The 53,991-nt window shown below is 64.2% G+C and carries 64 protein-coding genes and 1 pseudogene (1 of these 65 only partly in view); 35 read left to right on the top strand and 30 right to left on the bottom strand.

Annotated elements, in window-relative coordinates; translation table 11 throughout:
- Positions 1-147 carry the beginning of a relaxase/mobilization nuclease domain-containing protein gene (locus tag AC1DGD_RS07255; protein ID WP_476856371.1) on the bottom strand. 1,494 nt of this gene lie to the left of the window's left edge, so 147 of the gene's 1,641 nt are visible here — the first part of the coding sequence; the start codon lies at positions 145-147; its stop codon lies off the left edge, out of view.
- A 3-nt stretch (positions 148-150) separates the two neighbouring features.
- Positions 151-540 carry a MobC family plasmid mobilization relaxosome protein gene (locus AC1DGD_RS07250; RefSeq protein ID WP_476856370.1) on the bottom strand — a complete coding sequence of 130 codons (390 nt, stop codon included), beginning with the start codon at positions 538-540 and terminating at the stop codon, positions 151-153.
- Positions 541-751: 211 nt separating this feature from the next.
- Between AC1DGD_RS07250 and AC1DGD_RS07245 the strand changes: the two genes are divergently transcribed.
- A complete protein-coding gene (locus AC1DGD_RS07245) occupies positions 752-1,072 on the top strand; it encodes a hypothetical protein (protein WP_476856369.1) in 321 nt (106 codons plus the stop codon).
- Positions 1,073-1,311: 239 nt separating this feature from the next.
- On the opposite strand, the gene AC1DGD_RS07240 is transcribed toward AC1DGD_RS07245, so the two are convergent.
- The 6 genes from AC1DGD_RS07240 to AC1DGD_RS07215 form a co-directional block, all read right to left on the bottom strand.
- A complete protein-coding gene (locus AC1DGD_RS07240) occupies positions 1,312-2,016 on the bottom strand; it encodes an SOS response-associated peptidase (protein ID WP_476856368.1) in 705 nt (234 codons plus the stop codon).
- 48 nt (positions 2,017-2,064) lie between these two features.
- Positions 2,065-2,352, bottom strand: a complete 288-nt coding sequence (locus AC1DGD_RS07235) for a helix-turn-helix domain-containing protein (protein WP_476856367.1) — start codon at positions 2,350-2,352, stop codon at positions 2,065-2,067.
- A gap of 3 nt (positions 2,353-2,355) precedes the next feature.
- Positions 2,356-2,622: a ParB family protein gene (locus AC1DGD_RS07230; RefSeq protein ID WP_476856366.1), complete on the bottom strand. Its 267-nt coding sequence runs from the start codon at positions 2,620-2,622 to the stop codon at positions 2,356-2,358.
- Positions 2,612-3,046: a hypothetical protein gene (locus AC1DGD_RS07225; RefSeq protein ID WP_476856365.1), complete on the bottom strand. Its 435-nt coding sequence runs from the start codon at positions 3,044-3,046 to the stop codon at positions 2,612-2,614. The genes AC1DGD_RS07230 and AC1DGD_RS07225 overlap by 11 nt, the downstream gene beginning before the upstream one ends.
- A 92-nt stretch (positions 3,047-3,138) precedes the next feature.
- On the bottom strand, positions 3,139-3,651 hold the full coding sequence (gene ssb, locus AC1DGD_RS07220; RefSeq protein ID WP_476856364.1) for a single-stranded DNA-binding protein: 513 nt from the start codon (positions 3,649-3,651) through the stop codon (positions 3,139-3,141).
- Positions 3,648-3,857 (bottom strand): hypothetical protein, encoded by a 210-nt coding sequence (locus tag AC1DGD_RS07215; protein WP_476856363.1) that lies wholly within the window; start codon positions 3,855-3,857, stop codon positions 3,648-3,650. Before AC1DGD_RS07215 ends, ssb begins: the two co-directional genes overlap by 4 nt.
- 325 nt (positions 3,858-4,182) lie before the next feature.
- Between AC1DGD_RS07215 and AC1DGD_RS07210 the strand changes: the two genes are divergently transcribed.
- The 3 genes from AC1DGD_RS07210 (at position 4,183) to AC1DGD_RS07200 (ending at position 8,290) form a co-directional block, all read left to right on the top strand.
- Entirely contained in the window at positions 4,183-5,280 is a 1,098-nt protein-coding gene (locus tag AC1DGD_RS07210; RefSeq protein WP_476856362.1) for a tyrosine-type recombinase/integrase, read from the top strand.
- Positions 5,281-5,654: 374 nt separating this feature from the next.
- Entirely contained in the window at positions 5,655-7,727 is a 2,073-nt protein-coding gene (locus AC1DGD_RS07205) for a tyrosine-type recombinase/integrase (protein WP_476856361.1), read from the top strand.
- Positions 7,724-8,290 (top strand): DUF6262 family protein, encoded by a 567-nt coding sequence (locus AC1DGD_RS07200; protein ID WP_476856360.1) that lies wholly within the window; start codon positions 7,724-7,726, stop codon positions 8,288-8,290. Before AC1DGD_RS07205 ends, AC1DGD_RS07200 begins: the two co-directional genes overlap by 4 nt.
- Before the next feature lie 112 nt (positions 8,291-8,402).
- Here the strand turns inward: AC1DGD_RS07200 and AC1DGD_RS07195 are convergent, their stop codons facing one another.
- Together AC1DGD_RS07195 and AC1DGD_RS07190 are read right to left on the bottom strand one after the other, a co-directional pair.
- Positions 8,403-9,488, bottom strand: coding sequence for a DUF4236 domain-containing protein (locus AC1DGD_RS07195; protein WP_476856359.1), 1,086 nt, complete (start codon positions 9,486-9,488; stop codon positions 8,403-8,405).
- 92 nt (positions 9,489-9,580) lie between these two features.
- Positions 9,581-10,555 carry a hypothetical protein gene (locus AC1DGD_RS07190; protein WP_476856358.1) on the bottom strand — a complete coding sequence of 325 codons (975 nt, stop codon included), beginning with the start codon at positions 10,553-10,555 and terminating at the stop codon, positions 9,581-9,583.
- Positions 10,556-10,953: 398 nt separating this feature from the next.
- On the opposite strand from AC1DGD_RS07190, the gene AC1DGD_RS07185 reads away from it, so the two are divergent.
- From AC1DGD_RS07185 to AC1DGD_RS07175, 3 genes are all read left to right on the top strand, one after another.
- Positions 10,954-11,532, top strand: a complete 579-nt coding sequence (locus tag AC1DGD_RS07185; RefSeq protein WP_476856357.1) for an RNA polymerase sigma factor — start codon at positions 10,954-10,956, stop codon at positions 11,530-11,532.
- Complete coding sequence (locus AC1DGD_RS07180; protein ID WP_476856356.1) at positions 11,529-12,017, top strand: hypothetical protein; 489 nt, start codon at positions 11,529-11,531, stop codon at positions 12,015-12,017. The genes AC1DGD_RS07185 and AC1DGD_RS07180 overlap by 4 nt, the downstream gene beginning before the upstream one ends.
- 206 nt (positions 12,018-12,223) lie before the next feature.
- Complete coding sequence (locus tag AC1DGD_RS07175; protein WP_476856355.1) at positions 12,224-13,276, top strand: Abi family protein; 1,053 nt, start codon at positions 12,224-12,226, stop codon at positions 13,274-13,276.
- 81 nt (positions 13,277-13,357) lie between these two features.
- Here the strand turns inward: AC1DGD_RS07175 and AC1DGD_RS07170 are convergent, their stop codons facing one another.
- Positions 13,358-13,531 carry a glutaredoxin family protein gene (locus AC1DGD_RS07170; RefSeq protein WP_476856354.1) on the bottom strand — a complete coding sequence of 58 codons (174 nt, stop codon included), beginning with the start codon at positions 13,529-13,531 and terminating at the stop codon, positions 13,358-13,360.
- A 1,012-nt stretch (positions 13,532-14,543) separates the two neighbouring features.
- Here AC1DGD_RS07170 and AC1DGD_RS07165 point away from each other — a divergent pair.
- The gene (locus AC1DGD_RS07165; RefSeq protein WP_476856353.1) at positions 14,544-14,891 is read left to right on the top strand and encodes a hypothetical protein; all 348 of its coding nucleotides are present in this window, start codon (positions 14,544-14,546) and stop codon (positions 14,889-14,891) included.
- Between the two features lie 59 nt (positions 14,892-14,950).
- Here AC1DGD_RS07165 and AC1DGD_RS07160 read toward each other — a convergent pair whose 3' ends face one another.
- From AC1DGD_RS07160 to AC1DGD_RS07150, 3 genes are all read right to left on the bottom strand, one after another.
- On the bottom strand, positions 14,951-17,104 hold the full coding sequence (locus AC1DGD_RS07160) for a tyrosine-type recombinase/integrase (RefSeq protein WP_476856352.1): 2,154 nt from the start codon (positions 17,102-17,104) through the stop codon (positions 14,951-14,953).
- 158 nt (positions 17,105-17,262) lie between these two features.
- The gene (locus tag AC1DGD_RS07155; protein ID WP_476856351.1) at positions 17,263-18,480 is read right to left on the bottom strand and encodes a tyrosine-type recombinase/integrase; all 1,218 of its coding nucleotides are present in this window, start codon (positions 18,478-18,480) and stop codon (positions 17,263-17,265) included.
- A complete protein-coding gene (locus AC1DGD_RS07150; protein ID WP_476856350.1) occupies positions 18,443-19,825 on the bottom strand; it encodes a ParB/RepB/Spo0J family partition protein in 1,383 nt (460 codons plus the stop codon). Before AC1DGD_RS07150 ends, AC1DGD_RS07155 begins: the two co-directional genes overlap by 38 nt.
- A 417-nt stretch (positions 19,826-20,242) precedes the next feature.
- On the opposite strand from AC1DGD_RS07150, the gene AC1DGD_RS07145 reads away from it, so the two are divergent.
- A complete protein-coding gene (locus AC1DGD_RS07145; protein WP_476856349.1) occupies positions 20,243-20,488 on the top strand; it encodes a hypothetical protein in 246 nt (81 codons plus the stop codon).
- An 85-nt stretch (positions 20,489-20,573) separates the two neighbouring features.
- Here AC1DGD_RS07145 and AC1DGD_RS07140 read toward each other — a convergent pair whose 3' ends face one another.
- The 3 genes from AC1DGD_RS07140 to AC1DGD_RS07130 form a co-directional block, all read right to left on the bottom strand.
- Positions 20,574-20,729: a hypothetical protein gene (locus AC1DGD_RS07140; protein ID WP_301231293.1), complete on the bottom strand. Its 156-nt coding sequence runs from the start codon at positions 20,727-20,729 to the stop codon at positions 20,574-20,576.
- Between the two features lie 187 nt (positions 20,730-20,916).
- Entirely contained in the window at positions 20,917-21,894 is a 978-nt protein-coding gene (locus tag AC1DGD_RS07135) for a DUF4192 domain-containing protein (protein WP_476856348.1), read from the bottom strand.
- A gap of 643 nt (positions 21,895-22,537) precedes the next feature.
- Positions 22,538-22,966 carry a hypothetical protein gene (locus tag AC1DGD_RS07130; protein WP_476856347.1) on the bottom strand — a complete coding sequence of 143 codons (429 nt, stop codon included), beginning with the start codon at positions 22,964-22,966 and terminating at the stop codon, positions 22,538-22,540.
- A 444-nt stretch (positions 22,967-23,410) separates the two neighbouring features.
- Between AC1DGD_RS07130 and AC1DGD_RS07125 the strand changes: the two genes are divergently transcribed.
- The 6 genes from AC1DGD_RS07125 (at position 23,411) to AC1DGD_RS07100 (ending at position 25,884) form a co-directional block, all read left to right on the top strand.
- Positions 23,411-24,067, top strand: a complete 657-nt coding sequence (locus AC1DGD_RS07125; protein WP_476851042.1) for a helicase associated domain-containing protein — start codon at positions 23,411-23,413, stop codon at positions 24,065-24,067.
- 324 nt (positions 24,068-24,391) lie between these two features.
- The gene (locus AC1DGD_RS07120; RefSeq protein ID WP_476851043.1) at positions 24,392-24,724 is read left to right on the top strand and encodes a hypothetical protein; all 333 of its coding nucleotides are present in this window, start codon (positions 24,392-24,394) and stop codon (positions 24,722-24,724) included.
- A complete protein-coding gene (locus tag AC1DGD_RS07115) occupies positions 24,705-25,013 on the top strand; it encodes a hypothetical protein (protein WP_476851044.1) in 309 nt (102 codons plus the stop codon). The genes AC1DGD_RS07120 and AC1DGD_RS07115 overlap by 20 nt, the downstream gene beginning before the upstream one ends.
- Before the next feature lie 242 nt (positions 25,014-25,255).
- Entirely contained in the window at positions 25,256-25,396 is a 141-nt protein-coding gene (locus AC1DGD_RS07110) for a hypothetical protein (RefSeq protein WP_476856346.1), read from the top strand.
- Positions 25,397-25,439: 43 nt separating this feature from the next.
- Positions 25,440-25,712 carry a hypothetical protein gene (locus tag AC1DGD_RS07105; protein ID WP_476851045.1) on the top strand — a complete coding sequence of 91 codons (273 nt, stop codon included), beginning with the start codon at positions 25,440-25,442 and terminating at the stop codon, positions 25,710-25,712.
- A gap of 25 nt (positions 25,713-25,737) precedes the next feature.
- Complete coding sequence (locus AC1DGD_RS07100) at positions 25,738-25,884, top strand: hypothetical protein (protein ID WP_476851046.1); 147 nt, start codon at positions 25,738-25,740, stop codon at positions 25,882-25,884.
- Between the two features lie 129 nt (positions 25,885-26,013).
- Here AC1DGD_RS07100 and AC1DGD_RS07095 read toward each other — a convergent pair whose 3' ends face one another.
- Positions 26,014-26,619 (bottom strand): DNA-binding protein, encoded by a 606-nt coding sequence (locus AC1DGD_RS07095; RefSeq protein WP_476851047.1) that lies wholly within the window; start codon positions 26,617-26,619, stop codon positions 26,014-26,016.
- A 381-nt stretch (positions 26,620-27,000) separates the two neighbouring features.
- Here AC1DGD_RS07095 and AC1DGD_RS07090 point away from each other — a divergent pair, with 381 nt between their 5' ends.
- Positions 27,001-27,495 (top strand): GNAT family N-acetyltransferase, encoded by a 495-nt coding sequence (locus AC1DGD_RS07090; RefSeq protein ID WP_476851048.1) that lies wholly within the window; start codon positions 27,001-27,003, stop codon positions 27,493-27,495.
- 367 nt (positions 27,496-27,862) lie between these two features.
- A complete protein-coding gene (locus AC1DGD_RS07085; protein ID WP_476856345.1) occupies positions 27,863-28,210 on the top strand; it encodes a hypothetical protein in 348 nt (115 codons plus the stop codon).
- Between the two features lie 378 nt (positions 28,211-28,588).
- Here AC1DGD_RS07085 and AC1DGD_RS07080 read toward each other — a convergent pair whose 3' ends face one another.
- Complete coding sequence (locus AC1DGD_RS07080) at positions 28,589-28,765, bottom strand: CsbD family protein (RefSeq protein WP_476851050.1); 177 nt, start codon at positions 28,763-28,765, stop codon at positions 28,589-28,591.
- 457 nt (positions 28,766-29,222) lie between these two features.
- On the opposite strand from AC1DGD_RS07080, the gene AC1DGD_RS07075 reads away from it, so the two are divergent.
- From AC1DGD_RS07075 to AC1DGD_RS07020, 12 genes are all read left to right on the top strand, one after another.
- Positions 29,223-29,675 carry a hypothetical protein gene (locus AC1DGD_RS07075; protein WP_476851051.1) on the top strand — a complete coding sequence of 151 codons (453 nt, stop codon included), beginning with the start codon at positions 29,223-29,225 and terminating at the stop codon, positions 29,673-29,675.
- Positions 29,672-30,901, top strand: coding sequence for an Nramp family divalent metal transporter (locus tag AC1DGD_RS07070; protein WP_476856344.1), 1,230 nt, complete (start codon positions 29,672-29,674; stop codon positions 30,899-30,901). Before AC1DGD_RS07075 ends, AC1DGD_RS07070 begins: the two co-directional genes overlap by 4 nt.
- Entirely contained in the window at positions 30,898-31,302 is a 405-nt protein-coding gene (locus tag AC1DGD_RS07065) for a hypothetical protein (RefSeq protein WP_476856343.1), read from the top strand. Before AC1DGD_RS07070 ends, AC1DGD_RS07065 begins: the two co-directional genes overlap by 4 nt.
- Positions 31,289-31,636, top strand: coding sequence for a PRC-barrel domain-containing protein (locus tag AC1DGD_RS07060; protein WP_476856342.1), 348 nt, complete (start codon positions 31,289-31,291; stop codon positions 31,634-31,636). The genes AC1DGD_RS07065 and AC1DGD_RS07060 overlap by 14 nt, the downstream gene beginning before the upstream one ends.
- Positions 31,637-31,777: 141 nt before the next feature.
- Positions 31,778-32,164: a hypothetical protein gene (locus tag AC1DGD_RS07055; RefSeq protein ID WP_476851055.1), complete on the top strand. Its 387-nt coding sequence runs from the start codon at positions 31,778-31,780 to the stop codon at positions 32,162-32,164.
- 194 nt (positions 32,165-32,358) lie between these two features.
- Positions 32,359-32,859 (top strand): DUF6328 family protein, encoded by a 501-nt coding sequence (locus tag AC1DGD_RS07050; RefSeq protein WP_476856341.1) that lies wholly within the window; start codon positions 32,359-32,361, stop codon positions 32,857-32,859.
- A 203-nt stretch (positions 32,860-33,062) separates the two neighbouring features.
- Entirely contained in the window at positions 33,063-33,884 is an 822-nt protein-coding gene (locus tag AC1DGD_RS07045) for a hypothetical protein (RefSeq protein ID WP_476851057.1), read from the top strand.
- Positions 33,885-34,200: 316 nt separating this feature from the next.
- Positions 34,201-34,455: a hypothetical protein gene (locus AC1DGD_RS07040; protein ID WP_476851058.1), complete on the top strand. Its 255-nt coding sequence runs from the start codon at positions 34,201-34,203 to the stop codon at positions 34,453-34,455.
- Between the two features lie 294 nt (positions 34,456-34,749).
- Positions 34,750-34,887, top strand: coding sequence for a hypothetical protein (locus tag AC1DGD_RS07035; RefSeq protein ID WP_476851059.1), 138 nt, complete (start codon positions 34,750-34,752; stop codon positions 34,885-34,887).
- 195 nt (positions 34,888-35,082) lie between these two features.
- Positions 35,083-35,976, top strand: a complete 894-nt coding sequence (locus AC1DGD_RS07030) for an SDR family oxidoreductase (RefSeq protein WP_476851060.1) — start codon at positions 35,083-35,085, stop codon at positions 35,974-35,976.
- Between the two features lie 425 nt (positions 35,977-36,401).
- A complete protein-coding gene (locus AC1DGD_RS07025; RefSeq protein WP_476856340.1) occupies positions 36,402-38,906 on the top strand; it encodes a molybdopterin oxidoreductase family protein in 2,505 nt (834 codons plus the stop codon).
- The gene (locus AC1DGD_RS07020) at positions 38,903-39,364 is read left to right on the top strand and encodes a hypothetical protein (RefSeq protein ID WP_476851062.1); all 462 of its coding nucleotides are present in this window, start codon (positions 38,903-38,905) and stop codon (positions 39,362-39,364) included. Before AC1DGD_RS07025 ends, AC1DGD_RS07020 begins: the two co-directional genes overlap by 4 nt.
- Positions 39,365-39,514: 150 nt before the next feature.
- Here AC1DGD_RS07020 and AC1DGD_RS07015 read toward each other — a convergent pair whose 3' ends face one another.
- From AC1DGD_RS07015 to AC1DGD_RS07005, 3 genes are read right to left on the bottom strand one after another with little or no spacing between them, the layout of a single operon-like run.
- Positions 39,515-40,036: a hypothetical protein gene (locus AC1DGD_RS07015; protein WP_476851063.1), complete on the bottom strand. Its 522-nt coding sequence runs from the start codon at positions 40,034-40,036 to the stop codon at positions 39,515-39,517.
- Positions 40,037-40,090: 54 nt separating this feature from the next.
- Entirely contained in the window at positions 40,091-41,785 is a 1,695-nt protein-coding gene (gene mctP, locus AC1DGD_RS07010; protein WP_476851064.1) for a monocarboxylate uptake permease MctP, read from the bottom strand.
- Positions 41,782-42,063: a DUF3311 domain-containing protein gene (locus AC1DGD_RS07005; RefSeq protein ID WP_476856339.1), complete on the bottom strand. Its 282-nt coding sequence runs from the start codon at positions 42,061-42,063 to the stop codon at positions 41,782-41,784. The genes mctP and AC1DGD_RS07005 overlap by 4 nt, the downstream gene beginning before the upstream one ends.
- Positions 42,064-42,557: 494 nt before the next feature.
- On the opposite strand from AC1DGD_RS07005, the gene AC1DGD_RS07000 reads away from it, so the two are divergent.
- Entirely contained in the window at positions 42,558-42,824 is a 267-nt protein-coding gene (locus AC1DGD_RS07000) for a GlsB/YeaQ/YmgE family stress response membrane protein (RefSeq protein ID WP_476851066.1), read from the top strand.
- A 598-nt stretch (positions 42,825-43,422) separates the two neighbouring features.
- A complete protein-coding gene (locus AC1DGD_RS06995; protein WP_476851109.1) occupies positions 43,423-43,716 on the top strand; it encodes a YsnF/AvaK domain-containing protein in 294 nt (97 codons plus the stop codon).
- Between the two features lie 419 nt (positions 43,717-44,135).
- Here AC1DGD_RS06995 and AC1DGD_RS06990 read toward each other — a convergent pair whose 3' ends face one another.
- Entirely contained in the window at positions 44,136-44,306 is a 171-nt protein-coding gene (locus tag AC1DGD_RS06990; RefSeq protein ID WP_476851067.1) for a helix-turn-helix domain-containing protein, read from the bottom strand.
- Positions 44,307-44,405: 99 nt separating this feature from the next.
- On the opposite strand from AC1DGD_RS06990, the gene AC1DGD_RS06985 reads away from it, so the two are divergent.
- The 3 genes and pseudogenes from AC1DGD_RS06985 to AC1DGD_RS06975 all read left to right on the top strand — a co-directional run bounded on the left by AC1DGD_RS06985 (position 44,406) and on the right by AC1DGD_RS06975 (position 47,077).
- Positions 44,406-45,272: a sulfurtransferase gene (locus AC1DGD_RS06985; RefSeq protein WP_476851068.1), complete on the top strand. Its 867-nt coding sequence runs from the start codon at positions 44,406-44,408 to the stop codon at positions 45,270-45,272.
- A gap of 122 nt (positions 45,273-45,394) precedes the next feature.
- Positions 45,395-46,396, top strand: a pseudogene (locus tag AC1DGD_RS06980) (IS30 family transposase); the annotation flags it as partial.
- Between the two features lie 504 nt (positions 46,397-46,900).
- Positions 46,901-47,077: a hypothetical protein gene (locus AC1DGD_RS06975; RefSeq protein ID WP_476851069.1), complete on the top strand. Its 177-nt coding sequence runs from the start codon at positions 46,901-46,903 to the stop codon at positions 47,075-47,077.
- Positions 47,078-47,268: 191 nt separating this feature from the next.
- On the opposite strand, the gene AC1DGD_RS06970 is transcribed toward AC1DGD_RS06975, so the two are convergent.
- Both AC1DGD_RS06970 and AC1DGD_RS06965 read right to left on the bottom strand, forming a co-directional pair.
- Complete coding sequence (locus AC1DGD_RS06970; RefSeq protein WP_476851070.1) at positions 47,269-47,787, bottom strand: SRPBCC domain-containing protein; 519 nt, start codon at positions 47,785-47,787, stop codon at positions 47,269-47,271.
- Complete coding sequence (locus tag AC1DGD_RS06965) at positions 47,784-48,110, bottom strand: ArsR/SmtB family transcription factor (RefSeq protein WP_476851071.1); 327 nt, start codon at positions 48,108-48,110, stop codon at positions 47,784-47,786. Before AC1DGD_RS06965 ends, AC1DGD_RS06970 begins: the two co-directional genes overlap by 4 nt.
- A gap of 342 nt (positions 48,111-48,452) precedes the next feature.
- Here AC1DGD_RS06965 and AC1DGD_RS06960 point away from each other — a divergent pair, with 342 nt between their 5' ends.
- On the top strand, positions 48,453-49,613 hold the full coding sequence (locus AC1DGD_RS06960; protein ID WP_476856338.1) for an alkaline phosphatase family protein: 1,161 nt from the start codon (positions 48,453-48,455) through the stop codon (positions 49,611-49,613).
- 473 nt (positions 49,614-50,086) lie between these two features.
- On the opposite strand, the gene AC1DGD_RS06955 is transcribed toward AC1DGD_RS06960, so the two are convergent.
- From AC1DGD_RS06955 to AC1DGD_RS06935, 5 genes are all read right to left on the bottom strand, one after another.
- Entirely contained in the window at positions 50,087-50,467 is a 381-nt protein-coding gene (locus AC1DGD_RS06955) for a VOC family protein (RefSeq protein WP_476851073.1), read from the bottom strand.
- A gap of 128 nt (positions 50,468-50,595) precedes the next feature.
- Positions 50,596-50,934 carry a YciI family protein gene (locus tag AC1DGD_RS06950; RefSeq protein ID WP_476851074.1) on the bottom strand — a complete coding sequence of 113 codons (339 nt, stop codon included), beginning with the start codon at positions 50,932-50,934 and terminating at the stop codon, positions 50,596-50,598.
- Positions 50,931-52,298, bottom strand: coding sequence for an RNA polymerase sigma factor (locus AC1DGD_RS06945; RefSeq protein ID WP_476851075.1), 1,368 nt, complete (start codon positions 52,296-52,298; stop codon positions 50,931-50,933). The genes AC1DGD_RS06950 and AC1DGD_RS06945 overlap by 4 nt, the downstream gene beginning before the upstream one ends.
- A complete protein-coding gene (locus AC1DGD_RS06940; protein WP_476851076.1) occupies positions 52,298-52,624 on the bottom strand; it encodes a YciI family protein in 327 nt (108 codons plus the stop codon). The genes AC1DGD_RS06945 and AC1DGD_RS06940 overlap by 1 nt, the downstream gene beginning before the upstream one ends.
- Before the next feature lie 334 nt (positions 52,625-52,958).
- Positions 52,959-53,738 (bottom strand): alpha/beta fold hydrolase, encoded by a 780-nt coding sequence (locus tag AC1DGD_RS06935; RefSeq protein WP_476851077.1) that lies wholly within the window; start codon positions 53,736-53,738, stop codon positions 52,959-52,961.
- Positions 53,739-53,991 lie beyond the last annotated feature (253 nt).

Raw genomic sequence — 53,991 nt, 5'->3', positions numbered from 1 at the left:
GCCGTCGTCGTACCAGGCCATGATCGCTGCATCCCCGGCCACCAGGTGCGGATCGGTGTGGGAGTTCTTCGTCTTGTCCGCATCGGTCGATGCCAGATACAACAGCAGTCCGGACATCCTGGAGCCGCGGGTGATGTTGGGAATCATCGGCTACATCAGCCCCTCAATAGTCCGGTCAATCCGCATCGCAACCTCACGCACATAGGCCAGCGCCGCCTTCGCGTCCTGCGGGAACTCGTCGCCGGCGTTCGCGTGGCGGGCGATCTGGTTCACGTTGTTCGACACCCGCGCCAGGAGCGTGTGCAGGGCCATCAGTTCCGCCATCGCCGCTCTGCGCTCCGTCGGCGTCTCAGCAGTCTCGGACAGGGCCGCGGTGATCAGCAGGTTCGGGACCGTAACCTTCTCCCGGGCGGCCCGGGCAACCAGCGCAGCCTCTTCCCCGGCGGTCACCCACACTTCGCGGCGCTTCTTCGTCCCCGCCGGCGAGTTCTCCCGGCGGCGCTTGGACAGCCGCGGACGGGACTCATTCTGCTCAGTCAAGCACTCCCCCATCCCTTTCAAAGCCCAGCGCAGCGACCCCGAAACCGGGGACCACACCACCGAGTGTGCCAAGCAAACCGCCGCAGGCGCGTGAGCGACACGCCATTTACACCCGTGTAAATGTATAGCTTGCTCCGGCGCTCTTCCGGATCTGTGTCCGTGCGGTGTTGCTTCCCGTGGGGGTGGGCATGTGGTGGTTAGGGTGGAGGGTATGGCGAACCTCGACATTGAACAGACACGTAACCAGGCCCGCGCGCTGCTGGACTCGCGCATTGAATCCGTCACGCAGCTGGTGAAGGCGCGGCAGCGGGTCGCTGACCTTAAGGAACAACTGGCGGAGGCCGAACGCGACGACAAACGCGCCTACGTCCGGGCCACCAAGGACGGATGGAACACCGAAGAGCTGAAGAAGCTCGGCCTCGAACCCGGAGCCGTCACCCGCCGGCGCAAAGCCTCACCGGCGGAGACCGCCGGACAGACCTCCACTCCCCCGCACGGTGACGTCCTGACCACCGCGACCACACAGCCCTAACGGGCTGCCGGGCCCTTCCCCATGGACCAAGCCTGGGGCGCCCGGCGCACCAGACGTCAGCGCCGGCTTTCTTCAGCCAAGGACCACAAAAAAGCACCCGCAAGCGGGTGCACCAAACCACCCAACGGACGCCACCTTACCGGGGCGGCCGTCGTCCGTTTCTGACATCGCCGGGTGCCACTGCCGCTCCGGCAGGAGCGCTTGATGGACGCCTCCGGCGGGCGGGTTGTTCCGTAGGTTCAGGGGGCCGGGTCGATGAGTTCGGGACCGTTGTTGCGGACGCTGTTCACCCGGTCCGTGACCACCCTCGGCGTCAACACCGGTTCGGGAATGGCGTCCAGGATCTTCTGCACCGCGGTCTTATCGGTGGTGCCGGGATTGAGCCAGTCATGGAACATCTCCGGCGGGACGATGACCGGCGCCCGGTCGTGGACGTGGCCCAGGGAGTCGTGGGCCGTGGTGGGCAGCACGGTGCAGCTGAGCAGCCACCGGTGCGGATCATCCTCGGGCCGGGACGGGTCCGGCCAGAACTCATAGAGCCCGGCGAAGGCCAGCAACTCATTCTTCTCCGAGTGGAGGTAATGCGGGATCTTCTTCCCGTCCGGGGCTTTCTCCCACTCGTAAAATCCCTCGGCCGGGATCAGGGCGCGCCGCTTGATCGCCGCCTTGCGGAAGGCCGGCTTGTCCAGAATGGATTCGCTCCGGGCGTTGATCAGCTTCGAACCGATCTTCACCTCCTTCGCCCAGGACGGGACGAGGCCCCAGCGGGCGATCAGGAGCCGGCGCTCCACCGCGTCCTCATCCAGCCTCTCGGCGATGATCGGCACGTCCTGGGTCGGCGCCACATTCCAGGACGGCGGGGGCGGGCTGCCCTCGACTTCCTTCGCCTCGAAATGGGCCAGGAGATCACCGGTCGCCTTGGACATTACATACCTGCCGCACATGCCTTAATTCTCCCCCCACACGAGTTTGCGGTGGAGGGTCCGAAGGGGTCAGTCCTCGGTGGCCGTTTCGTCGGGGATCTGCCCGGCCGCGATCCGCTGGGCCGTTCTGTCGTAGGCGGCCTCGATGTAGGCCAGCAGGTCATCCTCCCGCACGCGCCAGACGTTCCGGCCGCCGAACTGCGCGGCCCGCAGTTCCCCGCTGCGCACCAGCGTATACACCAGAGGGCTATTGACGTTCAGGATCTCCTTCACCTGATCCAGGGTCAGCATTCTCGGCCATACCCGGCCGTTGAGGGCCGGCGGCGACTGGGCCGGTTCCGTCGTCTTTCCGGGCATGGGTCAGTTGTCCTTGGTGTCGCGTTGGCGGAGCTCGTCCCGGGTGCGCTGGCCGTGCCGCAGCGTCCCGGCCGGGGCGGGCTCCCAGGCCCTGCCTTGGTTGTGTTTGCGCTGCAAGCGTTTCACTTCCCGCATCGTGGCGCGGACGATGAAGTCCGACACGCTCGCATCCCCTTCAAGCCGGCCGGTGGCCAGGAACGCCGCCCGGACCTGCCCGGCCTGTTCCTCGGTGAAGTACGGGGTGAACGCCGGAATTTTTTTAGCCGGCATCCGGCGCCTGGGGCCAGGGGTGGAGGCTGTCCAAGTATCCGGGCTTCAGGCTCATGCTTCCGTCATCATTGGCCCGGACATCCGAGTGCTCGTGGCTACCGCCGGCGTGGGCGATGGCGGCCAGTAGGAGGTCAAGGTTGCCCCGGTCCAGTCCCGGCACAACCTTGCCCAGATCGACCGAATAAGCGTCGGACAGCGAGGTGGCCAGCAGCAGGAAACGCCGCTCCCCGCCGGAGAGCCCGTCAACGTGTTCCGGGATGGCCGCGAAATCGATCCACACGTTTCCGCCGCCGTCCTCCTGCTTCACCCATGGCTGCCCGAGCCGGGCAAACCGGCCGCCGAAGGCCCGCAACAGGAGCTCCGTTGCCGCCTCAAGGGTGTAGGTGCCTTTGGCCCAGGCCCGGAGTTCATCATCGTGAGTCATGGATCAGCCTTTTCAGTGGACGGGGCGGGACGGTGCTGTCTGAAGACTAGTGCTGCAGATGGCTCACGGCCAGCCGTGGCCGCGGACAGTATTTAGAAGACCGGCTCGGCATCAGCGGAGGGGAGGTTGATGTGGCCGGCCGGGTTGGCGGCGAGGCCGAACCACGCCTCGTCGTCGCCGTACTCCCGGGGGGACAGGCTGAACCTGTCCGGCGGCAGCTCCTCGTCCAGCTCCGGACCTGGACCGGTGCGCGTGAGCACCGCGGTGGCGTGGCGCAGGGACGGGCCGATGTCCTCAATCTCGAGCTCGACCACGGTGCGCGCCTCCCCCGCCTTCGTCGTATAGGACCGGGGTTTCAGGGTCCCGGTGGCGATCACGCGCATGCCCTTGGCCAGGGATGCGGCCGCGTGTTCGGCGGTGCCGCGCGATGCCGTGGCAGACACGAACGCGGTCTCCCCGTTCGCCCACTGGCCGGTCCGGGGATCCAGGCTCCTGGGGATGGAGGCGATGGTGAAGCAGGCGACGGCCGCCCCGAATCCGGTGGACCGCAGCACCGGGTCGACGGTGAGGTTGCCGATGACAGTGACGCTTGTTCCGCCGCTCACGCGAGGGCGCCTTTCCGGGCGCCGGTTTCGATTCCGACGACCTTGGCGATCTTATCCGGGTTCAGCCCGGACCAGTGGTCTTCGCTGCTCTCCTTGTCGTAGACCACGACGGTTATCTGAGGTGGCGCATTGTGTGTCATCCACGCGCGGAAGAACGGCATTTCCCCTGCCCGGGGATCGAATGACAGCGACGGGTATGTGGCCATTTTCAGTCCTTAGTTTCGTATCACTTCAGTTAGGTTCGTCTGCTTGACTGCTTCCTCCAGTTTAGCAATCATTCAACTGAATGAATAGCCATTTTTCCCTTATTTCTAGGGGTTTTTTCTCAAATTCCTTGAACGGCGAAGGAGGTTTCCCCGACAGGCACCGCCCTGACCATCGGCCGGGTTAACCTGCTGAACCCCATCGGTTCATTCAGTTAATCTGAACCGGTAATAGTGCTGCCCTACTGATGGTGATGTGTCATCTCACGCCGCTTCGTTCAGACTAAGCCGGGCCGTTCTGCCGTCGGGCGGTGAAGTAATTCTGGTCATGGAACGCGCCGTCGGCGGCCTTCACGCCGAGGCCACGGATTGGCTGCGGTTCCTTGCCGCAGCGGGCAAGTCGCCCAACACCGTCAAGGCATATGGGCTTCGACTCGCACCGTACCTGACCTGGTCGGCCGGTTCCGGACGGGACTGGCGGGAGGCCCGGCTCGCCGATCTCGTCGAGTGGAAGACCGCAGTGATCGCCACCCCTTGCGCAGGACCTGGTGGACAACGACGGCGCCGCAAGGCCGGAACGGTGGACGCCTGGATGACTGCGGTGGTCGAATTCTACAAATGGGCCGAGGCGTCGGCGGTGATCGGGCAGACCCTATCCGGACTTATCTACGAACCCCGATACATTGCCGCCGGCATCTACGGCGGTGAACAAGGCAGGATCCGGCAGGTCAGAGTCCCGGAGCTGCAGGCCCGCGGGACGGAGGAACCTCAGTCACCTCAATGGATCGAATCCCCGCGGGACCGGGCAGCGCTGATGGACCTTGTGCTTCCGGCCCGGGACCGGTTCCTCATCGACCTGCTGTTTTTCACCGGGCTGCGGATCGGCGAGGCCCTGGCACTCTTCCGACAAGACATGCACTTCCTGGCGGACAGCTCTGCCCTCGGCTGTCCGATTCGAGGACCCCATGTGCATGTCCGCCCAAACGAAGGACTCAACGGCGCCCGGGCGAAAACCGGGCCCCGCTGGGTACCGGTGACCGACCGTGTGGCGTTCTCCTACGAGGACTACCTCATGGAACGACACGATGTCCTGGGTAGCGACGAGAACCCGCACACGTTCGTCAACCTCTACCGCCGCGACCCCGGGACCGCCCTCGCGTACTCAAGCATCAGGGATCTGTTCCAGCGCATCTCCACAGCCCTCTCGACCCACATACGTCCGCACATGCTCCGACACACCCGCGCCACCATGTGGCTAAAGGGAATCGACACCCCGCGGCTGGATCTGGATACCGTTCGGATCCTGCTCGGACACGCCTCCCTGGAAGCCACCAGCATCTACGCCCACTCACGGGCCGAAGACCTCCGCGCCGCCCTCGGCAACGCGTCTCTTCCCGGCATCGGCGACGACAAACCAGACCAGTGAACAGTCAAGCCGCGGCAGCCGTTGCCCGTGTCAGTCCCCTGCGGCCTCACCCCGCCCCTGACCTCCTTAGCTGGGTCATGTTCCTGGAAGACCAGCTGCCTCCGCGCTGGCTTCCCGGGGAATGGGACCCGAGAACAGGGGTCCTGACGCCACTTCCTGATACCGGAAGATTTTCCGTTGTCTCCTGCTCACGCCCTGACTGCCGGACCATCATTGAAAACCGTGCGACTTGCGAGAGCTGCCTCAAATGGCTACGGGATTCAACGAACGGTACTGCGGGCCCCTCCAGCGTTCCGTCCGCGCCGCCTGTTCAGCGGAACTGCGTCCTAACCCGCCACGGAGTCCAGTGCGAACGGAACCAAATCAGCCAAGGTTTGTGCCGATCACACCATGCCCTCTACAAAGCCAGCAGGAAAGACACCGACGTCCGGACCTGGCTCAAGCCCACTGCCTCAGCACCAAAGGCCTTCATAGCCTGCGCCGTCACGGAATGTCGCATCAGCGCAGATCACCCCAACAGCGACCTGTACCTGTGCTCCAACCACCTCTACCAGCTGAGGGCCAAACGCAAACGCGGCGACATCGTCGACGACCACAGCACGCTCCAGTGGCTGTCCAACCCCACGGACCCCCGGGTCATCCTCCGGCTCGGCCTGCTGAACCCGCGAGTAAGCACCGAAATCAGGTACGCCATCCAGGCCCACCTCGATCTCGCCCGCGGGCCCGTGCAGGTCCGCGTCTACCGCGAACTGATCAACAAAGCTGCCGCATGGAAGACCACATCACTGTCCGAAACCATCGAGAAAACCGGCGGGACGACCAACGCAAACAGCCAATCTGTCCACCGCTTCATCACAAAGATCCTCACCCGAGAGAAACGGCGGCACGACGGCTACGACTCGCACTCCGAAGACCTGATCTACCTGACAGATCTGAACCTGCGCACCACCGTGTCCGCAAGAAGGGAGTCGTTCGAGAAGCCTCCATTGGACCTTGCCCGGATCACCCAGCCCTGGCTCCGGGACGGCTACCGGAACTGGCTGCTGACAATCCTGCCCCGACGCGGCGACGCCCAAACGGGTTACCGCCTCGCGGTGCTCGCCTCGCAAGTCCTGCGGCGCCAGTGCGCCGACGAAGGACAGGACCCGGCCCTCCTCGGCCCCGCCCACATGAGCGCGATCATCAACGCAATGAACAGGCAGTGGCCCAACTACGGCGGAGCCAAGACCGCCTTCCGTCTCTGGCGCCACATCCTCGATGCCGGCCACCGGTCCAGCCTCTGGAACGACGTTCCCCGCACATTCAGCTACAACCCTCGCATCCATAAACCGCCCACGCACTCACGCACTTACCGCGAGGACCACGACCACGGCCGGGCTCTCCCTGTCGACGCCGTCGCCCACTTGCGCAACAACCTTCACACCCTTAGCCGCTACCCGAACAGAAACATGGCGATCACTATCCTGGCCGTCCTCATCGACACCGGCCGGCGGCCCAGCGAAGTGATCAGCCTGCACCGGGACTGCCTCCAACGGGACCGCCATGGAGACTGGATCCTCCTCTACGACAATCACAAAGCAGGACGGCTGAACCGGAGACTGCCGATCCAGCAGGAAACAGCCGACGCCATCACTACATGGCTCGACCATGCCGGCGACAGGCACACCGGGTCCCGGTGGCTCTTTCCCAGCCCCCTGCCGGCCAGGTCGGACCTGTCCGCCAGCTACGGCCTGCTCCACGGCGCCCTGCGCCGGCTCATCCGCGACGCGCCCCCGCTCCAGGGACCGGTCAAAGACCTGCACGGCGCACCCGCGGACTTCAGCTTCGCCACCGTCCGGCCGCACGACTTCCGCCACTCCTACGCCCAGCGGCATGTCGACAACGGCACCGCGCCGGACGAGCTGCGCGACCTGCTCGATCACGAAGACGTCCGCACCACGATGGGCTACTACCGGGTCAACGATGCCCGCAAACGCGCCGCTGCCGAGCTGCTCGCCCCTTTGACATACGACCGTAACGGCGCCCAAGTCGGCCTGTCAGCGGGGCGCCGGGGTCTGGCCTCCGTCGCAGTCCCCTACGGAGGATGCACCGAGCCCTCCAACGTCAAAGCCGGCGGCACGGCCTGCCCCATCCGGTTTCAATGCTCAGGATGCACGTTTTACCGCCCGGACCCCTCCTACCTTCCGGACATCGAACGACACCTCGTGGAGCTCAAAACTAACGCGGCCCAGGCCCGCCGCCTCAAAGCCCCGCCCCACGCCATCGCGAACTTCGAGGGCCAGGTTGAGGAATTCAAACGCATCGTGGCCCGCATGCGCACCGATCTGGCACTTCTTCCCGAAACCGAGCGGCACGCGATCACCGCAGCGGCAACCGTGCTGCGCACCTCCCGGCTCGCCGCTCACCCCGGCCAACAACTGCCCCTGACCGTCAAGGACACTCCATGACCGGGGAAAGAGGCGGAACGTACGCGGGTATGGTCTCCGCGCGCCGCCGGACAAGCGATCAAAAACTGGCCACCACAGCCTCAACCATCAACAGTTTCCTGCTGAACGGGACCCTCGTCAGCATCAGCGCGGTCGCGTGCGCGGCAGGTGTCAGCCGCAACTTCATCTACTCACACGACAGCCTGCTGCACCAGCTCGAAGCCGCACGCCAAACTCAGGCACAAGCCGGCAATATTCCAGGTCAAAGGCAGCCAACGAACGGTGCACCCGGGCGCGTTGCCTTGCTGACGGAACTTTCGCTGGCGCAGCAGACCATCAAACGGCTTCGACAGGAAGTCGCAGATATTAAAGACCAACATCAGCACTGCCTCGGCAAGCAAGTTCAGGCGGCAGAGCGGAGTGAAGAAGGCCAAGCAGCAACAGCCAAGAGCCTCGAAATCGAACGGCTCAGCGCGGCAAACCGTCTCCTGCGCCGGCGGGTGGACACCCTCGGGCAACGCGTCGACGACCTAACCGATGACCTCACCGCCGAACGCCGATCAGCAATTCATGAGCAAAGCTAGCAATCCACGACACCGTCACGTTCTGACGAACCGCGGGAAACAACACTTGGGGAGTGGTTCTATTCCGAGGCCGTCACCACGATGTCTCTGTTGGCCGAGGTCTCCCAGCCGACTACTGACCAAGCACCAATGGTCTAAAGGCATCCACCAAGCCAGCTGTCTCCTGGTCCTCGCTCAAGTCCAGCGCAAGAACATCGCCGACAGCGCCTTTACGGGATAACATCGCGCCGTCTGCGGAGAGTAGAGCCCCCACCGGTTCCACGGTAGACCACCGGAGTTCCGCGACAGCTTTCCGCCCAAATTGAGCAACGTAGATGGGTGCTACATAATCCATGGGCCTGGCGGCAGCCAAGTCCTTCCGCAGAACAATGACGCGGAATTCGTCCACGCTAGGTGCCACAGCGAACCCCTCCTTGACTGTTGCCAACACGGTCGAGCCGAGGGCTGCCACGAAGAGGGCGTTCCGCTCAGTCTTGGAGCGTTTCTTTGTCGTCAAATTTCCCGCGGGAGTGAGCCATGGGGTGCGATCGGGAATCAAATCTGCTGCACCGAAGACGATGACGACTGTTGCATAGCGGACCCCGTCCTGAACGCCGGCGTCAACGCAAGTGGCCTCTGACGCATTGTCTGCGAAAGCACCTTCCAGTGCCGCGATGACGGTTTCAGGGTCGTGAGCGCTAAGTTGACGCCACTGTTCGGCCGCTTGGGTCCTCTGGAGCTGGTACTGGTTCGCCGAAACAGCCTCGAGGCGGACAGCTTCTTCGGCTGCCGCGTGGCGGGCCTGTTCTTTAGCTGCCCTGCGCTGGCGGAACTTGAAAAAGCTGATCTTCGAAAGAAGAGACTTCTCCAGCTTCAGCCTGATCCGGTCCACATCAGCTGGAATGGGGGGAGAGACCTGTTCTTCCCTCGCCGAGGCAAATGAGTGGTGGTGGAGAGTGACTAACGATTGCTCAATGCGGGCAAGGTCCCCAACAGCTGCGTCTTTCTCGGCGCGGTTCAGACCGGCCAGCGTTGCGCGCGGCGCGCCACCGGTTCCACTCCAGTTTTGAACCCTCACTCCAGCGATCTTCGCGGATGTATAGGTCCCGCCACTGCCGAATGACACGCGCCCGTTGCTGTTGCCGATACTGGTCCTGACTCCGCGGCTCGACGCACTGATGCGGACGCCCGGCGCCACTCGGAAGCTGACACGTGCCACGTTTCCCCCTGATTTTCGGTTAAGTTTCCCCGAGCCTATGACATCGCACGGAACAACCCTCGATCGCGTGCCGGGTAGTCACCAACGAACATTTACGCACCCTCCCGAAGCAGCCGCAAGGCTGGGCCTTTGAGATAGCCCATGCCTTCATCCAGCGTTTCAAGTGCTGCGGCTGCCATCAGTACCTGCCAGGCAACGTCGGCCGCTTCCAGACGCATCCCTGCTGCGAGTTCCAAATCGTAGGGTCCGAGACGTTCCGTACCGCCGGTTCGTATTCGGATGACTTCCCAGCCGACAGCGCGAGTGAGGCGGTCCTTGTCCAGATCAGCTTCTCTTCCCTCGGGGGTGTCGTGGCCCCATTCAAGGTCGAGCCCGGTGCCGTCGAACTCGACCACGACCCGGAGTCCGGGGATGATGATATCTGGCCTCCCCCACGCGGCCCCGCGGAATTCCGCCCCGTACATGAGGGCATTGAACCCTGGCATAGCAAGTTCGAAGTATGAGTCCAGGTTTTGGGTGAGTTGCCGTTCTACGCCGGAGGACGCTGCTGGCGGACCCATAAAGACTTCACCGGGTGCTACTCGATCGTATTTCCGGTTTGATGCGCACTTATGGCAGTACCGACCCTCCTGGATGTGACCGAGGATGAAGTCGATCGTGCTTACTGTGGCGGCCATGTGCCGTGGCTGCGGGCACATCAGGATGATCTTTTCGCCGTAATTGCCTGGCTGCAGCTCGCGAGCTGGTTTAGTTTCCTTTTTAACGGCCTGATTCAGCCGCATCTCGTCCCACAGGGCCGCCGCAGTCGGGTATCGCGCTTCGAACGACTCCTCATAGGTCGGCGGGGGTTCTTCGTACGGATGGCATTGCGGGCAGAACCAAGTGCTTCCTCTGCTGAAGAGCTCTCCAATCGAGGCAACCCATCTATGCCGGGATTTCGGGCAGCGCCAGACGCAGACAACATCACGGTCATGGAAAGTGTCGAGAGACGTCGGGTCGACAGTGTTTTCTTCCCAGTCCCAGCGCTGCATCTCGTAGTGACGCTCAGACAGTGGCAGATGGACCATGACGCCCCCATATCGTGGATTGTTTAGTGAGCATAGCGGTCACAAGTCCGTGTTCGACCTCACCGTGGCAGGTCCCAATCGGAGTGACGCCGACAGGACTCAAAATCCTTCGACCCGTAAAGAGTCTGCAATTCGACGTCGATGTTCCACTTTTCGGGGTTATCGGCCCTTCTTGGTTTCCCGCCGGAAGAGGACATCTCATGGCGCTAAGAGGTCAAGCCGAGCGAGCTGGTGAGGCCTCCTCCTAGTGTCACAGGTGCGCGATATGGCCGGCTGAGGTGGCACCATCGGCAAGGAGATTGGTGCGGAAATCGGGGCCCCACATGGGCCGGCTTCCGGTACGCTCGGCGGCACATGGCAGAGATGGAACCAATTCGGGGGAACGGACACTATCAGGTATGAGCACCGACGAAGATCTGTGGCGAAGGGCAATCGAGGGGGATTCCCTGGCGTTTGGGGAGATCTTCGACCGGCACCATCTGCGCGTCCTCAGACACAGTTTCCGTGTCCTGGGAGTCAAGGAAGATGCTGAGGACGTCACCGCCATCGTTTTCCTGGAGGCGTGGAGGCGCCGGCGGCACGTCCGTATCGTCAACGGCTCATTGATCGCCTGGCTGCTCGTTGTCGCCCACCACACGATCAGCAATTCGATGCGTTCCAGGCGCCGCTACCAACAGATGTTGGCGCGGCTGCCAGAGGGAGCGCACGAAACGGACCCGGCCGACGACATCATGGACCGGCTTGCGGGTGCCCAGTCGGCCGCCGCCGTGCGCTCTGCCTTTCATGATCTTCGACGTCAGGACCAGGAGATTCTGACGCTGTGCGTGCTCGAGGGATTCTCCATGGCTGACGCCGGTCAAGCGCTGGACATCCCCGCCGGCACCGTGAAGTCCCGCCTCAGCCGCGCGAAAGCAAAGCTCGCGGAGAAGATTACCGCCCTCCCCCACAATGCGGACCTTGCAAGGAGCACACCATGAGCTCGGAAGTTCAGTTTGATGAACAGCGTAGGCGCGCCGTCAGGAGCCTCCTGGTGGCAACCGTCAGGAGAGACACTGCTCCCCCAAGGAAGCGCCGCCTTTTCGCGGTCGGCCTGATTACAGCCGGATCGCTGGCCTTGGGGACGGGAGCGTTCGCAACTGCCGGCCAACTGGGTTGGATTGCGCTGCCGTGCACCAGCCAGGAAGCGTGCGCACCCTCCTACGCGCCGGTCCCGTCATGGCCGGTCAACGACAGCGGCCAGACCTACGGCGTGCAGGGGGACAGCCCGGTGGCTCCCGTCCTCGTACGCGTCATGGCGACGAACGGCAAGGAAGGCTATGCCTTCTCTACGGAACTGCAGGGCCCCCAGCCGACCAGCCCGGCGGATGCAGCAAAAAATTTCTCCACCCCGAGACCAAGCCGCCAGGTTCCGGTTTATCTCAGCGACGGGAAAACTCAAATCGGAGTCTTTCAAATTGGGTGAGGATCGTGCGTGCGATGCCCGCACCATGGAGCAGCGCGGGGACGTTCAGGGGTTCATGGACCGCATAGGGATGCGTAGGAATGTTTAGGGTTTTGGTGGTGGTCTGTGTATAGTCCTACTCATAAATACCGGCTCCTCTGTTCGCCACCGACATTTATGTCACAGGCTGTTCATGGGCCGGTTTTCGTTTAACTAGGAGCGGATACGTGGGGGAATTCCCGAAGCCACATCGAAACTTTCAGGAGCAGTTGGCTCTCCTGAAGTCTCGTGGCTTAGATGTTGGCGAGCATAGGGAAGCCATTGCCGCGTTGAAGCGCATCGGCTATTACCGCTTGTCCGGGTACCTCTATCCCCTTCGAAGGGAGCTCCCTGACACTGCGGGCGTCACCGCTGTAAAGACACGGTCGGATGACTTTGTGGACGGAGCCAGCCTCGCCGCCATCTTGGAACTGCACGACTTTGACCGGAAGCTCCGCTCACTGCTTTTTGAGGCCCTGCAGGCTCTGGAAGTCGGACTTGCCGTTCACGTCGGCTACTCGTTGGGAAAACGTCATCCCCTTGGGCACCTAACAAGAAGCCATTTGGACGCATCCAGCTGCAGCAGTCCACCGTCCAAACCGAGGTCTGGCATAGGTGACGTCCACAGTGAGTGGCTTGCCCGTTACGAATCTCTGCTGGCTGATTCGAAGCGCGAAGATTTTGTGAAGCACCACCATTCCAAGTACAACGGGCAGCTGCCCATATGGGTTGCGACCGAAGTAATGGACTTTGGCTCGCTCGTTCGGCTTTACAGCCTGCTCAACACAAAGGACCGCGATCAGATCGGCCAGGCCCTCGGCCTGAAGAAGGCCTGCGGGCCAACGCTTCACGCGTGGCTCCGCAGCTTGAATATCCTGCGAAACCACTGCGCCCACAACAACCGGGTATGGAACCGGACGTTCCCGTACCCTCCACCAAAGCCATCCCTAGTCGTCATGGACGACAAACTGCACCACATCAACGACATCGACCAGGACGCCCGCCAGAAGCTGTACCACCTGGCCGCCATCATTGCCTACCTGATCGTACGGGTCGATCCTGCAACGACCTGGCCCCTGAAATTCAGGACGGAACTCAGGAAATTCAAGTCAGTGAACGGCATGACTCCGGAGAACACCATGGGATTTCCTGCAGGCTGGAGCGAGCTTGAGCTCTGGAAATACGACTCCAAGGCCCGGGATCGTGCGGCCACGAAGGCCAGCCAAGGCTTGGCGAGCTGACACCAGGCATTGCCCCCGGCATCCATGGATTACATGAAGGACACCACCAACAGCCGCGCACACCAGGAACCCGGGCTTTCCTCAGATAACTACGGGGACCTGGGAGTAGCCGAGCTCTTCGGTAATGTACTCAAACGCGGCCCGGTTGGTGGTCACGTCGACCTCGGTGAAGGCGACGCCGGCGGCGGTGAATTTCTGCTTGGTTTTGGTGCAGCCAAAGCATCCTGCGGGCTTGGTGTAAATGGTGACAGTCATGGTCAGTCCTCGGTTTCGTATCACTCTGAGTTAGGTGCGTCTGCTCTGTACTGCTTCCTCAATTCTACCAATCATTCAACTGAATGAATAGGCGTTTTTCCGCTAGTTCCAGAGGTTTTTGCCTGCACTTTTGTGACCATTCGCGCCGGTGAGACCGTCAGCAAAGAGGCGTTGAGCCACCCGGCACCTAAGTCCCCGGAATAGAGCCGCGGTAGAAGCCGCCCCGGGACTCGCCGCATCTGCACACGGCAGGGTCCCCGCCCGCTCCAGCTGTCGCCCACGGCCAATCTTCCCGGCTGCTGACCGGCCTGGGGAAACTATGAACGCAGGTGCGGCCGATGGGTGATGACAAAGCCCGGCAGTGATGTGTTGAGCCACTTCGAAGCTGCGGAAGTTGGGGGGTGCTATCACCGGCAAGGACTGTGATCGCGCGGGCCAGGTCTGTGTCCCTGGGCAGGGGCCGGTGGGCGGCCCTGTCGGTGCGCGGTGTCCAAGGCAGGTCGTGCCCGGTCGCGCCAACGGCGGTCCGCCGCTAGTGAGTGGCTGCTGTGGTTCTCCCCGTGGCGGCGGACCGCCCGCGTTACGGGAGGTTCCCGGCCCTTCACGGGTGAGTGGCCGGGCGGCTGTATTGGGGGTCAGCCGCCCGGCCCACTTTCAGATTAGTCGGTTTCGGCGGTGTGCTTGTCGAGGATAATCTGCTCCACAGCGCTGGCGGTGTAGCTTCTCCGGACTACTGACGTCAACGGCTACCCTTGGCGTTTAGGGCGCGGCAGGTGACTATGTCAATCCCTCTTGGCACCGGCTGGATGGACGGACCTATCTGGCCCCACCCGCGGCCCCGAGGCTTGTTCCGCCTCACGTAGCGAGATGGCGTCTCATAGTTCGCGGGAGCAAACGAACCAGTAGCGAGGGGCGTGTGGTTGTGTCAAGTATTTCTGGCCCCGGAAGGACGGGTGAAACTGGCTGGCAGCGCGGCCGCGTTGTTGCGTCTCCAGCCATCAAGGAGTCAACTATGAGCGTGAATTTGGATCGATACATTATTGACGCAGTCGACCGGTACTGGGCTGAGGACGTGCAGATCCTCGGCGCCTGGCAGGACGGACCGGCCGCGGCATGCGTGGTGTACCGCCGAACCATCGACCCCATGATGATCCTTGGGTGCCGGATCGAGTTTCATGCAGACTCAGCAGACGGCACCATTGAGGGCCTCGCCCGCGACGTGGCGGTCAACCTCGCCGAGCCGATTGGTACCGCCAGGAGTCGTCAAGATCAGCACGGCATCGTTTGGGTGGCAGTCCCCGAGGACCGCCCGACGCCAAAGCCTCCCTCCGAGGTCGTACGAAAGCTCGCCGACACGTAAGCGCTTCCGTCGCCTTCAGCTGGCTATTCTCACTTAGGCCTGACTAGCGGATGTCAGTCTCAGGATGATGGGACGGCCGGCATTCCCAGCGATACCTGCCTCACCATCTGGCTTAGCTTCTCCCGCGCGGCGTTGAGGCTGATTTCTATGCCTTCCAGTTCGCCCAGCCATCCCCGCTCTTCAGCTTCGACCTTCCGGTCCTCAAGGGCTTCAATAAGTTCTTCGAGGCGGGGGCGTTGTGTTGGATCGGGACGGAGCACTGGGCACCGGATGCAAGCGTGTTCGTGGATGCAGGGTGTTCCATAAGCTCGTCCGCAGCTGCCCAGTTCGACCTTTCTCTTCTTGAAGTGTTCGTGGAAGTCCTGGATCTCGCCTTCCGTGGGCTCAAGGTAATCATCGGGTGGCCGCAGAGCTCTGCGCCTGTCGAGGAAGCTTCTGAAATGCCGGAGGGTTTCCTCGTCGTGGATGGCTGCGTACCCCTGGGTTGTGGAGATGTTTTGATGGCCCATGAGCTTGGCCAGAATGTGTATCGGCAGCCCGGCGGACAGGGCTGAGGTGGCGAACAGCCTTCGGAAATCGTGGGGGGTGAATTTATAGTCGTCCCCGTTCTCGTCTTTGAGGCCAGCCCTGGTGATCGCGTCCTTGATGGCGATCCTGACCCAGCTGGGAGACATGGTTCGGCGTTCACTTCCCGTGCGTAACTGGAACAGGTGCGGAAGTGGTGCGCTGTAGACGCGCTCGGCCCCGTCGTAGCGGACGGCCAGGGGCACGCGTCCGCCCGCGGTGGCGATTCGCCTCTTCACGAGTGCGAAGACGTGGGCGAGTTCCGGAGAGATGAGAAGTATCCGTTCCCTGTCGGTCTTTGAGGGAACAATCTGAAGAAGGGGAAGCGCCTCACCTGTGTCTGGAAGGCGGTAAATGGAGAACGCATGAGTGGTGATCTCGACAAGTTCCTCGATCCGCACTCCGGTCTCGTTCAATGTGTTGATCAGCGCCCAACTCCAAAAACAGTTGTCCTCAAGCTGAGTGAGGTCAAAGCGATGTTCAAAGCGGCCGCCAACGACCCAGACGCGGCCTGAGCCGCGCGGCGCGTTGATTGTTCTCCGCCTCATCTCACAGCGGCGGTAAGTGATGCCTTGATGTTCGAATTCCTGCCCTTGATCCGCCGCTGTTCCTGCGGCCAAAAGTGCTTGAGCGTCTTTGAGCTCCTGGGCGGCGCTGGCCAGCAGCTTCGGCAGCAGCGGACTCAGATCCCGGATCCTTTGATGGATGCGGGCTTGGGTTCGCCGTTTGTGTTTGTTGGCCCCGGAGGTATCTTCACGTGTCAGGAACGAAGGAGCAGCCCATTGGGCCCAGTAGGCGTCGTCGGTAGCCCATGACGCGATGTCCAGATATAGGCCCCTGACCATGAACAATGTGCGGTGCTTGGTCGAGATGGGCCCGTCTGTGAATCGGTTGAGCCAGGCCCGGCCTTCCTCGAAGCTGACGCGCAGGCTGTTGGCTTCGGGGTTGTGGGCTTCGATATCGAGCCAGAAATTCTTGACCAGTTCGTAAACCATCCAGCGAAGGGTTGAGTAGTCCACCGATGGTTCTCTGATCTTGAGATAGCGCACCAGCATGTCCCTCACCGGTTGACTACGGATCCCGTAGGAATCGACCATCTCGGGGACGGAAGGCCGCCTTACCGCGACGGACTGCAACAGTCCTGGTGTCGAGGCATCGAAGATCCCGAGGTCTTTGAGCATGGACCAGACATAGGTGAGCCCGTCGGGTTTCTGGCCCCGCCCGATCTGGTAATCCCGGTATCCGAGAAGATGTCCCGGACGTAACTCCCGAACGGGCACTCCGGTGTGCGCCAGCACTTTCGTCATGACAATGAGGCCATTTTCGAAGTTCGGCGGTCTCACTTGTAGCGATGCCCCGTGCTCGGTCATCTGAGCGAAGAACTCAGGATGCCTGTTCAAGCGGATCCGGTGGAACCTCGGTGACCCTTGTCGAAGCCAGGTGTAGCTCGGCCGGATCACGTCCAAGGCTATGAGGTCTGCGATTCCATTCGCCGATTCGAATGCTGCACGGTTCAAGTAGATCCCCTGCCATGGACTGCCGAGCTGGTCTTTCCAGTCATGCCCTGGTTCCTGGCAGCCGGCGTTTTGCCACCGCTGCTGCCATGTCTGCCCCTCGAATTCACTCAACGCCTTCAGGATGACGCTCACGCCGCGGACAGAGACTGTATCGGCGCCGGCGAGGTCCTTCACGCGTTCAATCAGTTCGTCCTGGGTTGCCAGGGAAAGGCGTGGAACGCAGTCTTGAGAGTCGACTTTAGGCTTTGTGGGCGGCGCGGGAACAGGCGGTGAGGGGACATAATCCCTAACTATTGCCACTCATTACCTCCAAAAAGTTCAATCATGTCTGCGGCCGCGTATGCCGAGGGGTGTTCAGAAGCAGTCTCGGGATTGCGGCCCGCTGCAGCGCGCAACACGAAGTGCTGGTTCACCCGTTCGATGACTTCGTCCTCGCGGAGCCTTAAGTAGGCTTCGGTCGCGCTGATGTGAACGTGTCCGAGAACCGTCTGGATATCCGTGAGCGAGACATTCGGATCTCGTGCCATGCGGATGGCAGCTGTGTGGCGGAAGTCGTGGAGGGTCCAGTTCGCACCCAGGGCAATGTTCACCCGGCGAAGAATGCCTCTGGCTGCTTCGTAGTTCAGCGGCCGGTAGGGCTTTCGCAATGTCCACCAGGCGGCGGCCCCTGGCCGGATGAGATCCTCGGGGAGCGATTCCTGATACAGCCGAAACCATCGGAAAGCCTCGTGGGACGCGGGGATCCGCTGGAGGGCTCCGGAGCCCTTGCGTACTACGGAGATGCATTGCTGCCCGACATCGACCATTCCGTTAGTCAGTCCGACAAGCTCCGAGGGCCGGGCCGCACTGGAAACATAGAAAGCGACCAAAGCCCTGTCTCTGTCCGTTCCGAGCTTGGTAAACAGGTCCTCGAAGGCCTTATCGGGGATGGAGCGAGGTACCTGCACGGGGACCTTTTGCCGGTAATCAGCTCGAGGTCCTTGCCGGTACGCATCTTCCGGGTTGTGGTGGGCTCCGAAACGCCCGTAATGGCCGGCCCGCTCAGGCACCGGATTGCGCAATGGCCCGGTCAGGGCTCTCCGGTGGAAGTCGTAGAACGCGAAGAGCACTGACAGATTGTGATTGATGGTTCGTGGTGAGTATTGATCGCTCAGATAGGGCTTGCCCGAGACTTCATTGATAGCTGGCACCGGCCGTCGAGGCCTAGCCGGTTTTTTCGTCGATGCACGAAGCATCGTCACAAATTCCCGCACGTCATCGCGGTTCACCCGGTTCCATTCCTTGCCGGAACCCCACAGAAAACGGAACCACCTCAGAAGATCTCTGGCATATGACTCCACACTCGACGAGCTCATCCCCCGGGCCCAAAAGTCCTGCAGGTATTGCTGCACGCTCGGTACAGGCCGATCCTCGGGGTCGGAGACTAGCCAGTAAGGAGCGACCAAAATCGCCTGGACGCTCCCTTGAGAATCATCTTCGTTGAGACTGTCCTGACTCTGCACACCCATACCCGTGACTCCATCGTCCGTTGGTCGTCCTAAAGCTAAGGCTCTTAGTCCGGTCAACATATCCCCAGGCGGTGAGCTGGTTCAGGTAGTGGAAGTGCCGGTTTTCGGCACTCCGCCATGAGTCCTTCTGGATGGTCTTTTCATACCCGGCGCAGATCAGGGCGATCAGGGAGAACTCGGGCCGGGCGGTGGTCTTAGCGGTGTGGTCCCGGAGCGGGTTCCAGCCCCACAGGTCGGTGTCCTCCCCGGTCTTGGCCCCGATCATCTCGGTGGCGACCTTGCCGTCGTAGCCGCTGGCGGCTTCGGGGTCGTGGGTGATGGCGTGGACGGTGAAGTACTGCCAGCCCTTCGGCGCGGTCTTCCGCGACAGCAGGGTCTTCACGAACTCGCGCCTGACCTTCGTGGCGCTCTCCATCTCGCGGTTATTGGCGATCAGGGTCTTCCGCTCGGCTTTCTGCTCCTCGGTCATCGGGCCTTTCTGGGCCTGCGTGCCGCCGTCGTAGCGTTCGTACTTCGGGGTGAAGCCCAGGTCCTTCCAGCCGGTGATGACCGGGTTGGCGTTATGTTGGCCCCGGTAGTCGGTGCTGATCAGGTAGGCGTTGGCGTCCTCGTCGGTTGCCGGTTCCCCGTCGGCCCGCTTCGCGGCCGAGACGTACAGGTTCTCTTCGTTGGAGTAGTGCCCGGCGTCCTCGACAATGCTCTTGCCCTGCGCCTCGAGCTCGGCGATGAGTGCGGCGAGGGCGGCGGCGCGGTCGCGGCGGTCCCGGAGCATCTGTGCGACGTGCAGGAGCTGATCGGGTTCGTCCGCGATCACGGACTCTAGCTCCTCGGTGGCGTCCTGGTTCCCTTCAAATTCGGCCATGATGAGCGCTTCATCGATGGTGTATCCCTTGCCCAGGGCGGCGGCTCCGGCGCTCGAGGACTTGGCCTTCAGCGCCCCTTCCACGGTGGTCTTGGTCCGCCCGGTCTTCTTGGCGATCGCGGCGGCTGACACACCGATCAGGGACAGCTGGTGGTAGGCGTCGGCCTCGTCCGCTTCGGTCAGTTCGGCGCGCTGGATGTTCTCCACGACCTGCGTCACGATCCGTTCGGCTTCCTCGGGGGACTCGATGATCATCACCGGAATCAGGGGCCGGGCGGCTTCCACGGCGGCCCGGGTGCGGCGCTGTCCCATCAGGACATGCACGGTCCCGTCGTCCCTGCGGTGGGCGATGACGGGTTCCATCACGCCGTGCTCTTTGATGCTGGCAATGAAATCGGCGGTCAGGGCGGCGTCTTTGCGGACGTTGATGTCCACGGTCAGGGTGGCCGGGTCGAGCATTTCGAGGGTGGGTGCGGTGTTCATGGTGTTGCTCCTTTTGCAGAGGATTCCGGTGGGTGGGGCGGCTGTGGTGACCGGCCAGCTTCCCCTCTCCCCCGTTGTTTTTTGGTTGCTGGCAAGCTCGCTTGCTCGGCGGCCGACGGAGCCCTGTCTACCCGCAGGGCAAGGTGAAGGAAATTCCTGGAGGGAATCAGCGACGCAGGAGCGCCGGAGGGACATTTCCTGCACCGCAGGCCCCGACGAAGGAGGGGCTAGACGGGGTGGAGCGGACGCCTAGAATCCGGAGGACAGCAACCAAAAAACGTCGAAGACGTAGACAACGGGCCAGGGCGGGCCGGAGCCCTGCGACGGACAGCACTGGACCCCACAGCCGGCCGCGCCAGCGGACGCCCAAAAGGGTGCGAGCCCTGCGAGCAGGGCCTTCCTGAGTAGGGTGAGGGTATGACTGAGCCGGCTCGGCGTGATAACCGCCCGGACCGTGCGGGGCGCGGTGCTGGGCTGGATTCTCCGCGGGTCCTCCGGGTCCTGGCCGTAGTGTTCACATTTGCCGCAGCGGGGGCGCTGGCGCTGGTAGTCCTCGATCTTGTGATCGCCCGGCCGGCAGCGGGCGATGTCTTCATTACCGTCCTGAATGCCCTGGCGGCGTTCCTGTTGTGGCGCCGGGCGTTGGCACAAATCCGGGCATGAGGAAAGGCCGGCACCGACGTGCCGGCCTTTCGCTGTTTCCCTCTGCAAAGGAAATTTGGGTGGGCAGCGTCTCGCTGCCTGGTGGTTAGAGGTTGTGGTGTTCCTGGGCCCAGCCGATATTCGCGGGCCCGGTTGGTTCGCCGGCGGTGAGCAGACGAATTTCGATGACGTCTTCAGCCAGGCTGGGCTCGGCCGCCGGCTTGTCGTCGTCGGTCAGGATGTATTCGGTTCCCATGCTCACGCTTCCCTGGTCGGTGCAGTGTTCCTGGGATTCACTGTATCCGTGGTTTCTACACGCTAGCTGGAGTTCCGGGCTGCGCCCGCGCGAGCGTCAGGCGGCCGGCGGAGCGAAGCGGGGGAGGCCGCCCCGCCACCGGCAAAAAGGCCGGGCCGGGATCATTGGGTGATCCCGGCCCGGCCCTGTCCGTTTAGTTGTTGTGGCGCTGGTAGGAGGTTTCCGGGTCGCGGGCGACGTCTGCGACTGAACCGCGGTTGATCAGTTCCTGCAGCAGCCCGGCCAGCCGGAATCCGGGTGCGTCCGTGTCCGCGTGCTTGAGGTAGCGGCCTGCCTGGGTGCCGTTGCCTTTGAGCCATTCCAGCCAGCCCATCAGGGTCAGCATCGGTGCGCGCTGGCCTGCCGGGACTGCCTTCATCAGCTCGAACGCGATGGCCTGGGCCCGGTCCACCCGGTTCCAGTCCGGTCGGCCGGTGAAGGTCCCGAGGATGACGTCGGCGAAGTTGCCGTTCTGGGTGGTGATGGTCTCGCGGAACAGGAAGTCCCGGACCATTTTGTGCTGGAACGCTCCCGCGAGGTCCCGGGCGGTTTCGCTGTTCGGGGTCCCGGTGCTGTCCAGCACGGCCGCCCACGCCGCGCATGCTTCCTCAATGTCCGCTTCGGTGCCTTCGGGTGCTTCCACCGGCATGGCCCAGGTGCCCAGCAGGGCGGGGTTGTAGACGTCGATGTCCTTGGCGCTGCCGAAGAAGGTAAACGCCGCGTTGGCCTGGCTGTCGATGATCTGCTCCAGCGGGTGCCCCTCGTCCGTGCCGAACTCCGCCCAGTGAGTGGAGGTCACGAGCCAAACGTTCCGCACGGGCATCCGGGCAGCGGCCAGCTCGCTGACCAGCGCGGCGACGTGCGCGGCGTAGGGGTAGCTGTCCTGGTTCTCGTCGGTGTAGACGACGAGGTAGGACGCTGTGGCCTTGTCATCGTTGGCGGCGTGGCTGGTCAGCGTCTGCGCGTAGTTCAGCGGCTCGGCGTGTTCGGGTGCGTCCACGCGCAGTGTTGCGCCGAGGGCGCCGTCATGGGCGGTGAGGACCACGAACGATTCCGAAGGGGTGATGCCCAGCAGGTGGGGGATGGTGGCCAGCAGGTCAGCGGGACCGGTGAGGTTGATCTTTTCAATCATGGTGTTGCTCCTTTTGCAGAGGATTCCGGTGGGTGGGGCGGTTCAGGTGGCCGGCCAGCGTCCCCTTCTCCCCCCGTTGTTTTTTGGTTGCTGGCAAGCTTGCTTGCTCGGCGGCCGACGGAGCCCTGTCTACCCGCAGGGCAAGGGGCAGGAAATTCCCGGAGGAAATCAGCGACGCAGGAGCGCCGGAGGGACATTTCCTGCACCGCAGGCCCCGGTGGAGCTTGCGGAGCCGGGGCTAGACGGGGTGGAGCGGACGCCTAGAATCCGGAGGACAGCAACCAAAAAACGTCGAAGACGTGAGGAAGGGCCAGGGCGGGCCGGAGCCCTGCGACGGACAGCACTGGACCCCACAGCCGGCCGCGCCAGCGGACGCCCGAAAGGGTGCGAGCCCTGCGAGCATGCCTCTGGCCTCGTCTCCCCCGGGATCCGCCCAGGCCGGCCCCGCCCCTTGGGCATGCCGGTACACCTACTGTTCCGCCTTCGGTTCTTGCCGGAAATGGCGGTCCGCCGCCGGTGACCACCGACGGCAGCCAACCACCGGCGGCGGACCGCCCGAACCCTGTCGGCCGGTCCTGGTCCCTTGGTGGGGAGGGTGGACCTTGCCGGGCGGTGGTTCCGCCCGGCAAGGTTTCAGCACGTTTTAGGCGACGTTGGCCATGTACGGCATGCGGTAGCGGCTGGGGAGTTCTGCGGCGGCTTCGGGCAGGTCGTCCGGGCCGTGGGCCTGGCCGTTCTTCCAGTGGAAGAATGCCTGTTCGGTGATTGCGTCCCATTGCCGGGCCTTGGTCCGGTAGTAGGTGCAGGTCACGTCTCCCTCGCAGTAGGTGGCGACGCCGAAGAGGTTCCCGATGCTGTCAGCGGTCCGGGTTGCGGCGACCATGACGTAGGGCCAGCTGCCGAGGTCCCAGCCGTCACAGCCCCAGCTGGGGATCACGGCCCAGCCGTGTTCGCCGATGAGTTCCATCCAGTCGTAGCCGCCGTTCACGTGGTAATCGCCCAGCACCGTCGCGCCGTCGATGGTTTCCCCGGTGTCCTGGGTGGTCACCGTCTTGGTGGTTATTGCGTTCATGGTGTTGCTCCTTTTGCAGAGGATTCCGGTGGGTGGGGCGGCTCAGGTGACCGGCCAGCGTCCCCTTCTCCCCCCGTTGTTTTTTGGTTGCTGGCAAGCTTGCTTGCTCGGCGGCCGACGGAGCCCTGTCTACCCGCAGGGCAAGGGGCAGGAAATTCCCTCAAGGAAATCAGCGACGCAGGAGCGCCGGAGGGACATTTCCTGCACCGCAGGCCCCGGTGGAGCTTGCGGAGCCGGGGCTAGACGGGGTGGAGCGACGCCTAGAATCCGGAGGACAGCAACCAAAAAACGTCGAAGACGTGGATACGGGCCAGGGTCTCCGGAGCCCTGCGACGGAGGCACTGGACCCCACAGCCGGCCGCGCCAGCGGACGCCCGAAAGCGCTGTCTGTGGAATCCGCGGTGGCCGCCCGACTTGTGGAGGGGTCGTGGCAGGATGTCCATCATGGACAGGCGGTTGCGGCGCGCTCCTGACGCGGAATGGGTGCTGATGTACCGGCTCGGGCTGAGCCGGCAACGCATCGCTGCCCTCGTCGGCGCCGAGCCCGCCACGGTCGGATACCACCTGGTCATCGCGCGCCACCAGGACCCCCACCTCGAGGCCGAACACCAGTCCGCAGCCGGCTCCGCGCCCGTTCCGCACCCCTCCCCCACGGATCTCGGCCGCATGGACGAGCTCATCGCCTGGGTCAAGGCCGAAGGCCGGCTCCCGCGTGACCGCTCCGGGCAACGGGGCGAAAGGTCGATGGCGCGCTGGCTGTCCGGGCGCCGACGCGAAGCGGCCCAAGGGACCCTGGTCCCGGCCTACCGTGACGGTCTGGCCCGGGTGCCCGGGTGGCTGGGGAACCGCAGGGAAGCCGAGGACGAGGCCCGTTGGCACCACCGCCTGGCCCAGCTCGAGGACTTCCGACACGAGGGCAACGATTGGCCCCGCCACAAGGGCTGCGATTCTGAGCGGGAACACACCCTCGGCGTCTGGATCCACACCCAGCGGTACAAACACCGCCGCGGCGACCTCGACCCTGCGAAGGCCAAGCTCCTGGACGACACCGTTCCCGGGTGGCAGGCCGGAAGGACCAGGGGCCGCCCTCCCCGGCGGTGACCCGAAAGGCAGCGTTTCCCGGCAGGCCGCCGGCCAGTAGAATTACCGAGGTTCTCCAGTCCCCCCAGCTTGGAGAACCGGGAGCCTCCGCGCTTGAGTCCTTGGATTCGCGCGGAGGCTTTCCTCACGGCTCGCAGCAAGGACCCTCTTCCCGGTTGTGCCCATTGGGGGCAGGTGGAGCCCTCCGCACAGCTCAGGCTGTCCCCACTGGGTGCAAACCGTTTGATTGTCGGACCCCTCCCCCATGCTCAAACCTGCACATCTATTCGAATAAAATTACTAGGCTGGAAATTTGTTATCGAATGTCAGTTCTAAACTGAGGATATGAACCCGGAACAGGCGGCCCGGTTGCAGGCGCGGTATGCGAGGCGGGCCGGCCCGATCGGGCTGACGGTGGAAGAGCTCGATTTCGAGCACTTCCCCGCCAGGAACGGCTTCCCCGGGATCCCGGTGAAGGCGTGGATCCGGTTTCCGAACTGCGCCGAGCTGGTCGACGGCGAGGTCTATGCCTGGACGGCCAAAGCCGCCGAAGTGACGTGGAAGGACGGTCCGGTGACCTACCGGACCTGGGTGTGGAGTTCGGCGGTCACCCGCCGGGAAGACATGATGAGCAGGAACTTGGGAAAACGCGTAGAACGTGACAGCAGTAGCGAATGAAACAACCCTGGACGTTGACGTCGACGTCCGCTTCACCCCGGCCGGCACGCCGCTCGCCGTCCGGCACGAGGGCCGCATCTGGGCCGTCGCGGCCGAGCCGGTGCACTGGTTCGACCGGGACGCCTGGTGGGACACGCAGAGCACGGCTGCCGTCGGCAGCGGCGACCTGGTCAGCATCGAGTTCTGGAGGGTGCAGGTCCGTCTCAGTTCGAGCTCGGCGTTGCGGACCTTTGAGCTGCGCCGCAACCCGCTCTCGACCCGGTGGCTGCTCGAAGGCATCAGCGATTAGGGCCTCGGCGGCAGGGAACCCCCAACCGATCAGCGATCAGACATGGGCGGCGATCCGGGCAGAATTCACGCTCCCGGCCCTCGGGCAGGTGCACCGCCGGCTCTCCGAACTGATGGAAGACCCCGGACCGGTGCTGCGCCGGCTCGTCCGCGATCATCGACGACGGCACCTACTGCCCCGGATTCCAGTTCCTCCCCGGCGGACAGCTCCACCCGACCGTCGTTAAGCTCTTTGACCGGGCGATGGAACTGCAGATCCCGCACAACTTCACCCTCTGGATGGTCACACCCTCCAGGGACCGTAACGGATCCCGCCCCGTTGACCGCCTCAAAGACGGCCCCGCTCCCTTGGTGGGCGCGCTGGACTCCTGCCGCTGGCGCTAGCACCGGCCCTTGACCGCACCCGTCGGGTGCGTAGCGTAGGTCCATGGGACTCATCTACGACGACCCGGACCTCGCGGCCCTGACACTGACGCGGCTCGCCGCGGAAGAATCCGAAGGCCCCGGCGCCCTGGAAGTGCGCATGCGCGACTATCTCGGCGGCCTGGCACAGCGCAACGGGGGCGATTATCTGGAGCTGCTGGCCATCACCCTCGCCCGGGACCATTTCAAGTCCCTGGATGATCTGGCCCGGGCCACCGGGGCAGAGTCAGCAGCGCTGCTGGACGCCGCCGAGATCGACGCGCTGGAGGCCGTGTAGGAACGGGTGCGCATAGGGTGTTCAGGTGGAGATTACAGGCACGATCCAGGCCCCTGACGGCAGCAACGAACGCATCAGCGCCGAAGGCAACACCTGTGAAGAAGCCCGCAAAGCCCTCACGACACAGATCCCGGAGGACCACAAACTCCTCGCGATCCGCACAGACCAATAACCTCTTGCGCCAATAGCCTCTTGCGGGTCCTTCCAGCCCTGGCGGGGAAAAACGGAGCCGGACACCCCAGCTGCCATCGCTTCCGTGACGTCCCCGGTCAGGGGGCAGGATGCGGACGGCGGGAAGGGCCTAGTCGTTCCCGCCGGGAGCCTGCTGTGCCACCGGCCCTGTCCCGGGCATGATGCGGGCCAGCAGCGCATCATGCGCCGTCTGCAGCGTGTCGGCGCGCGCCTCTGCCGCCGCCAGCCGGGCCCGGTCTGCCGACGCTTCCCTGACAGCCTCCTGCGCCGCGGCCCGGGCCTGCTCCAACTGCTCCCCCGCCGCAGCAACGTCGGCCTCCAACGCGGCGATCCTGGCCGTGAGCTCCGCGACCGCCGCGTCCTTCTCGGCGCTCACCCGGTCCAGGTCCGCGACCAGTTCGGCGACCTCCACGGTCACGTCCTTCTTCTCCTGCAACCAGGCTTTCTCGACCGCGGCATGGCGCTCATCGGCCAGCACGGTCGCCTCGGCCCAGCAAGCCCCGGCCAGGCGTGCGGCCTGCTCCAGCAGCACCGCCGGCGCCACGGCGACCTGCCCGCCCGCGGCCCGCTTCTCCTCCGACCACTCCTTCAAATAACGGGTCGCGTCGGCGTTGCTCACCCCCGCCGCGGCCCGCACCGTCGACACCGTGGGCCGGCGCTCGGCGCTGATCTGCTCCGCGGCAGCGTACACACGGTCCTTCACACTCAACGTCACGGCGCCAACCCTTCAAAAGTAGTAGGAATAGTAGTAATACTACTCCTAACTAACGGCGCGTCATGGCCGCGCGTTTCCGCCGCCATGTTCAGGCGGCCGCTGGCCGCCTCCGACAGAAACGGGGGCACGGAAAGGGGCCGCGTCGGACCGCGAGACCGGTCGAGTCCACTACGGGAAGCCCCCGCCGGAGTCCCGTCCCGTGGCGTCCGATCGTCCCCGGAAGCGGTGATCATGGGCGCTTTAGGACGGTTCATCCGCTGTGGCCCGGCCGGTGTCGGTTCCGCCGGATATCGTTGCGGTCCTGTGTCTTCCGCGCGCGCGGACGATGCCGGACACTGTGTTCAACGGTGCCGCCCGCGCACCGGGGAAGGCATCGCCGTCATGAACGCTTCGATCACCCTGGTTGCCGCGACCGGACACCAGAACACCGCGCCGGCCCGCATCCGGGTCCGGCCCCTGGAACCCGATGATCTACTCGAACTGGCCGATCTGCACCGGCACGCCTACGCCGGCCGTCCCGGACAGCGGGCCGGCGACCCGGTGTGGATCGGACCATCCACCGAGGAGGGCAGCGGCCGCACCACCGAGGCTGCGTCCCTCGTGGCGTTCGGACCCGACGGTCAAATCACGGCCGCCCTCATCGTTACCGAACGCGACGGCGAAGCAGTCATCGATGAACTTTTCACACACCCGGACCACCGCCGCAAAGGCCTGGCCGAAGGACTCATCCGACATTGCATGCACCTCCTGCACACCCTGGGCCGCACCACGGTGAAGGTCACCGTGGAGGACAACAACCCGGCAGCGATGGCCCTGTACCTCTCCCAGGACTTCCGCCGCCTCACCGACGATGACACGGACACCGACTACGACTGAAAACCCGCCCCGAACCACCCTCCACGCCGCAGACCCACAGCATCCCCGGGTCCTGATTCACCCCGGACGCCGCCACTCCTCGTACGGTCGGCAGGACGGGACCGTGGAGCCCCCTGCCGGGATCTGAACAGAGCCGGGGGCGCCGACGGTGCAGTCTCCCGACCTGAGGCAGTAAGGACAGCACCAAAAACGGTAGACGAGACAGGGCCAGAGTGTACGGAGCCCTGCAACGGACGCACGGAACCCCGACGGCCGGCCGCGCCAGCTTTGGAAAGAGACGACGTCTCCTCAGAGCCTCTCTGCCGTCTAGGGCTGCCGCAGCCCTTGGCCGGTCTCGACCCGGACCCTACTACGGAGGGAAGCACCGATGACCATCAAAATCAATGACACGGCACTGCGCCACGCCCGGCAGCTGATCAAGGACGCCAGGATCGCCCGGGATTCCCGTGACGACTGGAGCGAACACGCCCCCGACACAGAGAAGGAAAACGCGTTCATCGCCAAGCACGGCTACACGGAATACGGAACCTGGCATCTGGGCGAAGACACCGAGAAAACCCACGACACCAAGGGACGCTACAGCTTCCCCTTCGGAGATTTCCGGCGGCTGCACCGTTGCGCGATTCTTGCCATCGAGAGCCGGGCCGCCCAGAACAACCACGACGACATCGCCAAGGCAGCGAAGTCCCTCCTCAACGAACTCGACAAGGACTAGTTATCGCCGCCGCCCTCGATGGGCCCGGGTTGCCTTGTCGGGACAAGGCGTGGGTCCGGTGATCCGCTCGTCCAACGCCGATGATTCCCCGGGCCGCGCACGCCATACGCCAGGCATCCTCATACCGGCCAATGCCACCTACCGCCGACCGGGTCCGGAAACCACACCGCTCAAAACCGGTGCCGGCTGGTCCAACACTGGCGGTTCTTGATTCCGGGTACGGCCTCAGCCGGTCCGCCCTCGCTGCAAAGGTTGACGCATGGGAACGGGCAGCTTTAACCTCATTGGATCCTTCGGCTGGGTCATGACAGCGCAGTAAGGGACGGCCGCACTGCGGCCGTCCCCTGTTACCGTTACCGGCTCCGACTGATCCGCGTGTCAATCCTTCTTGAATGCGTCTTTGACTTTCTCGCCGGCCTGTTTGAGGTCGGCCTTCGCCTGGTCGCTCTTGCCTTCGGCTTCCAGAGACCGGTCGTCGGTGGCTTTCCCGGCCGCTTCCTTACCCTTGCCGGCGAGCTTCTCGGCGGTGTTATCGATCTTGTCTCCCAATCCCATGACGGACCTCCGTGGCTGGACGCAGACACTACGCCTGCGGCGATACCGTCAATTTTAGGCGCCACGAGGACTCGGATAAAGATACTTGCCTCGGCTGCGGGCGTGCCGACCCGTCCTGGCAGATCCTGTTTTCATGCCAGCTAGAACCGTCTGGGTGTCGGCTCCGGATCAGCCACGGCTGGTTCAGTGCGGGGCTCGCGATGACGGGATCGGCCGGCAGTCGTGGCTGCGCCACGCCGGAGTGGGGAAATCGCAGGGGTGCCACTGCGGCTGAGGGTGCGGTTCTCCGCGGCAGATGTGGGACGGCACGTCCTGGTCTCAGTTGTGCGTGAGCTACGCCGTTCCGGGTTGTGCCTCAGCTTTTCTCAGGCCGGGAGTGCTATACCTAGCTCAATGGCGCGGTCCTGCCGCGGTCTTGCACCGTTGCGGGCTTGGACTCCCTTGAGGCGGAGGTGAAATGGCGATCTGGCCACGGAGCGGGCTCTGCCTCTGGATTGCGGGGTCGGCACTCCTCAGCGGCTGCAGCGGCGCGTCTGGCGGCACGCGGGACAGTGTGTCCACAGCGCTGAAGGACAGTTCCTCCGCGGTTGCCACCGCCCGGCTCGCGCTGGCGCTCGACGCCGGGGGCAAGCTGACCATGGCGGCAACGTCCACGACGCTCGACGACGTCCTGAAAGACCTCGAAACCACCCGGACCACCGTCCTCCAGCTCTCCCCCACCGTCCAGGACGACCGTGAGACGCGCCGGGAGGCCCTGACCGTCCTGGATGAAAGCATCGCAGGGGTGACCACGGCGCAGGACGCCATTGCCAGCACCGACGGCAGCCCCACACTCCAGGACGGCGACAAGCTGCTGGAGAACGCCGCCGGCAGGATGGCCACACTCAAGAATCAGCTGGGGGGACAATGAAGCGCCTGCTCGGGGTGGCCCTGGGGGTCCTGACCGCGATCGGCGGGTTCGTGGACATCGGCGATCTGGTCACGAACTCCGTCGTCGGCTCACGGTTTGGGCTCTCGTTGGTCTGGGTCGTCGTCGTGGGCGTGGTCGGTATCTGTGTGTTCGCGAACATGTCCGGGCGGGTAGCCGCCGCGTCGGGCCGGGCGACGTTCGAAGTGATCCGGGAACGGTTGGGGCCCCGGGCCGGTCTGGCCAACCTGTCAGCGTCGTTCCTGATCAACCTGATGACGGTCACGGCGGAAATCGGAGGCATCGCCCTGGCGCTGCAGCTGGCCAGCAGCGTTCAGTACCTGCTGTGGGTTCCCGTGGCCGTGGTTGCGGTATGGCTGGTCATCTGGCGGGTGAGGTTTTCCATCATGGAAAACGTCACCGGGCTGCTGGGCCTGACGCTCATTGTTTTCGCCGTGGCACTGTTTCTGCTGAAGCCGGACTGGGGTGCCCTTGGCGCCCAGGTCCTGGCCCCGTCCGTTCCGGAGCAGGAAACAGCCGCCTCGTACTGGTATTACGCGGTGGCACTGTTCGGGGCGGCCATGACGCCCTATGAGGTGTTCTTCTTCTCCTCCGGGGCCGTGGAGGAAGGCTGGACCATCAAAGACCTGGCCCAGTCCAGAATCAACGTACTCGTCGGGTTCCCGCTCGGCGGCCTGCTCTCGGTGTCCATTGCCGCCTGCGCCGCGGTGGTTCTGCTCCCGGCCGGGATCGCCGTCACCTCACTGTCCCAGGTCATCCTGCCCGTCGCCGAGGCAGCCGGGAAAGTCGGTCTCGCCTTCGCCCTCGTCGGGATCGTCGCGGCGACCTTCGGAGCGGCCCTGGAGACCACCTTGTCCAGCGGGTATACCCTGGCGCAGTTCTTTGGGTGGTCCTGGGGCAAGTTCCGCCGCCCGGCCCAGGCCGCCCGCTTCCATTTGTCCATGATCATCTGTCTCCTGATCGGCGCGGCGGTCCTGGCCACCGGGGTCGATCCCGTCCTGGTCACGGAGTACTCGGTCGTGTTCTCGGCCATCGCGCTGCCGCTGACCTACCTGCCCATCCTGATCGTGGCCAACGACCCCCAGTACATGGGTAAACACGTCAACGCCCGCACGGTGAATGTGCTGGCCATGATCTATCTGGTCATCATCCTCGCCGCGTCCCTCGCCGCCATACCACTGATGATCGTCACGGGAGCCGGATCATGACCACCGCACCCCTGCCCAGATACGTCCGGGCCGCCGGGCGGACCCTCGACGCGCAACTTCACCTGCTGGACCGGCAGGTACTCGATGTCGACGGCGTCCCCGTCACCACGGTCGATGACATCGAAATCAGCGCCCCTCCCCCGGACACACCCATACCGGCCGGAACCCCGGCCCCGACACTCACCGCGCTGCTCACCGGCCCCGTCCTTGGAACGCGGATTTTCGGCGGCCGGCCCCCGTCATCACGGCTCATCCGCATCCCCTGGCGTGACGTCGCCGACGTCGGGGTCGTCATCCGGCTGGGCGTCCGCGGCGAGCCCCTGGACGCGGACTGGGTCGAACGCTGGATCCGCGACAAGATCATTGCCCGCATCCCCGGAGGCCGCCATGATCCTCGGTGATCTCCTCGGCACACCCGTGCACGACCCCGGCGGACTCCGCCTGGGGCGGGTGGCTGATGCCCGGTTCACTATCGACGGACCACCGGGCCAATTGCTCGCCGGCGCCAGCTTATTGGGCCTGGTCGTCAGCCCGCACAGCGCCTCCTCGTTCCTGGGCTACGAACGAACCGGTCTCACCCGGCCTTGGCCCGTGGCCCACCTGCTCCGGTGGCGGCATCGCGGCTCGTTCCTGGTGCTCTGGGCCGACATCGACATCATCGGCACGGACTCCGTCCGGCTCCGGGAAGGATTCACCCCGTACAGCCCGGTCCTGGGCGAATCCGGACAGGAATGACCGCCGGCCTGTCATTCTCGGCTCTTAGCGCCGGTTCCCGGCATTGGCCGGTTCCGAGGCCCAGGCAGGACCTTGAGCACTGGTGTCTTTGCTGTCCATGGGGGCTACTCTGTTGGCGAGACCTTCATGGAGGAGGGCCCGATGAGCGCCTCTGACGAACTGCCCGGCATCGAAGCGCGGCTCGCCGCGGACGGGACCGTGGAAAGCAACGCCAGGGACCGGTCCTTTCTCCTCTCCGTGGTGCGGGAGCAGGGTGCACGGCTCGAGAAATTGGAAGCCGTGGCATCTGATTTCGCGGAACGGGGCGAACGGATCGAACATCAGTTTGACGGCATCGGCTCGATCCACGCTGCCAGGACAGCGGGTCTTGGTGACGGGTATCGGGAAGCTGCCAGGCGCATCCGCGCCGCGTTGGGCATGGCGACGGAGCCGGCAGTCGACGATGCAACGCCAGCCATGGATCCATGTTCGAGTGCCAGCTTCGAGCCGGGCGTCCAAAGCTCCTTCCCCGGGGCTGCGGCAGGATGACGGCAGCAACGACCTCATACCCGAGCCTTCATCCGGGAGCCAGCGGCCGCAGGCGGGTGCAGCGCCGAGGAAATCGTTGCGGTCCTGGTCGTCCGGAGCCCGAAAGCCCCGCGTGATCGAGACGGAAGGGGGCCAAGCCGACGGCGCACACCGCGGCCGCTGGACAGGGAATTTCAGTCTCGCGAGGAGGAGTTATGACAGACCCGGCGGCGCCGCAGGATGACGGCAGGGACGAATCGCTCACTGAGCGGATGGACCGCAATTGGGTGGATTTGCTGCAGGAAATGCGGGTACTTCAGACAGGGGTCCAGATCCTCGCCGGTTTCCTCCTGACGCTGCCGTTCCAGGCACGTTTCGCGTCACTGGACGGCTACCAGATCGGGCTGTATCTCATCAACGTCATCGTGGCCGCCCTCACCACGGCATCGATCCTGTTGCCGGTGAGTTTGCACCGCCGGCTTTTCCGGCAAGGACTGAAAGCCACTCTCGTGGCCAGCGCCGATACCATCGTGAAGGTGTCATTGGCCGGCGTCATGCTGCTGAGCCTGGGCACCACATCCCTCGTCTTCGATGTCACTGCGGGCCGGACGGCCGGCGTAATAGCCGCCATTGGCCTGCTGGCTGTGCTACTGCTCCTGATGGTCCTTATCCCCGGAACACTCCGACGCAAAGCCCTAAAAGAGAAGCCACAATGACAGCCGTTGCATAGGAGCGGCCGGATGGCGCCAAGCGGCAAGTCTTCCGCTCCTTCGACAAGCAGCCCTCAAAACGGTGCCTCACAGCGAGTTTGCCTCCGCCGGATGGTCAGATGATGACTACCTGTTGGGGTGCAGTGGCTCTGGCTAGACTTGAATTGCGCCGGAGTAGACGCATGTATTCGTCTCGGGAGGGCAGGATCATGACAGACCGCAGCGACTCTGAATCACCCGCGGGCCAGGCGCCCACGGGGAAGAAACCAGAAGAACGGGAGCTACGGGGCCGGTACGTCGAAGGCAGTTATGGCAAGGCCGGCGTGCAGCGAGGCCGCCGCGCGGAGGACGAGGAAGGTCAATACATCGAAGGTGATTATGGTGCGGCCGGCAGGGAGGGTGGCCTGCCCGAACCATTGGGAGAGAAGGCCAAAGAATCCGGACGCTACGTACGGGCCGACTATGGCGACGCTGGTGCAGTTCCGGGACGTTCGGCCGGGTCGGAAATCGGTCAGTACGCCGAGGGTGACTACGGTGCGGACGGTACTGTGGGTCCCCTTCGCGAGGCCGCAACAGGTACGAGCAGCGAAATGCCGGCGACCGAGAATCCGCAAAGCGGCCACGAACCTGCATCGCAGGACCGGCCCGTATCGTCGGGTGCCGACGCCCAGGCCGATGACTCCCGCAGCGGTGCAGATGTCGGAGAGGCGGTCGATGTCGCGGAGGCGGGCACCCAGGCGGAAGGCGATCACTCGCATCCGGAACGGGCCAAGACAGGCCAGGCGCCCGTCGAGCAGGTCTTTAGCGACCCCGCCATGACCGAGGGACAGCGGACCGTCACCGGCCCCCCAGCGGCAACCGGGGCCATCCCGCCCGGACCTTCACCTGCCGAAGCCGGATCCGGTGGAGCACAATCCGTTGTCGGGGCTCGAGAGTCTGACCGTCTCGCGGCAGGCGAGCCGCCGGCCGCTGGCCCCCCTTTCGACACCGGCACGAAGGAGGAACGAACGACCCCGCGAGGCGATTCCTAACGTATTGATCCTGCCGCATCCCAGTGTTTTGACCGTGCTGCCTGGCCGAGCCACTCCCCCATGGGCGACAGCGGCCAATAGGTCGCTGACCACTCGCCTAAAATTCGTACCGCGTGTCACCAAGCCGTTGTGCAGATTTTTCGTCAGAGGGGACTGCCCGTGCTCTGGACAGGGCCGCCGGAACTTTGTAAATTCGGAACAGTCCTAGTCAACCCTTCGGGGTTGGGGACCCTTTGCCGCCGGGTGCACGGCGGCAAAGAGAGCCGCTGTAGCCGAACGGTGGCATAAGGATGCACCCGCGGAGAAGAGCCCCCTGATGGCCACCTCGCACTTCGAACGATTCCTCCTTGAAGCCACCGTCCCGGATGAAACGCACCGGCCGTTGGGGCCGGATTGTCTTTACGGCCTGTACACAAGCTGGTGCCGGCTCCACAACATCACCCCCGTGGAGGACATTACCTTCCGGTCAGCCATGCAACGCCGCGGCATCGATCTGCGCAACAGCCATCGACGGATTACAGGACAGGCCGCAACAGACTACATCCTGGCCAGCTACCCCGCGACGGCCTGACCATGTTCCATCGACGTCCCGAGGCACGCGCCCGGATGCCGCCACATCGACGTAGCCGGCACACATAGCTGGAAATGATCGACCGGCGGTCATTAGCCCGCCCGGGATAACAATGCCCGGGAGAGTTCGCCGCCTCGGATTGAAATGGCGGCTGCGGAAGGCCATGTCGCCCACGCGCGACCTCAGCATAGGCCGAGCCACGCCCTCAACGGACCGAACGACCTGCCTTACCAGCACCTGGTCTGCCCTGCTTTCTGTTCGACAGGCCGGCCCCTCGACGCTAGGTTGGGCCTCATGACTGAGAATCCAGATGCAGACAGGGACCGCCGCGAGGAGGATGAGCCGGCCAAGGGCTCACTCTCCGGCTGCAGCGCCCGCGAAATCGATGGCGAAATCGACGCGCCTGATGCTGATCGTGAGGATCCCCAGTAGCCTTTCCGGACCGCCCTGCGCAGCGCCGGGCCCGCTCCCCCCGTTCAGCGTTTCGCCTCGGAACCCGGCAGCTGCGCCGGATCCAAAGACGCTAGATGCGCTCAACGCCGCGGGCGCTGCCCACCACACCTTTTACACGCCCGAACACCGTAGCCGCACAGCTTTGACCCCCGCATCACCAGGTAGAGGAGCATCATGACGGACCAGTACACCTTCCGAAACCCTGTCACAGCCTACGATCACATCGAACCGCCCAAACAGCACCAGCCCGAGCCCGGACTGGACGCCGAACTCGTCCCCAAAGCCGACCTCGGAGAAGAGAGCTACCGCGGCACGGGGCGCCTCGAAGGCCGAAAAGCGATCGTCACCGGAGCGGACTCGGGCATCGGCGGAGCAACGGCCATCGCCTTCGCCCGCGAGGGCGCCGACGTCGTGCTGTCGTACTTGCCCGAGGAGGAAGAGGACGCCGCCCGGATTGCCGGGCTGATCGAAAACGCCGGCCGCAAGGCGGTCCGGGTACCGGGGGACCTGAAGGACGCAGCCATGTGCCGGTCCCTGGTGGAGACAGCGCTGCGTGAACTCGGCGGCATTGACATCGTGGTGAACAATGCAGGCAAGCAGATCGCCCGGGAAGACATCGGCGATATCAGCGACGAGCAGTTCGACCACACCATCAAGACCAACGTGTACGCCATGTTCTGGCTCACCAAGGCGGCGGTCCCGCATTTGCCGCCGGGATCGACCATCATCAACACCACATCCATCCAGGCCTACGACCCCTCGCCGACGCTCCTGGACTACGCCACTACCAAAGCCAGCATCAACAACTTCACGAAGGGGCTCGCCCAGCAGTTGGCGCCCAAGGGCATCCGGGTCAACGCCGTGGCACCCGGGCCGATCTGGACACCGCTGCAGGTCAGCAGTGGCCAGCCGAAGGAGGCCTTGCCCGAGTTCGGCAAGGACACCCCGTTGGGCCGCGCGGGCCAGCCCGCGGAACTGGCACCGGCCTATGTGTTCCTGGCTTCCGCGGAATCCAGTTTCGTCGTGGGTGAGACCCTTAACGTCAACGGGGGCAGCCCCACTCCCTGACACCCCGGGGGACCCAAACACAGCGGCCGCTGTTTCTTCCGTGTGCCCGGGGAGGATCGTTCTATCCCGATATTACGGCGCCGCGGGGCTGACCCGGCGGGCCTCTATTCGTCGTGACGACCCGTTCCCCGCGAGTGTCCGGATGCTCCGCGTTTTCCCCTTCCTGCGGAGGATCCGGGTTGGCCGGCATTTTCGGGAGAATAGGTGCTGGTCGTTCAGCCTTCCCCCGCAGGGCGACTCTGGACTATTTGCAAGCATGCTGATAATTCTGGAACCGTCCGAGGCTGGTGAGGATCCGGCCAAGGGGACGGGCCGGAGCTGAGGCATTTCCTGTCGCGACCGGCAGGGCACAGAGGACGGTCCGCGGCTTCCGCGCCCGGACGCGAACCAACAATGTTCCCGCCTGAAGGTAGAGGAGGAGTGACATGGTCGACCGGATAGCCAATATTTGGGGAACCCGGACCCCGTACTCGCGGGACAGTTTATGGCCGGTCCGGGTGGACCAGGTCCTGGACGACGGCATCGCTGAGGACGGTGTTGACCGGTGGGTGCAGTCCGCCTGCGTCCTCTGCAGCAACGGATGTGCCTGCGACATCGCCGTCAAGGACGGCGCGATGGTCGGGATCCGCGGCCGGGCGCAGGATCTGGTCAACCATGGCAGGCTGGGACCGAAGGGGCTCTTTGCCAGCCGCCAGGGTGTGTCGCACAAGGACCGCCTGACGAGTCCGCTGGTCCGCGAGAATGGGCAACTGGTCGAATGCGACTGGGACACGGCGATGCGTCGGATTGTGGACCGGAGCAGGGACCTGCTGGCGGAGCGAGGTCCGCTCAGCCATGGCTTCTACACCAGCGGGCAGCTGTTCCTGGAGGAGTACTACGCGCTGGCCGTGATCGGGAAGGCCGGCATCGGCACCCCGCACATGGACGGAAACACCCGGCTGTGCACTGCTACCGCGGCGGCGGCCATGAAGGAGTCGTTCGGCGCCGACGGCCAGCCCGGATCCTATACCGATATCGACAGCTGCGACGCGCTCTTTCTCTATGGCCACAACATGGCCGAGACACAAACGGTGCTTTGGTCCAGAGTCCTGGACCGGATCGCGGGCACGGACCGGCCCCGGATCGTCTGCGTGGATCCGCGCGACACGGAGGTCGCCCGCCACGCCGATGTCCATCTGGCCATCCGGCCCGGCACGAACCTTGCGCTCATGCACGCCCTCGTCCGTGAGGTGCTGGCCCAGGGCTGGGATGATGCCGGCTATGTCCGCGACCACACCTTGGGCCAGGACGCTCTCCGGAAGGTGGTCGAGCCGTGGACGGCCGAGGCGGCTGCCGCCGTCTGCGGTGTCCCGGCGTCGGACATCAGGGACGCAGCCAGGATCTTCGGCACGTCCGATCGGATTGTCTCCACGGTGCTGCAGGGCTTCTACCAGTCCTCGCAGGCGACGGCGGCGTCGTGCCAGGTCAACAACCTGCACCTGCTGCGCGGGATGCTCGGCCGCCCAGGGTGCGGGGTCCTCCAGATGAACGGCCAGCCCACGGCTCAGAACAATAGGGAATGCGGCGCGGACGGGGACCTGCCTGGATTCCGCAATTGGGAAAGTCCCGATCACATCCAGGAACTGGCCCGGCTCTGGAACGTGGATCCGATGACCATCCCGCACTGGGCGCCGCCGACGCATGCCATGCAGATCTTCCGCTATGCCGAACAGGGCTCGATCGACTTTCTGTGGGTCTCGGCGACGAACCCGGCAGTGTCCATGCCCGAACTGCCCCGGATCCGGAACATCCTCGCCAAACCCGATCTCTTCCTCGTCGTCCAGGACCTCTACCTCACCGAAACAGCACAGTACGCGGACGTGGTGCTTCCGGCAGCCGGGTGGGGCGAGAAGACCGGGACGTTCACCAACGTCAACCGCATTGTGCACATCTCCGACAAGGCGGTTGAGCCTCCAGATGGGGCGCGCAGCGACCTGGACATTTTCCTCGACTACGCGCGCAGGATGGATTTCACGACGTTAAATGGCGGGCCGCTGCTGGACTGGGCCGGGCCAGAGGACGCGTTCGAGGCGTGGAAAAACTGCTCCCGCGGACGCCCGTGCGACTACACCGGAATCACTTACGACAGGCTGCGCGGCGGCAGCGGCATCCCCTGGCCCTGCAACGAGGACCACCCCGACGGAACGGACCGCCTGTACGGAGACGGCGTTTTCCCCACAGACCCCGACTATTGCGAAAGTTACGGCCATGACTTGCTCACCGGCGCAACGGTGGGAGCCCAGGCCTTCCGCGCCCAGGGCGCCGGTGGGCGGGCCCTGTTCAAGACCGCCCCGTTCCACCCGCCGCACGAGGAACCCGACGCAGACTACCCGCTCCGGTATACGACCGGGCGCACCGCGTACCATTTCCACACTCGCACCAAAACGGGCCGCTCCCGGCCCCTGGCCGACGCGGCACCGCGGGCCTGGGTAGAACTGGCCCGGGAGGACGCGGACCGGCTCGGCATTTCCGAAGGCGACCTGGTCCGGGTCACCTCCCGCCGGGGCCGGATCGAGGTCCCCGCACGAGTCAGCGGCATCGCGCCCGGCACCGTGTTCGCCCCGTTCCACTACGGCTACTGGGACACCGGCGGCCGCCCCGGGACCCACCCGACGGCCGCGAATGAACTGACCCTGACCGAATGGGACCCCGTATCCAAGCAGCCGATGTTCAAAAACGCGGCGGTGACCGTGGAGAAGATCGGCGATGCCACCGGACCGGCGCCGGCCCCGACCACCACAGCGTCCCGGCCCGCCGCGGCGCCTGGCACCGCGCCGGTCCCGGCCACGGCCGGCGGCGACGGGGCCCAAGCCACGGAAACAACGGACATCGAACCTGCACCCCAGTTCCCCGACGCGCTCAGAAACACCACGGAGGGTGGCCGGCCGTGAACCTGAACATCTACCTGGGCATGCTCCGTCAGGCCGAGAACACGCTCGCCGATTCCTTCCGCCAAGTGGCCGAGGGCCACGGGGCCGAGCCAGATGTTCACTTCCTCTGCCGCACCCTGGCAGCCCAGTGCGACCGGCACGGGGAACTCCTCGGGCCCGTCGTGCAGCGCTACGGCGAAAACAGCTCCGACAACGAGCCCGAACGGCTCCACGCCCAGGGCCTGGCCACAACCCGGAACGGTCCCGTCGGTCTCCTGCGCGACCTGCAGGACCTCTACCTGCTGGCCAGCCTCGTCGACGTCACCTGGACGATGGTCAAACAGGCCGGGTCCGCGCTGCGCGATATAGAGTTACTCGCCGTCGTGGAGAAATGCGACGCCGAAACGGCCACCCAGCTGCGCTGGCTGCAAACCCGGATGAAACAAGCCGCACCCCAGGCCCTCATCGCAGCACGCTGAGGCCATCGAAAGGGACCACACGGCGGCGTCCGGAAGGATGACCCCAACGGACTCACTGCGATGGAACCCGGGTAGGGGTGCCCCGCCACGTTGCTAACGTTGCAGCGCTGTGGTCCGCAGGTCGAAGGATCGTCGACGAACGTCCGGGTCTCACTGACCGGCGTCGGTGAACCGTTCCGCCGCGGTTTCCAAGAGGAGACCCTCGAGTTCGCGGAGCTGTGCCGTTGCCCGGTCCAGCAGACTCGCCACCTGCTCCTGTCCAACGTGCGGGTCCGTGCGGGACAGGAGACCCAAGGTCCTCCAGAGCAGCGACTTGCCCGTGACGGCACTGATCAGCGCTTCGAGTTCCAATTGTTCGGCTGCGCCGATCCTGGCGTGGAGCGGATTGAGCGGGCCTAGGGACGCGAGGTGCGCCCCTGTCCAGGCGAAGGGCTTTTTGTAGGCCGGGATGCCTAGACCGAGCCCCTCGGTGATGCCCTCCAGGGTTGCCTTGTCGGCACTGATTTCCGTCGCGAGCCGCGCGATGGTACTGCCGCGTGGCGAGTCCTTCCACGTCTTGGCCGCCTGTTCGAAGAGTCGCTCCCCCGCCGCCGCGGCTATCAAGTGACTGTGCAGGTACGCGGCCAAGGAACTCTCCCCGGTTGTGCCCTTGCCGTGCTGTCCGGCGTTCATGGTCATATACCTTTCGTCCCTCGGGCTCCTGTGCGGTCTCGGGTCCCCAGTGACCTAGAACGTGGGGGCGCCGGGTTCAGCGAGCGGCTGCTCGCGCTCGATCTGGGCGATCTTTGGATCGTTCTCGTCGGCGCCGTAGTCCGAGCTGCGGGTGATGTCATTCCCACCAGGGAGCTTCATTGCGTGGAAGAGCAGAGATAGGCCGGTGGCAACCACAAGGTTTATCGCAAACGCCACAACGGCGATGTAGACCTGTATGTCGGTTCCGGGGATGGCCGCGATCGAGCCCCCGAAGTAGGCCTTCGTGACCGGGTTGACCACGTTGTACGCCGCGATGGTGCCATAGATGATTCCGGCTGCCCAGCCGCCGAAAAGCGCCCATCGGTGGAACCAGCGGGTGTAGAGCCCGGCCACGATCGTCGGGAAGGTCTGCAGGATCCAGATGCCGCCGAGGAGCTGCATGTTAATTGCTGCCGACTGGTCCATGGCAATGACGAAAATCAATGCACCGAATTTCACCACAAGCGACGCAATCTTGGACACCTTTGCTTCCTGCCGGGGAGTGGCGTCGGGCTTAATCAGATCGCGGTAAATGTTGCGGGTGAACAGGTTCGCCGCGGCTATCGACATGATCGCGGCCGGGACCAGAGCCCCGATGGCGATGGCGGCCAGGGCGATTCCGGCAAACCAGGCCGGGAATTGATCCAGGAACAGCTGCGGGACCACCAACTGCGGGTTGACAGCGCCGTTCACGTCAACGGGATTGGTTCCGGCGAAGATGGCCACGTAGCCCAGCAGAGCCAAGAACCCCAGCATCAACGAGTACAGCGGCAGCACCGCGGCATTCTTCCGGATCGTATTCCTGCTCTTGGTCGCCAGGACGCCCGTGATCGAGTGCGGGTACATGAAAAGCGCCAAGGCCGAGCCCAGAGCCAGCGTCCAGTAGGCCGAGTAACTGTTCGCGCCCGGAATGAAGACTCCAGTGGGTTTACCGGTGGCAGGGTTGACCGCAGCGAGTTTCGCCTCGGCAGAGTCGAAGATGGGACCCCAGCCGCCGAACTTGATCGGCAGGTAAATTACCGCGACGATCACCGCCAGATAGATCAGCAGATCCTTCACAACGGCGATCAGGGCCGGAGCCCGCAGGCCCGAGGTGTACGTATACGCGGCCAGGACCACGAACGCGATGATCAGCGGCAGGTCGGTCAGCAGTACGTTCTCCGCACTGCCCAGGCCCAGCACCGTGAGCACGGCCTTGATTCCGACTAGCTGAAGCGCAATGTAGGGCATCGTCGCGACGATGCCGGTGACGGCGACGGCAAGGGTCAGCGCCCTGCTGCCATAGCGGCCGCCGACGAAGTCGGCCGGCGTGACAAACCCATGCCGGTGCGAGACGGACCACAACCGGCTCATCAAAAGGAACACGATCGGGTACAGAACGATTGTGTACGGCACCGCGAAGAATCCGCTGACGGCGCCAGTGGCCCACATTGCAGCCGGAACGGCCACGAAAGTGTAGGCAGTATACAGGTCGCCGCCGAGCAGGAACCAGGTCACCCAGGTTCCAAACCCGCGGCCCCCAAGGCCCCACTCGTCAAGGCTGTGCAGCCCTGTCCCCTCTCCCCGCCGCCACCGCGCAGCCACGAACCCCAAGACCGCCACCAGGACGAAGAGAATGATCACAATGGTCAGTGGAACCCAGCTAATGGGCCGGTCCGGAGCGGCCAGCGGCACGGCTGCCCCGCTCATCGCTCCTCCTCATCACCGGTCACGCCGCGCACGGATTCGCGCCGGCGGCGATCCTCCTTGCCGACCAGCCAGTAGGAGATCCCCACCAGGGCCGAGGTGATCGGAATCCACATCATCTGGTACCAGTAGAAGAACGGCATACCGGCCAAACGCGGCTCACCGACAGAATACGCGGGCACATACAACGGAATCACAATGGCGATGGCCAACAGGATTCCGGTGACGACATATGGACCGGTTCTGGCCGGCCCGCGCGTTGGCACATCGGGACTGGACATCGACGCCTCCTCATTGAGACGGGCCCCCGGAGCGGGAGGACTTCCCGGGACGTGCCGGCGGCCTGTGGACCGTCTGTCACAGCGGTCTTTACACACAGGATAGACACTGGATTTATTCTCCAACAGGGCAAATGCATCCGCCTCCGACGGCGAGGAGCAAGCCAACAGCGGCGCCGATGTCCCCAATTCAGGTTGGTTGCCCAATCAGCCCCCCACGCCAGACTTCAGGCCGTCGACACGAGCTGAATACGATCCGCCAGCCGATCGACGCTCAGCTACGGTTTGGCCTTGTCCGCCACCGCGCGGGACCGTCTGGCATGAAAGGGTCGCCCCGGCGGAGTCCCAACGATCCAGTCTGATCTGTGAGGCCACTAGCGGCGGATATTGAGCACTGACGCGCCACCGCCCACGAGGTATTGCGTGCTACTAAGCATGCTGATTAGATCTTGATATCGGCCGCATTCCACGACCGGCAACCGAAAGGACGGACAGTCATGGGAATTCTTGCATTCCTCATTCTCGGCCTTATCGCAGGAGCTATCGCCAAGGCGGTCCTTCCCGGCCGGCAGGGAGGCGGCTGGGTGATCACACTCGTAATTGGCGTCGTGGGCGCCATCCTCGGAGGCTGGATAGGTTCGTTGATCTTCGGCGGAGGCCTCGCTGACTTCTTCGATTTGCGGACCTGGCTCCTCTCCATCCTCGGGGCCGTTATTGTGCTCTTGATCTATGGCGCCGTTGCCGGCCGCAGAAGCAGGGCATAAGGTCCACCGGCCCATTGCTGCCCCTGCTCAACCAAGGCGCAAATGTTCTTTCAGAGGACGGAGAATAGATCGGCTCCATCGGCCAGGCCTTCGTGGACAACAATGACGGACAGCCGAGCTGGGTAACCGCCAGGACGGGCCTATTCGGAATGTCCGAATCCTTCGTACCCCTGGAAGGAGCCCGAACAGAGGGAAATGACATCGTGGTCCCCTACAGCAAAAACCAGGTCAAGGACGCGCCGAGGATCGACGCCGATCGGCCACTGGAGCCTGCCGAGGAAGGCCGGCTCTACCAGCACTATCAGCTCGACACCGGACGCACTTACACCGAGGCGACGGCAGATGCGGCAGATTCCACCCCCGACCCCGGAACGCAACGCACCGGGACACCGACCACCACCGGGTACAACGCCACCACCGACGAGACCTTGGCCCCCGCCACACAAGACACCACCGCAACAGACCGCAGTACTCCCCCTGCCGCCACCGGCACCCCGGATACGACGCCACCGCGCCCACCACTGAAGACACCACAACCCGGCCCCAGCCGCGCCCGGCAGGGGGCGGCGCCGAACAGCCGGCCGCGGGCGGGGCACGCCTGCGCAAATACGTCACCTCGGAATACGAAACCAGGACCGTTCCAGTGCAGCGCGAAGAAGTACGGATCGAGCGAGAACCGATTACGGAGGAAAACCGCAACGACGTAGCGGACCGTGCGGACGATGAGAACGAGATCATCCTCCACGAGGAACGAATCATCGTCACCAAGGAGACTGTCCCGGTCGAACGGGTCCACATCGGCACGGAAACGGTCACCGAAGACGTGACCATCAAGGAGAAGGTCCGCAAAGAACACATCGACACCGAAGGACCCGAGGAGAGCGGCGGCTAAACCCTAGAACCAGCAAATGCCCCCAGGCAGGAACAGTCGCACTTGCCTGGGCGTTGGATCGAGCCCGTTGGAATAGGATCGGGCCTACCTGCGCCTTGGCACTGAGCTCCATTTCGGTGGCGCCAGGGAGTACTTGAGCACCGGTTCCATTGCCCCGCATTGGGACTAGTCTGTTGGCAAGATCTTCATAGAGGAGGGCCCTCATGAGCGCCTCTGACGAATTGGCCGCAATCGAAGCGGGGTCGTCGACAAGAACGTCCGGGACCGGCCCTACCTCCTGAATATGCCAGTCTGATGGGTGCCCGCCAGGACGGCCAGACCGGCACCCACCGGCGGGACGTGCCGGACATTCGCGGACGAGGGCTGGGCGGACCGCTTGGATGTCATCGCCGCGTTGTCGGGATCGCTCTCCGCGTTGCCTATATAAGGTATCGGTAGACCGTGGCGCGGGATGCTCCGAGCATCTTGCCGATGTCGCGGGCGCTGATTCCTTTGCCCTTGAGTTCCTTGGCCCTGGCAGCGGCAGCGTCGTCCACTTTGCGGGGTCTTCCGCCGTGGCGGTTGTTGGCGGCGGCCAAGACGTGCGGCACGTTTCCTGGGCACGGTGATCGACCGGCTTACGGGCGCCTGCCGTGGTGCGGCGCATCCTCTGCAGAATGTCCACATCATAGAACATTTTTGCTCAAATTATGGACACATCCTCTAGCCTGCACTGTATGGACGACAGCCGGATAACCCAAGAAGATCTTCCACCCTTTATTGATGCCGCGTGGCTCGAGGCGAACCGACGTAACGTTGTCACCGCTGATGTTCGCTGGTACCTCGACGGCGGGTCGGGCCGTGCAGCGTACGACGGCGGGCATCTTCCAGATGCGGTGTTCGTGGACCTGGCCGCATGGCTGTCGGGCAATTCGGGACCACACGGGCTGAACCCGCTTCCCGACTCTGAAGTGTTCGCACATGGAATGTCCTCCTTGGGAATCGGCGACGACACGACCGTCATCGCCTACGACGACGCGGGGGGAGTCATCGCCGCGCGGCTCGTGTGGATGCTGCGTGCGCTCGGGCACCGGGCGGCGTTGCTCGACGGCGGGATTGCCGCATGGACGGGACCGCTGGAGACGACGCCCGTGGAGCCGGCGCCCGCGACCTTCACGCCGTCTCCGTGGCCCGAGGCCCGTCTCGCCCAGCTTCAGGACATCACCGCAGGGGCTGCCGGGATCATCCTCGACGCCCGCAATGCCGACCGCTTCGACGGAAGCGTCCAGCTGCCCACCGATCCCCAAGCCGGACACATCCCCGGCGCAGTGAACGTCCCGTGCCGTGGGAACCTCGCCCCCGATGGACACCTGCGCCCGATCGCCGAGGTCCGACGAGCGTTTGCGAAGGTTGGGATCGAAGACGCGACTGCCGTCATCTCCTACTGTGGCTCAGGCGTCACGGCCTGCCACAACCTTCTCGCTCTCGAGCATGCAGGACTCGGCCGCGGCCGTCTCTACGCAGGCCGGTGGTCAGAGTACGGAGCCGAGCCTCGCCGTCGAGCCGAGCTTGGCTGACAACCGACCTACGATGCCCGCTCGGGTCGAAACCACGACCTCCATCCTGAAGAGTGGAGACAGTCTCAGTCTGGCCCGGTAAGGGATCCTTGGGTTCTTGCGGTGATTGCAACACTTAGCGGATGGGTGTTGTCGTGGCGAGGTATTCAATTTATGTAAGACCGGATCTTCTGCAGCTGTTTTGGGCCGGGATGCAGGCCGGCGATTTCATCACGGACGCTGTTGTGCCGATCGATACGAGCAGGCGGACCGGTCGCCGGGTCCTGGCCGAAGCCGGGGGTGTCAGGCCACGCCGCGGCCGGGATCTGAAGGGCAGGTGCCTGACCTTCGCCCAGCGTGAAGAGATCGCGGTGCTGCGCGCCCAGGGACACTCGCTGCGCCGGATCGGGGTCGTGATCGACAGGTCGGCCTCGACGGTGTCCAGGGAGCTTCGGCGCAATTCGGTGGCCGGGTTGCCCTGCCGGGCAACATCGGCTCACGCGTTGGCGTATGAGCGGGCTTCGCGGCCGAAACCGTCGAAACTGCACACGAACACGGTGTTGCGTGCGAAGGTGGAAGAGGACCTGAAAAAGAAGTACTCGCCGGAGCAGATCGCAGGACGCCTGCGGGTTGAGTTTCCCGATGAACCGGAGATGCGGGTGTCACCTGAGACCATTTACCAGTCCCTCTACGTTCAGTCCCGCGGAGCACTCAACCGTGATCTGGCCGCGTGTTTACGCACCGGACGTGCGCTCCGGCAGCCCTGCAGGAAGGCCGGTCAGCGGAAGAACCGGATCCCGGGGATGGTCAATATCTCCGAGCGTCCCGCGGAGGTTCAGGACCGTGCGGTGCCAGGGCATTGGAAGGGTGACCTCATCATCGGCAAGGGCAACCAGTCCGCGATCGGGACCCTCGTGGAGAGAACCACCAACTACACGATGCTCGTTCACCTGCCGGATAGATACAAAGCAGAACAAATGCGTGACGCCCTGGCAGCCAAGATCAAGACGCTCCCCGAGGCGCTGAGGCATTCCCTCACCTGGGACCAGGGCATCGAAATGCAGGACTGGAAAACCGTGAAAGTGGACGCCGGTATCGACATTTACTTCTGCGATCCGCACTCACGCTGGCAGCGGGGCATCAACGGGCCTAGTTGTTGCATGCGAAACGGAAGGCAGTCCCGAGTCCTATCCATTCCAGGTGCTTTTTGACTCTGCAGGGGGCGACGTGATGCCCGGCCGCACGCCGGTTGAGGAGAGCGTGCGGCCGGAGTCTTTGGGTCGAAGGCGGAGCAGGGGTCGGCATTTCGGGGCTATTTTCAATGTCCCTCTTCGCGCTGAGAACAGCCTGAGAGCCGACCCTCCACTGTCCCGCATCCCACCGGCCGGACCGGAGCCGTCAGCCCACACGTTTAGGTGGTCGGCCCGGGCGGGTTCCCACGCCACACCCGGGTCAACCACCGCCGCGCGGCGCGCCCCACTGCGGGCGGACGGCCACGGCTTGCAAAACCTACCTCCGCACCCGCCGCGCGGCAAGGGCCCGAGGCCCACCGGATCAGAGTGCCCGCGCTGCATCGACGCATGGGAGAGCCCCGCAGCTAGTGTTGACGAGAACGAGGCAAATAGAATCTGGCTGGAGGTCACGGTTGCATGAGCGAACCTCCAACGTTGAGTTTTACTCTGACGTACGCCGCCACACTTGGAGTGGCGCTGCCATTCTTCCTGGCTCAGATCATCGCCATGAGCGCACTACTGGCCTTGGCCGGAATCAGCGCTGCGCTGGCCGGGACAGTCCAGTCCATGGCTCGGCTCCTGTCACGGTTCTGATGGTTGTGTCACGTATTTCTGGCCCCTCGAGGGCGGTTGAAACTTGCCCCACCCTGCGATGACTGGGAAGTCTTGTCGCGGGCCCGTCTTCGGTGCCTCATCGACTTGGGGTCTCAGTCAGGGCGCCGCGGACGAAGGAGTTTCAACGTTGGAACCCGCTGGGGGTTGCGACCGGCAGATCTGCCGTCGTGCTAGGTGAGCCTTGCGGCCAGCTCCTGGTATGCGGGGTGGAGTTCTTGCCACCGCACCCGTGCGTCGCAGCGGTCACGTCCGGCGAGGTAGGCGGCGAGATCTTCGACGTGGATCTGGTCTCCTGCCCCGTAGGCGGCGATCTGCTCCAGAGGCAAGCCGCGGTCCTCAATAACCAGGATGGTTTGATCGCCGTCAGCGCTAAGCGTCGCCTCGATCACGCCGTCCGGTTCGTCTGGGGCCGTGGTCAGAATCCGGAGCCACTGTGGGGGCTGGCACACTTCCACACGACAACTGCCTTCCCACCCGCTGGCAAAGTAGCGGGCCCTGAAGTCACCGCCCTCGCGAAGATCGCCTTCTACCTCGCCGAGCCAGCGGGCGAGACGGCCGGAATCGGTGAGCGCCGACCACACGTCCTCCCTATCGGTGTCGAACCGGACCTCAAGACGCACGATGCCGTTGCCCTCCACCGCTCGCAGGGTGCCCAGCGTGCGCACGCTTCCAGGGGTGTTGTTGGTCACGGGGTGCTCCTTCGCTCACGCTTGCCGCGTGCTATTTCGGTGTGCAGGACATCCAGCCGCTGTTCCCACAGGGCCACGTATCGATCCAGCCAGTCGTAGATCTCAGTGAGCGGCTGTGGGCGGAGGGAGTAAACCCGCCGTTGCGCTTCTTGGTGCACCTCGACCAGACCCGCTTCTCGCAGCACCCGCAGGTGCCGCGAGACACCCGGGCGTGCAATCGGCAGGAGCGCTGCCAGTTCACCCGCGGTTGCCGGGCCGTCAGCAAGGGCCTCCAGCATTCTCCGTCGGCTATCATCCGCGAGGGCCTTTAGAGCGGCTTCCATGACCCTTTTGTACCAAGTCGGTTACGTACCAGTCAAGGTACTTAAGCCGCCTTCGATTCCATCCGGACCGGCCTTCCGCCGCATCCATCCACTGGTGAATCCAACGCTGAAGGCGGTCACAGGTAACCGTCGCAAGTGCCCGGCGGGTCACCAAGTGGGGCCAGAAATAGCCGTCCTGTCTCTGGAAAACGTGCGGGGGCCCAGCCGTGGAGTCCCGAGCCCGAGAGGCTTCACAGGGCTTACTCAGGGGCTACAGACACAATGTTGATTCTGGTGTGGAACGGTAGACGCCACTTGACACCTGGCCCATTGGGAGCCGGGCCAGAGAGAAAGCCGGAACCGATGAGCCAGAATGTCGCAAAATTCTTGGGCCGGAGCCGCGCGGCACGACCGGCGGCGCTGATTCTTGCTGCAATCCTCGCCGTGGCGGCCACGGCTTGTGAGCCCACCCCGCCAGGAGGCGGGCCATCGCCGGGCCAGGGCAAGACAACGGCCGCCCCCGGCACTCCTACGACAACCCCCTCCCCACAACCCACACAGGCCTCGGGGAAACCCGGCCACGTCTTCGTGATCAACCTGGAGAACCACGACTACAACGACGTCTGGGGCCCCGAGTCGGCGGCCACCTACTTATCGAAGACCCTGCGCGCACAGGGCGTGCTGCTCTCCCAGTACTACGGGACAGACCACAACTCCCTCCCCGACTACCTGGCCCAGATTTCCGGGCAGGGCTCGAACGCCATGACGCGCGCCGATTGCCCTGTATATGCCGAGTTCCAACAAACCGGGACATCCGAGGCGGGCCAGGTGCAGGGTACCGGCTGTGTGTACCCCGCTTCGGTTCCCACCCTTGCAGGCCAGCTCAGTTCCGCCGGCAAGACCTGGAAAGGCTACATGGAGGACATGGGCACGCCCTGCCAGCATCCCGAGCCCGGCTCCACGGACGACCATCACAAGGCGAAGGAGGGCGACCAATACGCAACGCGCCACAACCCGTTCGTGTATTTTGACGAAATCACATCGTCTCCGGACTGCCCGAACAACGTGGTGGACTACACCCACTTCGCTGATGACCTGAAGTCCACGGACACGACACCGAACCTTTCCTACATCACACCCAACCTGTGCAACGACGGACACGACAGCCCCTGCGTCGACGGCAGCCCGGGCGGCCTCGAAAGCGCCGACAGCTGGCTGCAGCAGCAGATCCCCGCCATCCTGGACTCCCCCGCCTACAAACAGGACGGGGTGCTGGTCATCACCTTCGACGAAACCGAAGCCAAGACCTCCGGCCCGTCGGGAGTCACCGGAGGCACCGCGGGCGGCCGCGTCGGCGCACTGGTGATCTCCCCGTTCACCAAGGGCGGGACGACGTCGGACACGATGTACAACCACTACAGCCTGCTCGCCAGCATCGAGGACATCTTTTCAGTACCCCGGCTCGGATACGCGGGGGCACCGGGCCTGAACAGCTTCGGCCCGGACGTCTTCAACGCCCGGTAACCGCCCGCGTCACCGAACCTCCACATTGCCGTTCCCCGATCCGGGGCTCCCACAGTGCAAGAAAAAGCGCAGCTTCAGAACCTACTGTTGCGTTGTGGCACAGCAGCCCAGTCAGGGGCACGCCACAACGTCATTTCACCCTCAGAATGACGAAGCGCACCCCAGAGACCGGCTCCACCTCCCTTAAAGATGGAGCCGGTCTGAGCGGACCATGGAAAAACGCGCGGAGCGATGCCCTGCAGCTAGCGATCGACTTCGCCCAACGACAGCTGAGGACACCGGAGGAACTTGATCTCGACTTCGATCTCAGTGACTAGGAGTCGCGGCGCGACCTATGCGGATGGGGCCCATGGTCAGCGGAGCGTGCGCAGGTACCGTGGGCGCACGATTCGCTGCCCGATTCGACGGAGTGGGTAGGGTGTCCGCCAGGGTTGGTGTGAGGCCGCCGGCGTCGGTGAGCACCCCGGGCGGGGTCACCCCTTTCCGATTTCTTGTAGCGCCCACGAGTTGCCGTCGGGATCGCTGAAGTACGCGAACTTGACGCCTCCCATGTCCTCTATTTCGGTCACGGCGGCCCCGTGCTTGATGAGTTGGTCGCGCGCCGCAGCGATGTTTTCGACCACTAGGTGCAGGCCCTTGACCGTGCCGTCGTCTGGGCTGCTGTTGGCCATTCCGGCGCCGATGACTATGGAGCATGCTGAACCGGGTGGCGTGAGCTGCACGATCCGCATGCCGTTCCCGGGCTGCACGTCATGATCCAAAGTGAAGCCGACGGTGTCCGTGTAGAAGGTCTTACTCCGCTCGACGTCTGCTACCGGCAGCGGCACCAGTTCCAATTTCATTGGTACGCGCATTTACCTCTCCTAATTTTCGTCAAATGACGCTTGGATCTTGGGGTGAGCCTGTTCCAGCTTCCTCTGCCCGGTTGTGACGAGGCGGTACGGCGCAACTCTGATCACACAACTATTCAAGGCCGTGCGGGTCAGGGGTCGATCCGGCGTATTTCGATCGGCCAAAACTTGGCCTCTCCGAATTTTCCGGCGATTTCCACGGCGCGGGCCATGCCCACACAGTCGACGATGTAGTAGCCGGCCACGATTTCCTTGGTCTCAAGGTACGGACCGTCGGTCACGGTGCAGGTGCTGCCGTCACGTCTTACGAACTTCGCCTCTTCACCGAGCTGATGTGCCTCCACGAACTCACCGGATGCCCTGAGTTCCTGCTGCAACGAGGTATGTGCCTGCATGATCGCCTCGATTTCGGACGGGGAGAGTGCGTTCCAGGTGTCAACGTCGTTGGGGATCAGCATGAGGTGTTTCATTTGTACTCCTTCGCGGCGGTGCGGGGATCGGGTGGGGATGGGGACCCGGCGCTTGTCTCGGCCAGGCGTTTGGAGAGGTAGCGGCGCTCGGCCTCGGAGGGAGCGAGGTCACGGGCCCGCTCATACTCGAAGCTGGCCTCTGACTTTCTGCCAAGGCGGCGCAGGAGATCAGCCTTCGCCGCGGGCAGGAGGTAGTACCCCTCGAGGGACCGTGTCCGGTCCAGCTCGTCGATGAGGTCAAGTCCTGCTTCCGGTCCCTGAGACATCGCGACGGCAACGGCACGGTTGAGCTCGATGACCGGTGACGGTGCAATGTGCGCCAGGCGGTCATACAGCTGTGCCACCCGGGCGAAGTCCGTGCTGCCAGAGTCCGGGGCGATCATATGGCAGGCAGCAATGGCGGCCTGCACACGGTAGCTACCTGCTCGGGAACGGCGTGAAACGCCCATTTGCTCCGCGGCCGCCAGCAGCGCCACAGCCTCCGCGACCGCAACCTTGTCCCACAATCCGCGGTTCTGCTCCTCAAGGGTCACCAAGTCCCCTGCGGCGTCCGTCCGCGTCCCCCGCCGGGCATGGTGGAACAGCATGAGCGCAAGGAGGCCCAGGGCCTCAGGTTCCTGCGGGGACCCGTCGAGCAACACAACCAGCAGCCGGGTCAGGCGAATCGCTTCCCGGGCGAGTGGTTCGCGGATCAGTAAGTTGCCCCCGGTGGCCGAGTACCCTTCGTTGAACATCAGATACAGCACGGCCAGGATTCCGGCGGTGCGTTCGGATATCAGCTGCGGCGGCGGCACCCGGTATGGGATCCCGGCATCGCGTATCTTCGCCCGGGCCCGAACGAGCCGTTTGGCCATGGTTGCTTCGGAGACCAGGAACGCGCGGGCGATCTCCCCGGTCGCGAGTCCCGCGACTGTGCGCAAGGTCAGGGCCACCCGGGCCTCAAGCGGGAGGGCCGGGTGGCAGCAGGTGTGAATCAGCCGCAGCGTGTCATCCTCTGCCGCCGTCCCTATGCCGGCCTTGTCTTCGAGCCCTTCGAGCTCGGTGAGAATGGCGAGTTCACGGACCGCCCGCCTTTCGCTGGCGGCGCTCCGCATGCGGTCGATTGCCTTGTTCTTGGCCACGGTAGTCAGCCACGCCCCGGGATTCCTGGGAACGCCGTGCTCCGACCAGTCGACGAGGGCCCTGGCGAACGCATCCTGGACACAATCCTCGGCCAGGCCCCAGTCGCCCGTCACGCGGATGAGGGTTGCGGTGATTCGTGCTGCCTCACCGACGGACGCGGCCTCCACGACGGCCCGCACGTCCGTCAGCTCCGGCGCGTCTTCCCTACCCTGATCATCAATGCCGGCCTCGGGGCGAATCACTATTCCCCGAGCGGCCACACGGGCCTGATCTCGATCTTGCCGAACCGGGCCATGGGGTGCTTGGACGCCACCTCGATAGCCTCATCAAGATCGGCACAAGCGATGATGTCATAGCCCGCGATCCATTCCTTCGTCTCCGCGAACGGCCCATCCGAGACCACCACTTCGCCCCCGCGCACCACTACCGTGGTTGCGTCCTCGACAGGACGCAACCTGTCACCGTGACGGGCGACGCCCCGCGCCTCCATCTCGGCCCCCCATTCGACAATGTTGTCCTCGGCGGCCACATATTCCGGCGCTGTGGGATCGCTACAGATGAAAAGCATGTACTCCACGACGTCTCCTTCTTTCGTTAGTTACATCAGCACGACGACCGGGGAGCCGCCAAAAGGACATCTGGTGGGAAATTCTTTTCCGGGGCCATCCCCACGCATTCAACGCCAGGGCTCAGCACGAACTCAAGGCGGCGCGGATGTCCCAGACCGCGAACGGCTTCCCGTCCGGGATGAGATCACGTCGCCACGAGGGACGATGTCCAGTATCGTCGCGCGCCCGGCGGGAACATAGGCTCTACATAGGCTCGGGGTTCTCACCATCGGCCGAGTGGGTTAGCCTCAACGTCGTTTTCCAAGTTCCCGCCGTATTGGGGTCGATGGCAGCCTAGGCTGGGGCGCCGTTGAAGAACTTGATCAGGACCGGTGCGACAGCATCGCTGGCGACTGCGTGGTCCTGGCCTTCCAGCTTTTCTTTTTTCATGCCAGGAACGGCTGCGGCGACGGCATTGATGGCATTCCCGGCCCAGGAAGGGCTCGCACCACCGTAGATCCCGAGCGTGGGAACCTGAATATTCGACAGCCTCTCCGGGACGCTGCCGTCGGCCGTGAGGGTGAGGTCATACGGCAGGGTCTGGGCAACGCTGAGGAGCGCGGGCCACCACGGCATGGTTTTGATTCCTTCGTCGAAGTCAGAGCCGGTATGGCGGATGAACAGTTCCACGGCGGCTTCCCGGTCTCCCCCGTTCAGTGCCTCCTGGACCCGGTCCCTGAAATTTTCCCAAGGTTCTTCGGGGGCATGCCCGGTCAGATATGGCGGCTCGTAGGCGGCCAATTTGGAGATGCCCGCTCCGGCAGCCGCTGCTTCAAGAATCAGGATGGCACCCGAGGAATGGCCGTAAGCGTAGGCCGAACCGCCCGCCGCGGCTATCAGCGCTTCCAAATCCTCTAGTTCACGGCCGGGACTGTAGGGAAGGGTGTCGGAGCTCTCGCCTCTCCCCCGACGGTCATAGGCGTACACGGTGAAGTGCGGGGCCAGCCAAGGCACCAGCCCGTCGGCCGAACGCCGGCTGTTCAATGCACCGCCGATAATGATCAGAGGTGGTCCTTCACCTGTCCGTTCGAAGGCGATTTTCGTGCCGTCGGCCGAGCTCAGAAAGTCAATCATTTGCGCGTCCTGTTCTTCAGTGCCGGATGTCGGGCCGGTTCGGGTGAATGCTGAAGTTCATGCCGTCCCCGAACGGAAAACTCACCGTAACATCCCCTCCCTGTAAGCAGCAGAGGCGGTGGATAAACGGATCCGTGGGTAGCGGCCAACGAAACCCGACCGCGGTCCATCAAGACCCGCGACGGCATCGCAGATTCCGGCGCTGGCGAGCAACCCGAACAAGAACTCGTCCATCGTGGACAACAACCAAGAA

This window comes from Arthrobacter sp. 05T45, from assembly GCF_056395875.1.
The sequence above is the reverse complement of the archived record's forward strand: the minus strand, read 5'-3'. Positions and strand labels throughout refer to the sequence as shown.

Coding starts and splice junctions, on each gene's coding strand:
- AC1DGD_RS07120 (WP_476851043.1), top strand. CDS start 24,392: ATGAACCCGGAACAGGCGGCCCGGTTGCAGGCGCGGTATGCGAGGCGG.
- AC1DGD_RS07135 (WP_476856348.1), bottom strand. CDS start 21,894: ATGATTGAAAAGATCAACCTCACCGGTCCCGCTGACCTGCTGGCCACC.
- AC1DGD_RS07060 (WP_476856342.1), top strand. CDS start 31,289: ATGATCCTCGGTGATCTCCTCGGCACACCCGTGCACGACCCCGGCGGA.
- AC1DGD_RS07125 (WP_476851042.1), top strand. CDS start 23,411: ATGGACAGGCGGTTGCGGCGCGCTCCTGACGCGGAATGGGTGCTGATG.
- AC1DGD_RS07030 (WP_476851060.1), top strand. CDS start 35,083: ATGACGGACCAGTACACCTTCCGAAACCCTGTCACAGCCTACGATCAC.
- AC1DGD_RS07155 (WP_476856351.1), bottom strand. CDS start 18,480: ATGGGTGTGCAGAGTCAGGACAGTCTCAACGAAGATGATTCTCAAGGG.
- AC1DGD_RS07110 (WP_476856346.1), top strand. CDS start 25,256: ATGGAACTGCAGATCCCGCACAACTTCACCCTCTGGATGGTCACACCC.
- AC1DGD_RS07105 (WP_476851045.1), top strand. CDS start 25,440: ATGGGACTCATCTACGACGACCCGGACCTCGCGGCCCTGACACTGACG.
- AC1DGD_RS06960 (WP_476856338.1), top strand. CDS start 48,453: ATGAGCCAGAATGTCGCAAAATTCTTGGGCCGGAGCCGCGCGGCACGA.
- AC1DGD_RS07185 (WP_476856357.1), top strand. CDS start 10,954: ATGAGCACCGACGAAGATCTGTGGCGAAGGGCAATCGAGGGGGATTCC.
- AC1DGD_RS07230 (WP_476856366.1), bottom strand. CDS start 2,622: ATGCCGGCTAAAAAAATTCCGGCGTTCACCCCGTACTTCACCGAGGAA.
- mctP (WP_476851064.1), bottom strand. CDS start 41,785: ATGAGCGGGGCAGCCGTGCCGCTGGCCGCTCCGGACCGGCCCATTAGC.
- AC1DGD_RS07050 (WP_476856341.1), top strand. CDS start 32,359: ATGACAGACCCGGCGGCGCCGCAGGATGACGGCAGGGACGAATCGCTC.
- AC1DGD_RS07070 (WP_476856344.1), top strand. CDS start 29,672: ATGAAGCGCCTGCTCGGGGTGGCCCTGGGGGTCCTGACCGCGATCGGC.
- AC1DGD_RS07245 (WP_476856369.1), top strand. CDS start 752: ATGGCGAACCTCGACATTGAACAGACACGTAACCAGGCCCGCGCGCTG.
- AC1DGD_RS06985 (WP_476851068.1), top strand. CDS start 44,406: ATGGACACATCCTCTAGCCTGCACTGTATGGACGACAGCCGGATAACC.
- AC1DGD_RS06955 (WP_476851073.1), bottom strand. CDS start 50,467: ATGCGCGTACCAATGAAATTGGAACTGGTGCCGCTGCCGGTAGCAGAC.
- AC1DGD_RS07090 (WP_476851048.1), top strand. CDS start 27,001: ATGAACGCTTCGATCACCCTGGTTGCCGCGACCGGACACCAGAACACC.
- AC1DGD_RS07170 (WP_476856354.1), bottom strand. CDS start 13,531: ATGACTGTCACCATTTACACCAAGCCCGCAGGATGCTTTGGCTGCACC.
- AC1DGD_RS06950 (WP_476851074.1), bottom strand. CDS start 50,934: ATGAAACACCTCATGCTGATCCCCAACGACGTTGACACCTGGAACGCA.
- AC1DGD_RS07150 (WP_476856350.1), bottom strand. CDS start 19,825: ATGAACACCGCACCCACCCTCGAAATGCTCGACCCGGCCACCCTGACC.
- AC1DGD_RS07085 (WP_476856345.1), top strand. CDS start 27,863: ATGACCATCAAAATCAATGACACGGCACTGCGCCACGCCCGGCAGCTG.
- AC1DGD_RS07200 (WP_476856360.1), top strand. CDS start 7,724: ATGACCGGGGAAAGAGGCGGAACGTACGCGGGTATGGTCTCCGCGCGC.
- AC1DGD_RS06975 (WP_476851069.1), top strand. CDS start 46,901: ATGAGCGAACCTCCAACGTTGAGTTTTACTCTGACGTACGCCGCCACA.
- AC1DGD_RS07045 (WP_476851057.1), top strand. CDS start 33,063: ATGACAGACCGCAGCGACTCTGAATCACCCGCGGGCCAGGCGCCCACG.
- AC1DGD_RS07015 (WP_476851063.1), bottom strand. CDS start 40,036: ATGAACGCCGGACAGCACGGCAAGGGCACAACCGGGGAGAGTTCCTTG.
- AC1DGD_RS07080 (WP_476851050.1), bottom strand. CDS start 28,765: ATGGGATTGGGAGACAAGATCGATAACACCGCCGAGAAGCTCGCCGGC.
- AC1DGD_RS07040 (WP_476851058.1), top strand. CDS start 34,201: ATGGCCACCTCGCACTTCGAACGATTCCTCCTTGAAGCCACCGTCCCG.
- AC1DGD_RS07005 (WP_476856339.1), bottom strand. CDS start 42,063: ATGTCCAGTCCCGATGTGCCAACGCGCGGGCCGGCCAGAACCGGTCCA.
- AC1DGD_RS07130 (WP_476856347.1), bottom strand. CDS start 22,966: ATGAACGCAATAACCACCAAGACGGTGACCACCCAGGACACCGGGGAA.
- AC1DGD_RS07190 (WP_476856358.1), bottom strand. CDS start 10,555: ATGGTCCATCTGCCACTGTCTGAGCGTCACTACGAGATGCAGCGCTGG.
- AC1DGD_RS07215 (WP_476856363.1), bottom strand. CDS start 3,857: ATGGCCACATACCCGTCGCTGTCATTCGATCCCCGGGCAGGGGAAATG.
- AC1DGD_RS06940 (WP_476851076.1), bottom strand. CDS start 52,624: ATGCTTTTCATCTGTAGCGATCCCACAGCGCCGGAATATGTGGCCGCC.
- AC1DGD_RS07000 (WP_476851066.1), top strand. CDS start 42,558: ATGGGAATTCTTGCATTCCTCATTCTCGGCCTTATCGCAGGAGCTATC.
- AC1DGD_RS07180 (WP_476856356.1), top strand. CDS start 11,529: ATGAGCTCGGAAGTTCAGTTTGATGAACAGCGTAGGCGCGCCGTCAGG.
- AC1DGD_RS06935 (WP_476851077.1), bottom strand. CDS start 53,738: ATGATTGACTTTCTGAGCTCGGCCGACGGCACGAAAATCGCCTTCGAA.
- AC1DGD_RS07065 (WP_476856343.1), top strand. CDS start 30,898: ATGACCACCGCACCCCTGCCCAGATACGTCCGGGCCGCCGGGCGGACC.
- AC1DGD_RS07055 (WP_476851055.1), top strand. CDS start 31,778: ATGAGCGCCTCTGACGAACTGCCCGGCATCGAAGCGCGGCTCGCCGCG.
- AC1DGD_RS06965 (WP_476851071.1), bottom strand. CDS start 48,110: ATGGAAGCCGCTCTAAAGGCCCTCGCGGATGATAGCCGACGGAGAATG.
- AC1DGD_RS07225 (WP_476856365.1), bottom strand. CDS start 3,046: ATGACTCACGATGATGAACTCCGGGCCTGGGCCAAAGGCACCTACACC.
- AC1DGD_RS07145 (WP_476856349.1), top strand. CDS start 20,243: ATGACTGAGCCGGCTCGGCGTGATAACCGCCCGGACCGTGCGGGGCGC.
- AC1DGD_RS07240 (WP_476856368.1), bottom strand. CDS start 2,016: ATGTGCGGCAGGTATGTAATGTCCAAGGCGACCGGTGATCTCCTGGCC.
- AC1DGD_RS07165 (WP_476856353.1), top strand. CDS start 14,544: ATGAGCGTGAATTTGGATCGATACATTATTGACGCAGTCGACCGGTAC.
- AC1DGD_RS07075 (WP_476851051.1), top strand. CDS start 29,223: ATGGCGATCTGGCCACGGAGCGGGCTCTGCCTCTGGATTGCGGGGTCG.
- AC1DGD_RS07025 (WP_476856340.1), top strand. CDS start 36,402: ATGGTCGACCGGATAGCCAATATTTGGGGAACCCGGACCCCGTACTCG.
- AC1DGD_RS07210 (WP_476856362.1), top strand. CDS start 4,183: ATGGAACGCGCCGTCGGCGGCCTTCACGCCGAGGCCACGGATTGGCTG.
- AC1DGD_RS07035 (WP_476851059.1), top strand. CDS start 34,750: ATGACTGAGAATCCAGATGCAGACAGGGACCGCCGCGAGGAGGATGAG.
- AC1DGD_RS07235 (WP_476856367.1), bottom strand. CDS start 2,352: ATGCCCGGAAAGACGACGGAACCGGCCCAGTCGCCGCCGGCCCTCAAC.